Source organism: Bacillus sp. FSL R5-0443 (assembly GCF_038608285.1).
Classification (GTDB): Bacteria; Bacillota; Bacilli; order Bacillales; family Bacillaceae; genus Bacillus; species Bacillus velezensis.
Window position 1 is genome coordinate 2,146,943 of sequence record NZ_CP152013.1, and the last position, 57,671, is coordinate 2,204,613.

Consider the following 57,671-nt stretch of genomic DNA (forward strand, 5'->3'; position numbering starts at 1 on the left):
AATGAATGGCCGCCAAGCTCGAAAAAGTGATCGTGAACGCCGATCGGTCCGGTTTGAAGCACTTCTTCCCATATGCGGGTAAGCTTCAGCTCGGTCACATTCCGGGGAGCTGTATATTGACGGCCCGCTGCGTATGCCGAAGCTTCCGGAAGGGCCCGCTGATCGACTTTTCCGTTCGCAGTGAGCGGAATTGAGTCAACAAAAGCCCATTTGACCGGAATCATATAATCAGGCAGCTCTTTAGCCAAATCACTTCGCAGCTGAGAAGGATCAGTCGCTTGTGAGACGCTGCAGTAGGCGCATAATTCATTTTCGCCCGACTCATTCGTTTGAATCAGAACAGCAGCTTCTTTCACGGCATGATGATTTGCCAGGACGGTTTCAATTTCCTTCGGTTCAATCCGGTACCCTCTGATCTTCACTTGATCATCTGTCCGGCCGATGTATTCAATTTGGCCGTCCGCACGCAGTCTTGCCAAATCTCCGGTCCGGTACATGACGGCGTCCGTTCTGAACGGATCCGGCAAAAATTTCTCTTCGGTCAGCGCCGGATTGTTCACATAGCCTCTTCCTGTATTCGCCCCGGAAATATACAATTCTCCCGCAATTCCGAGAGGCTGAAGCTGTCTGTTTTTGCTGAGAATATACATTTTGTTATGATGGATCGGTTTTCCGATCGGCGGATGTTCAGGTATGTCATCTCCCGCAGAAATCGTATACGTTGAAACCACATGAGTTTCTGACGGGCCGTAATGATTATGCAGATGCATACCGTGTAAACGGAGCGTCTGCCTGAACAAACGCGAAACGGTCAGCTGCTCCCCGGCCGTAATGACATGCTTCACACAACGGGGAAAAGACTGTGCATAACCTTCTTCATTGAAAAGCATTTTGACAAATGCAGTCGGGAAAAACACAACTTCCGTGTTGTGCTGATCAATAAACGAAAACAGCTGAGAAACATCCCGTTTGATTGATTCCGGCACGATACAAAGGGTGCCGCCGCTCAAGAGTACTGAAAATAACTCCTGATAGCAGACGTCAAACGCCACAGATGCGTACTGCAGCACATTTGTGCAAAAATCAATGTCTGTGTTCGTCAATTGGTGAGAAAGCAGGTTGGCCATATTTTTATGTTCGAGCAGCACACCCTTCGGTTTCCCTGTCGTTCCCGATGTATAAATCATATAAAGGAGGTCGTTTGCCGTATTAATGGATTGCACATTGCTTCCGTCCGCTTCCGTCCCGGCCTCTTCTATATATGTAACCTGCAGCGTTTGTTCCGCGGGGACTGACTGATGCCGCTCTGTTACAACATGGACGCAGCCGCTGTTTTCAATGACATATCGGATACGCTCCTTTGGACTGCCCGGATCTATCGGGACAAAGGCGCCGCCCGCTTTTAAAATACCGAGAACAGCCGCCGCTAAAGAAGGGGAACGGCCGAGAATGACGCCTACCGGTTCCTCCCGCTTTAATCCGCGCTTTTGCAGCAGGCGGGCCAGCTTATTAGCCGATTCGTTCAGCTCTTTGTACGTCACTGACTCACCTTCATACCGAATCGCGATTTGATCTGGTGTTTTTGCAACCTGCCGTTCAAACATCGCATGAACCGTGTCATATTCAGGCTTTTCGGTCTCTTCAGAAATCGGTGCAAGCAGCTGCGCTTTTTCCCCTGGAGTGATGATTGCAAGCTTGTCCGGCGTGATGTCCGGTTTGTCGAGAACCTGGGAGACGATATGTGCCAAATGGCCTTTGATATTTTCAATAAATTGGCGGTCATACACGCTTGAATCGTATCTCATTTTCAAATGAATCTCGTCACCCGGCGCCACCATCAGGTAAAAACTGTAGTTGGTTTCGTCTTCCATGCTGAAATCATGGATGTGAAAAAGGTCTTTCGTGTCCCCCTTGCTGTTCAGCACTTCAAGCTCCTGTTCAACCGGATAATTCTCAAAGACGAGAATATGATCAATTAAGCCTTGTTTTACCTGTGAATTCGCCTGTATGTCATAAAGCGGGTGATAGCTGTAAGCCTGTCCTTTCAAAGCGTCCTTTTGCACGTTTTTGATCAGCTTTTGAAACGGGATATTTGCCCCGCTGATCCGGACAGGCACGGTATTAATAAACAGGCCGATCATTCGCTCGATGCCTTCGATTTCAGACGGCCTTCCGGAAATGACAGAACCAAAAACCGCATCTTCTGTCTGGTTATACGCCTGAAGCAAAATGCCCCAGAGCGTGTGGAAAATGGTGCTCAGCGTGACCTCTTCTTTTACGGCCAGCTCTTTCAGCTTAGCCGTGTCCTCTTTTGAAAAGGAAAACGTCACTTCCTCTTGTCTGCTTTCGCCGGCTTTTTTCTGCTTCGGCAGAACAGTCTGCTGCTCAAAGCCTTCAAGGTACCGCTCCCAGTACGAAGCGGCTTTTTCTTTATCTTGCTCCATCAGCCACTTGATGTAGGTCCCGTACGGCACAGCGGGCTCAAGCGTTAACGGTGTCCGGCGGAGCCGCGAGGCGTATATCTGGAAGAACTCTTTCAGCACGATTCCGAGACACCAGCCATCCATAATGATGTGATGGAAACTCCATATGCACGTATATTCACATTCACCGGTTTGAAGCAGCGTCACCCGCATCAGCATGTCTTTTTGCAGATGAAATCCTTTCTTACGGTCTCTTCGTTTGGCTTCTTCAATATGCTTGATTTGATCAGCCTTGTTTAAATTGGTGAGATTTTCCTCAATGATGCTGACGTTCCGCTCTTTTAATACGACCTGCTGCGGCACTGACACGTTCTGGCTGATAAAGATCGTTCTGAAAATATCATGTCTTTCGAAAAGGGCATGAACGCTCTCTTCAAACACGCGGGTGTCAACTTTCCCCGTTATTGAAAAGGAGGCCTGCTCGGCGTAAGCCTGTGATTCCTTTTGCAGGAGGGAATGAAAAAGCATTCCTTCCTGCATATAAGACAGCGGATAAATATCCTGAATTGCATTCTTTTTTGTCATGTTATAATCTCCCCGTCGCCTTTTTCTACAGTTCCTCGACAAAACTCGCTATGCTGTCCAAATCATCAGATGTTAACGTTTTGCTGCTAAAATCACTAACGGTTTTTTCTGCTTCCTCTTTGCCTGTGCAGTGCGCCATAATATCACGCAAATATTGCTGTAAAGTTTGCAGCAGCTGTTCCATCGTTTCTTTGCGGAAGCGGCTCGGCGGATAGCTCAAACTGAAGTGAAGTTTGTTTTGTGCGGCCATCGCGCTCATTTCCACCGCTTGTTCCCGCTGCCATGTCGGCGTGATGTCGTGCCCGCTTGCAAGACCGGACAGACTGAACGTGTGCTGATCTTCTGTATCATTGAATTGCCCTAAATAGTTAAAGCTGATTTCAGGCGCTTGTCTGAAGCGGATTGTTTTTTGTTCAGGCGGTGTCATGTATTTTAAAATGCCGTAGCCTATTCCTTTATCCGGTATTCTTCCGAGTGTGTCTTTGACCGTTTTTACCGCCGTTCCAAGCTCAGCGCCTGCTGTGTTCAAGTCAATGAGCACCGGATACATGGAGGTAAACCAGCCTACGGTGCGGCTGATGTCGAGCTCCGGCATGATGTGCTCTCTCCCGTGCCCTTCCATCGCGATGCGCAGTCTGCCGCCCCCTGTCCAGTCCCGTAAAGCCAAAGCTGCGGCAGTCAGAAGAATATCTTGCGTATCGGTATGGTAGGCCCGGTTTACCTGCTGAAGCAAAACGGACGTTTCTTCTTCTGTAAGCGTAAAGCTTACCGTTTGCCGAATGTTTTCGGCTCCCGTCTGATGCTGCGGTTTTTCATAAGGAAGTTCGGCGGCTGTTTCTTCTTCAATAAAACGCCAATATTCTTCTTCACGCATCAGCTTGCTGCTTTTTGCGTATTCTGAAAGCCTTTCAGCGTATTGCTTAAACGAATCGGTCTTTGGCGGAAGCTGGACCGGCTGACCTTTTACGGCTTGAGTGTAAGCGGCAGATAAATCCTCCAGCAAAATACGCCATGACACTCCGTCAACCGCCAGGTGATGTACGGTGATGAATAAATAATCCCCGGACCGGGTTTTGAACCAGCCGGCTTTTAATAACGGGCCTTTTTCAATATCCATCCGCTGTTGGAGCGCAGCGACTTCACTTTCTATTTCTTTTTCCCAAGTATCTGTCTCAGACAGATCCCAAATGTCCAAGCTGTACAGTTCATCTTTTTGAATACCGTGATTGATTTGTCTGAAACTTTCGTTTTCTGTACTGACGGTGATCCGGAGTGCATCATGATGAATGACAAGATGCTGCAAGGCTTCTTTGAGCGGCTGTTTATGCAATGCGTCAGAGCTGAACATCATGACGGACTGATTGAAATGATTTCTGTTTTCCATCCGCTGTGATAAAAACCACTGCTGAACGGGTGTCCAAGGTATGTCTCCTTCCACCGGCCGCTGATCGATGACTCTTTCCGCTTTCCGGATAAGTGGCGCGAGCTCCTTAATGGACGGATGCCGGAATAAGTCGCTTGCCGTCATTTTCCACCCATAGCGTCCGAGCCGTGCGGAAACTTGCAACGCTTTGATTGAGTCACCGCCCAATTCAAAAAATGAGTCCTCAATCCCGACTTGTTTTGCGCCGAGCACTTCCTGCCAGATCACGGAAAGCTGTTCTTCAAGCTCATTGCGGGGAGCTGTGTACGCGGTTTGAAGCGCGAGCTCCGGTTCGGGCAGATTTTTCCGATCCAATTTACCGTTCGGCGTAAGCGGCAGCTTCTCAAGTTCCATCATATAGGCCGGAACCATGTAATTCGGCAGTTGCTTAGACAGTGAAGAACGCACTTTTTCTGTATCCATGTCCGCCTGCAGACTCATATATGCGATCAGTTCTTTATTGCCGGACTGCCCGGTTCTGACTGACACGGCAGCTTCTTTCACGCCGTCCAGGCTCCTCAGTGCGGCTTCAATCTCTCCCAGCTCCACCCGATAACCGCGGATTTTCACTTGATCATCCATCCGCCCGGCATATTCGATCGTTCCGTCCGGCAGCCAGCGGGCTAAATCTCCGGTGCGGTACATCCGTTCTCCGGGAACAAAAGGATTAGGGACAAATTTTTCTTCCGTCAGCTCAGGGCGGCCGAAATATCCTCTTGCCACACCGTCTCCGCCCGTGCACAATTCGCCGATGACGCCGATCGGCTGCGGTGTTCCCCTGCTGTTTATGATATATGCGGTTGAATTTCCGACAGGGCGCCCGATCGGGATTGAATGATCGTATGATTGTTCAATCAAAAAGCAAGTCGAGAACGTCGTGTTTTCAGTCGGTCCGTATCCATTCCATACTGAGAGATGCGGCAGCGCATTCCGAACCCGGTTTACATGGCTTGGGGACAGTGCTTCCCCGCCGATAATCAATCGGGATAATCCGGAAAACACGTGTTCATTTTGTTCTGATAAATGGTTGAACAGAGACGATGTCAGCCACAGTGTCGTAATGCCGTTTTGCTGTATAAATGTTTCCAGAACATCCGAGTCGAGATAGGTTTCCTGGTCACTTACATATAAAGAAGCGCCGTTTAAAAGCGGACCGAATATTTCAAATGTCGTAACGTCAAATCCTAATGATGAAGTAAACAATAGTCTGTCTTCCGGCGTAAAATCAATATAATTGCTGTTTTTCACAAGGCGGATCACGCTTCGCTGTTCAATCATGACGCCTTTTGGCGCACCTGTTGATCCGGACGTATAAATCATGTAGGCCAACGATTCAGGTCCGCCGAGCGGTTCGGGATTTTCTGAACTCAAGCCGGCCTTTGTTTGAATATCCTCTATGAATAAACGTTTTCCTGAAAGCGGCAGACCGTCAAGTTTATCAGATTGGAGAAGAATATCAGCTTTACAGTCTTTAAGCATCCATTCAGCCCGTTCCCGCGGCACATCGTCACCAATAGGCAAGTAGGCGCCTCCCGCTTTTAATATTCCGAGGATTCCGGAGGCAAGCTCTGTTGTGCGGCCGGTTAATAAGGCGACAACGCTTTCCGGACCGACGCCATTTGATCGGAGAGCCGCCGCTATTCTGTTAGCCCGTTCGTTCAGCTCACGGTATGTCAAGATTTGTCCATCATATACAACTGCCCGGGCATCGGGGGTTTCTTTTGCCTGCCGCTCAAATAAACGGCTGATGGTTTCGTGTCTTGGGTAATCGCTTTTCGTCTGATTAAACTGATAAATGACGCGATTTGTTTCAGCATTATCCAGTACGTGAATGTCACCAAGCGGTATCGCTTGGTTTTCAATTACTTTTGTAAGAATACGTGTAAAATAACAAAGCCATTTTTCAATTGTCTGTTTTTGATAGATATCTGTATTGAATTCAAAATCAAAGCTGATGGAACCGTCAGACCCTTCTGACGCGTAAAGCGTGGCATCAAACTTTGCGGTTTTATGACTTGTATCCGCAGCTTGAGCCAAATGCAGCTTATTTAACACCAGGGATTCACGCTCCATATTTTGGAGCACAAACATAACGTCAAACAGCGGATTGCGGCTCGTGTCCCGCTGCACGCCAAGCCGTTCCACCAGCTCTTCAAACGGGTAGTCCTGATGCTCATAGGCCTCAAGCGCCGCCTGGCGGACTTCCGCTAAGTAATCGGTGAACCGTTTGTCCCCTTTCGGCTCCGTTCTGATGGCGAGCGTGTTGACGAACATGCCGAGAATCGGTTCAAGGTCTTTGTGCGGACGCCCGGCAATCGGCGAGCCGACGATGATGTCTTCCTGCCCGCTCAATCTCGCGAGTAACGTATTGTACGCGGCGAGAAGCACCATATACAAAGTGGAGCCGTGATCCCGGGCGATTCGGTGAAGGCCGGATGCCGTTTCAGCGTCAAGCGCGCACGATACGCTGCCGCCCGCAAAGCTTCTGACAGCCGGACGGGGCTTGTCAGCCGGAAGCTCAAGCACCGGAAGCTCTCCTTCAAGCCGCTTCAGCCAATAGGCTTCCTGCTTCTGGTACCCTTCTTTCTCCTGAAACGACCGCTGCCAGACGGCATAGTCTTTATATTGAAGGCGCATCGGCGCAAGCGAACGGCCTGCGTACAGCTCGCCGAATTCTTTTATCAAGGTGTTGACGGACACACCGTCAGAAATAATATGATGCATATCCGTTAATAAAAGATGACGTTCGTCCGATTCTTTCACGAGAGCCGCACGGAAGAGCGGCGCTTCTTCCAGACAAAACGGCCGGACGAATGCGTCAGCTGACTCGGCCTCATCCAGCTGAAACGGCACGCTGTCATGGATGCGCTGCACCGGTTCGCCGTCAGGCCCCGTTTCAAAGGACGTTCTGAGCGACTCATGCCGCTCCACAAGCTGCCGGAACGTCTCCTCCAGCCGGCCGCGGTCAAGCGGGCCCGTCAGTTCCAGCACAGCCGGCATATTGTAGCCGACACCGCCGTCTTCAAGCTGCTGGAGCACATACATCCGTTTCTGCGCCGAAGACACCGGGTAGGTGTCCTGTGTTTGCGCAGGCTGAATCGCTTCATACGGGCTTTCTTCCAAGTCCTGAATAACCGAAGCGAGCTCTTCCACCGTCGGCCGGGCGAAGATGTCCTGTAACGGCACCTGAACACCGAACTCTTTGGCGATGCGGGAGACGAGAGCCGTCGCTTTTAACGAATGGCCGCCCCGCTCAAAAAAGTGATCCCGGATGCCGACGGGGCCGTTTTTCAGCACCTCTTCCCAAAGGGCGCAAAGCTTCATTTCCGTGACGTTCCGCGGGGCGGTGTACGCCTGTCTGTCTGCCGCTCCGTCGGGAGCCGGCAGCGCGCGGCGGTCAAGCTTTCCGCTTGGCGTGACCGGCCATTCGCTCATCTTTATGAACTGAGCCGGCATCATGTAGGCCGGAAGGCGTGTCGCAAGCTCCGCCCGCACGTCATCGCTTTCCCGTCCTTCAATATAGGCGTAAAGCGCGGTTTCGCCGTGTTCGTTCCGGGCGGTGACCGCCGCCTCACGAATGCCGTCGATGCGCCGGATCGCCGCTTCGATCTCTCCCGGTTCAATCCGGTAGCCGCGGACTTTCACCTGTCCGTCTGAACGTCCGAGCCATTCGACTAGGCCGTCTTCTGTCCAGCGTGCGATATCGCCCGTCTGATACATGCGTTCTCCCGGGTAAAACGGATCATCGAGAAAACGCTCCTCCGTCAGCTCAGGCCGGTTCAGATAGCCCCGGGCCACCCCTGTCCCCGCGATGTACAGCTCTCCTGCCACGCCCGCAGGCTGGATGGTTCCTCCGCTATCTAATACATACAGACGGGCACCCGGAACGGGTTTACCAATCGGAAGCCGCGTCCGTCCGCTGTCCCGTTTTCGGTCACAGACGTAAAACGCCGCATCCACCGTCGCTTCCGTCGGCCCGTAGCCGTGAATAAGCACGGTCTCCGGCAGAAGATCGGCAAACCGGGCAGCCGTAAGCGGTGAAAGAGCTTCCCCTCCGGCAAACACGCGTGTCAGTGTTCTGCCGAGGTGTGTTCTTGTTTCCGCAGGCTCTGTTTCCAGCGCGTCTAAAAAGCTGTTGACCATCGCCGGAATAAAATGCGCGGTCGTCACCTTTTCTGAGGCAAACGCTTCAATCATCCGCACAGGATCTTTCTCCCAGCCGGCCGGAAGCAGATACACGGAGGCGCCGGACATCGTCCACCAAAACAATTGCCAGATGGAGGCATCGAAAGAAAAGGATGATTTCAACACGATAATATCCTCTTCCGTTAGCGGGAACTGCCCTTGCATCCCTGATAAAAAGGCGGCGGCCTGACGGTGTTCAACAGCTACTCCCTTCGGTGTTCCCGTCGAACCGGACGTATAAATGATATAAGCGAGCGAATCGCTATCCGCTTCTTCAGAGACAGCCCCTGTCTCCGTCTCGCCTGTCAGAGAAGAAAGAGACACTTCAAGCGTCTCGCCGGAAAAACCGGAAACGGATAACCCCGGCTGTGCAAGCAGGAGACAAGCGCCGCAGTCATCGAGCATATAACGCAGCCTGTCCTCAGGATACTCCGGGTCAAGCGGCACGTAGGCGCCGCCCGCTTTTAACACGGCAAGCACAGAAACCACCATCTCCGGCGAGCGTTCAGCGAGTACGCCGACCATGCTTTCTTTGCGGACGCCTTTTTGGCGGAGCCGAACAGCGAGTCTGTCTGTGTACTGGTCAAGCTCGGCGTACGTCAGCATGCCGCCCGGAAAACGGAGCGCCGGACGATGCGGCGAAAGCGCGGCACGGCGGGCAAACAGCCCGTGAAGCGTCGGAGCCGGCGGTTCAACCGTTTCTGTACGGTTAAACGCATCAAGCATACTTCTGGCTTCACACGCATCAAGCAATGCGATCTCGGAGGCGCAAATTTCAGGATCGGAGATGACTGAATTCATCATATGCCGTAAAAATGTTTCAATATTCTTCATAAAAATACGATCGTATATACCGGTATCAAAGTTTAAGCGGATATAAAGAGAATTTCCCGGAATCACCTTTATGCTGCATCCGTAGTTTGTGACTTCCTCCATCGTGAAATCTTCTACCGCAAAATCAAATGAACCGGCCTGACTCACATTTTCAATTTCACGCTGGGCCGGCACATTTTCAAACACGATAATGTGGTCAAACAGCGCTTGCTTCAAAGGGCTTTGTGCCTGAATGTCATACAGCGGATAATAGCTGTACGCTTCTGCTTGCAGCGTCTCCTGCTGCAAATGCCTGACGAGCTCCAGAAAAGAAAATGAACCGCTTTTCACCCGCACGGGAATCGTATTAATAAACAGCCCCACCATTTTTTCCACGCCTGCGAGATCCGACGGCCGGCCGGAAACGACAGAACCGAAAACGGCGTCATCACAGCGGCTGACACGCTGGAGCAAAATGCCCCACAGTGCCTGGAACACTGTATTCAGCGTTGCTCCCGCCCTTGCCGCAATGTTCTTCAACTCATTTGTCTGCTCTTCAGAAATGGTGAAAACCGCCTGCTCAAGTTCGCCATTTGGTTCCGCGGATTTTTTCGGAAGAGACGCCGATTGCTCAAGATCGGCAAGTCTCGTTTTCCAAAAAATCTCGGCTTCTTTACGATCCTGCTTCATGAGCCATTTAATATACTTTCCATATGACTGAACAGGCTCGAGAGACGGGAGCCGCCCGTCTCCGAGAGATTGATAGATCATCAGAAATTCCTTCATGACAATTCCGAAGCACCAGCCGTCCATGACGATATGATGATGGCTCCATATACAAACATAGCGTTCAGGCGCTTTTTTCAAAATGGAGACTCTCATGAGAGGGTCTGATTGCAAATCAAAGCCTTTATCTTTATCTTCTTTTCTGAACCGGTCGGCATATTTATCTTGTGCCTTCTCGTCCAAATGAGAAATATCATGAAACTGAACGCGGCTCGGCCTGTTTTTCAACACGACTTGGCGGGGCTTCGCCACATTCTTATGAATAAATGTCGTACGGAAAATATCGTATCGTTCAAAAACAGCATCTATACTTTTTTGGAATCGTTCCCGGTCAAGCTGTCCGCTGATCGTAAACACCGCTTGTTCGAAGTAGGCTCTTGAGTCATGATCCAACAGAGAATGAAAAAGCATGCCCTCCTGCATAAAAGATAAAGGATATATATCTTGTATTTCCGGTTGCTGCCCCATTGCGCCACTCCTTTTCTATAGTTTGTTGACGGCTCCCATAATGTCACTCAGATCTTCCAGCGTTAACTCCTCGTCACTGAAATCAGCGGCGCTCCATTCACGCTCCTCTTTGCCTGTGCAATGCGTGATGATTTGCTTGAGAAAGGCATGAAAACATCCCGTCAAAACTTCAATCGTTTCTTTTTGATACTGAAAACGGTTGTACACGACATGCATGCTGAGACATTCCGACGATACGGAGCCGCTGATATCAAGTGTGTACGGACGTTCCCAGTCTGGGCTGACTTCATTTCCCGCTTTTACGGGAGAAACACCAAAGCCGCTGGAACGGATTTCACGGTCAAACTGTCCCAGATAGTTAAAACTGATTTCAGGAGAATCGGATTCAGTCTCTTCCCAGAGTTTGCTTATATACTTCAGCACCCCGTATCCCGCTCCTTTATGCGGAATGCGGCGCATCATGTCTTTTGTCCGCTTAATGTGATAGCCGAGCCGCTCGCCGTCATCAGCCTGATCTTGAAAACTTGCGTCAACCAATACCGGATAAATTGACGTAAACCAACCGATGGTTCTGCTGATATCAAGATGCTCCAAGTGCTCTTCCCTTCCGTGGCCTTCCATGCTGATTTTGAATGTCTCGTTTCCGGTCCATCTGTTCAGCGCAAGGCTTAACGCGGCAAGCAATAATTCACCCGTCTCTGTTGTGTATGCTCTGTTCGCTTCCGTTAACAGCTGCTCAGTCTCCTGTTTCGTCAATGTAACGGTCATCACATCTGTATCTTTCAGAAGATTGGAAGAGATGCGGGCATCTTTCGGAAGCGGTTCGACCGCCGCTTTTTCTCTTTCGGACCAGTAGTCTGCTTCCTGTAACAGCCGGCGGCTTTTTGCATAATCAGAGATTTGCTTCGCGTAAGTCTGATAGGAATCGGTTTTTGCCGGAAGCGCGGTTTCTTTTCCTTCGAGCGCCTGCCTGTAGCACGCGGTGAGATCTTCAAATAAAATCCGCCATGATACCCCGTCAATGACAAGGTGATGAATGGAAAGCAGCAGATGATCGCCATCATTAGCGTGAAATAATCCGACAGCTACGAGCGGACCCGTCTCCAGCCGAATGGAAGTTTGAATACGGGCGGCCGCCTGTTCAATTGCGGCGTGCTCCTCTTGTAATGACCCTTTCCCTCTCACGTCAAGCGTTTCAAACGTAAAGAGTTCTTCTTCAGAAAGCTTTTCCGCTCTGTTATATTGAATCACCGATCCGTTTTGCGTGCCGCATACCATCCGTAATGCGTCATGATGAACCGCAAGCTGTGCCAACGCTTTTCTCATAGCAGATTCATTGATTCTGTCCGCACTGCGGAGCATTACGGACTGATTAAAATGATCATGCGGCAATGATTGCGACAAGAACCAGTGCTGGATCGGCGTCAGCGGCACGTCTCCCGTGACGGGAGCCTGATCAATCACGCGGCGGACTTTCCGGAGCCGCATCGATACTTCTCCCAGTGTCTGATGCTCGAACAGCTCGCGGACGGTCGTTTCATAGCCCTGCTGTTTCAGCCTCGCACATACTTGCAGCGCTTTAATCGAATCCCCGCCGAGATGGAAGAAATGAGCATTGGGGCCGAGGCCTTCAACACCTAAGAGTTCTTCCCAAATGTCAGCCATCATTTCTTCAGTTTCATTTCTCAGGCTGATATCATCTCCAAGGCTATCATTTAATTCAGGCTGCGGGAGCGCCTTCTCGTCCAGCTTCCCATTCGCCGTCAAAGGCAGTTCATCAAGCGCTATCAAGCGGGCGGGAATCATATATTCCGGCAGAAAAGCTCTGAGAGAGGCCTGAATCTCTGCTTCTTTTATCTTTTCGTTCCCGTGTAAGACCGCGTATGCGTAAATGGAGTGCTGACCGTGCTGATCAGCACGTGTGATCACGGCGGCCTCTTTCACGGAGGAAAGCTCTTGCAGCGCTGATTTAATTTCTCCCAGCTCAATTCTGTGGCCTCTGACTTTTACTTGCGCATCTTTCCGCCCGACATATTCCAGTTCGCCATTTAAGAGCCTTTTGGCGATATCACCCGTCCGGTAGAGCCGCATGCCGGAAACGTGCGGATTCGTGATGAAACGGGAGGCGGTTAAATCATCCCTGTTTACATATCCCCTCGCGACGCCTTCCCCGCCGATATAAAGCTCACCGGGAATTCCGATCGGCTGCGGATTCATATAGGCGTCCATAACAAAAGCATGAAGGGTTTCCAGCGGTCTGCCGATATTGCTTTTGTTTCTCTCAATATCATCCATATTCAGTTTTTTGCATGTGACGTGAACCGTGGTTTCCGTAATACCGTACATATTAACAAGCTCCGTCTCCGGGTACTTCTCTTTCCAGCTTTTCAGCATGCCGGGCTGAAGCGCTTCTCCGCCGAAAATGACATATCGAAGCTTCAGCTTGTCCGTATGCCCGGCCTCTTCATGAATGAGTCCGGAAAAAGCCGTCGGCGTTTGGTTCAGCACCGTTACGCCTTCACTTTGCAGCAGCTGCCGGTACAAATGCGGATCACGGGCTGTGTCTTTCGGCACGATAACTACCTTTCCGCCGTATAAGAGCGCGCCGAATATTTCCCAGACAGAAAAATCAAAGCAATAGGAATGGAACAGCGTCCAGACGTCTTCAGAGCCGAAATCAAACGGCAGTCCTTTATGTGTGATAAGGCTGATGACATTGCGGTGTTCCGTCATAACGCCTTTCGGTTTTCCGGTTGTGCCCGATGTGTAAATCACGTAAGCCGGCTGTTCAGGCGTTATCATTTCTTTCGTTCTGTCTGCTGAAACGGATTCAGGCTTATCGATGTATAAAACCGGCAGCCCGTCCATTCCGGATATCCCAAGACCCGATTGCGTCAACAGAGCACGCGCGCCGCTGTCAGTCAGCATAAATGAAATCCGCTCGTCCGGATAGTCAGGATCAATCGGCAGATAAGCTCCTCCCGCTTTTAAAATACCGAGAATCCCAATCAGCATATCCGGAGATCGTTCGGTCATAATTCCGACAATCTGTCCGGAGCGGATGCCGTTTTCCGACAGCATATCGGCGATTCGATCCGCCTTTTCATTGAGCTCGCGGTAGGTGAGACGCTCATGAGACATGACGGCTGCAATTTGATCCGGCATTTTTTCCGCCTGTGCTTCGAATAAACTGACAATCGTTTCATGCCTCGGATACTCCGCCGTTTGATTTTCCGCTTGAAGAAGCATCTGCCGCTCGTTTATGCCCAGCAAATGAATGTCAGACAGCTTCCGTTCGTAATCCGCTGCAATTTGTCCTAAAAGCTCTTTAAAATGACCGGCCCACCGTTCGATCGTATCTTTTTCAAACAACGCGGTACTGTATTCAAAATGAAAATCCAGTGAGCCATCTGGCCGTTCCTCGGCATGAAGCGTCAAGTCGAATTTTGAAATGTCATGCTTCACTGCATGTGAAGAAACGGATAAGCCCGGAAGGTTCACTTCGAAATCATCACTGTTTTGCAAAACGAGCATGGCATCAAACAGCGGATTGCGATTGACTTCCCGGTGTGTATCAAGCTTTTGGGCAAGTTCTTCAAACGGGAAGTCCTGATGTTCAGCCGCGCCGAGGGCGAGCATTTTCACCTCTTCTAAATAAGCGCGGAATGTCTTATCCCCTTTCGGCCTGCTTCTCATTGCCACGGTATTTACAAACATGCCGATGACCCCGTCAAGCTCAGCGCGGCTTCTGCCGGCCGCAGGTGAACCGACGACAATGTCTTCCTGTCCGCTCAATTTAGAAAGGAACAAGGAGTAGCTTGCCAAAAGAATCATATACAGTGTCGAACCCGTCTCATCCATGAGCTGGCGCAAGTTCTCCGCCGTTTCCTTTTGAAGGCGCGTTCGAACCGCGGACCCGCTGAAATCAGGAAGCTGCGGGCGCTTTTTATCGAGCGGCAGATCAAGTACGGGAATGTTTTCCCCGATCGTCTCCAGCCAATAACGCTCATGTCTTTTGAATTCTTCAGCGGCAAACCGCTCATGCTGCCAGACGGAAAAATCTTTGTACTGGAGTTTTAACGGCCGCAGCTCTTTTCCTCTGTACAAATCCGTCAATTCTTGAATCAGAACGCTCATTGACACACCGTCTGCGATAAGATGATGCATATCAAGCAGCAGAAAATGACGTTCTTCAGTAACTTTGGCTAAAGTCACTCTCAAAAGCGGCGCTTTTTCCACGTCAAACGGTTTGACGAAAGTTTCCATCACCTCTTGAAGAAGGTTCCCGGATGGCATGTGAATCTCTGTGAGGTCAAGATCGACATGTGCATGTATTTGCTGCATCGGCTCCCCGTTTCGTAAAACAAATGAAGTGCGTAACGCTTCATGCCTTTGTAACAGCGCTGAAAAGGCTTCGTGCAGGCGATCCCGGTTGAGTCTGCCGCTCAGTTCCAGACAAGCCGGCATATGATAGCCCGTACTGTCCGCTGCAAGCTGATGAAGGGCATAGAGCCTTTTTTGCGCAAAAGATAGCGGGTACAAGTCCTTTGCCACAGCAGGCGTGATTTCTGCATATTCTCCTCTTTTCCTCTGTTCAAGGAAGCGGGCCATGCTCTCGATGGTCGGATGTTCAAAAACATGGCGGACGGCAAGTTCAATTTGCAGCCGTTTATGTATGTTTGAAACAAGCGACGCGGCTTTCAGCGACTGTCCGCCGATTTGGAAGAAATCATCTCTCATACTGATGTGTTCCCGTTTCAGCACTTCTTGCCAAATAGACAGCAGCTCAGTCTCAAGCATTGTGCGCGGAGCTTGATAATCACCGGTTCTCTCGGCTTCTTTCGGCTCAGGAAGTGCGGCCCGATCAAGTTTTCCGCTCACAGACAGCGGCATTTCCGTTAATTTGGTAAAGCTTCCCGGTATCATATAAGCAGGTAATCTCCCGGCCAATTCAGCGTGCGGTTTAAATGTCACACCCGCATTTTCCAGTACGACATAAGCTGCAAGCTCCTGTTCCCCGTCCGCCATTTTGCGCACGGTGACTGCCGCCTCTTTTACCCCGGACAGACTTCTGAGTGCCGTTTCGATTTCTCCTAATTCAATTCTGTAACCTCTTACCTTCACCTGATCGTCAAAGCGTCCCATGTATTCAATCGTTCCATCCGGTAAAAATCGGGCTGCATCTCCCGTTCTGTAAAGCCGTTCACCTTCACGAAACGGATGAGGGGTAAAGACTTTGTCCGTCAGCTCTTTTTGCTGAAAATATCCGTCCGCCAGACCTTTTCCGGAAATACACAGTTCACCGACGGCTCCGACCGGCTGCAGCCGATCTCCGTGCATCATATAGACAGAAGTGTTGGCAATCGGGCGCCCGATCGTAATCCGGCTGCTTTTTTGCAGGTTGCGCAGAATCGTCGTGGCCACACTGTTTTCCGTCGGGCCGTATTCATTCAGCAGCTCGGCATTCGGGCATATGCCGCGGCTCGCTTCCACGATATCAGGAGTGGCCGCTTCCCCGGCAAATGTCACCGCCCGAAGCGTCTGCGCATCCTTTTTCGTCAGCGAATCAAGCAGAACGCGATACAGAGACGGAACGATCAGAAGATGGCTCACTCCGTGTCGGGTGATTTTCTGTTTTATTGAAAGGACGTCTTTCGCATCATCTTCATCAGTTAACAATACACAGGCGCCCGACAGAAGCGGAGTGAAAAGACTCGTTAATGACCCGTCAAATACGTATGAAAAAAGATGAAGCGCTATGTCCCCTTCTGTCATCCCGTATTCTTCACGCCGCCATTGCAATGTATTGCTGATCGCTTTGTGTTGTACAAGCACCCCTTTCGGCCGGCCTGTCGTTCCGGAGGTGTAAATGACATACGCCCAATTTCCGCTGTCAGATACCGGCGGAAGCGGTGAAGTCTGCTGGGAAACCGTTTCCTCCATGATGACGACGCTGCCCTTGAAATGCGGCGGAATGAGGGGGAGCAGGTCTTTTTCAGTCACGAGCAGTGAGGCTTCACTGTCTCTCAGTAAAAATGAAATCCGTTCAGGCGGGAATTCCGCATCAATCGGCATATAGGCGCTGCCCGACTTCCAAATTCCGAGCAGAGCGGCAACCGTACTCATTGATCGGCGCAGCATAACAGCGGTGATCTGGTCGGGGCGTGCGCCTTTTTCCCTTAACGCATGCGCAATCTGATTCGCCCGCTGATTTAATTTCTTGTAGCTCCAGCTTACCCCGTTATATCTCAACGCCTCTTGGTCAGGCGTTTTTGCCGCCTGTTCTTCAAACAGCCCATGAACGGTTGTCTCAGGGTACGGACGGTCCGTTTCGTTAAACGAATGAATCAAGGCTTCTTCCTCCGGAGGCACGAGACTGATGCTTGATAAAAGCCTGTCCGGATCTTCCGTTACACAGGAGATGACCTCCAGAATATGCCCTTTGATCCGTTTCATGTCTTCCCGATCGTAGATGCCCGCATTGTAGCTGAATTTCACATAAAACTCTTCTCCCGGAACGATGACGACGTTAAGATCGTAATTGGTTTCTTCCGCCATCGAAAAGTTTTCAAGTGAGAGCGCACTGCTTTCCGTTTGCTGCCAGCCGTTTACCGCAGTCTGCATCTGAACCGGATAATTCTCAAAAACCAGGATGTGGTTCAAGAGATCTTTTTGCAGACCGCTCTCGTTTTGGATGTCATAAAGCGGATAATAGCTGTGCTCTTCCGCAGCGAGTGACTCTTTTTGCACCTTTTTGAGGAGAGAAGAAAAAGTCATATCCCCAGCCGCGCGCACCCTTACCGGCACGGTATTGATAAACAGTCCGGCCATGGATTCAATGCCGGCGATAGCTGACGGCCTGCCGGAAACAACTGAACCGAATACCGCATCTTCAGTGCCGTTGTAACGGTGGAGAAGCAGTCCCCAAATGCTCGTAAATAAAGTATTCAGCGTGACCCCGGTGCTTCGGGCAATGTCTGTCAGTTTTTGCACGGTTTCAGACTCAAGGGAAAATTGAAAATGCTCAGATGCATAACCGTTTTGCGCCGGCTTATTCTTCGTTTGCGGAACGGAAACGACTTCTCCGTAATCTTCCAAGCAGCGCGACCAGAACGCTGACGTTTCTTCTTTATTCCGGCTTCGGAGCCATTTGATATAAGAACTGTAAGGAGCCGGACTGCCGAGGTTTACAGGCCGCCCGTTTCGGATCGCATAATACATGCTGAAGAAATCTTTCAGCACAATGCCCAAGCTCCAGCCGTCCATCATAATGTGATGGTGAGTCCAAACGCATGTATGGCGGTTTTCTCCCGTTTGAAAAAGAGTCAGGCGCATTAAGGGGCCTTTTTGCAGATCAAAGCCCTTATTCCGGTCGGTTTCCTTGAATTCCTTAATGATGTTTTGCTGCTGTTCTTCCGAATAATCTGAAATGTTCTCAGTCTGTACGGCTGTGTCACGGCGTGAAAGGACAACCTGCTGCGGCCCTTCAAGGTCAGGCACTTCTTTTATGAAAATCGTTCTGAAAATATCATAACGGCTGACAAGCATATCCAGACTTTTTTGGAATGTATCAATGCATAAATCCCCGCTGACTGTAAACGAAATCTGCTCGACATATGCGTTTGATCCGGAATCCAGAAGCGAATGAAACAGCATGCCTTCCTGCATATATGATAAAGGGTAAATATCTTGAATTTCTGTCGCTTGTGTCACGAATGCCACACACCTTTTTATGAAATTAAAGTCCTTTTACGAGATCTTCAATGCTTGATAGTGCTTGAGCGGTCAATTCTGTATGGCTGTAATCCGTTAATGTTTTTTCCCGCTCTTTCTTGCCGGAACAGTGGGCGATGATGTCCTCGATGTGAGTATGGAAACGATTCATGAAGACCTCGATTGCCCCCGGTGCAAATACATCGGTATAAACGGCTTTTACCTCCAGTTGCCCGGCCGCCACCATCGCGTTAATATCCAGATCAAACTCGCGGATGCGCCCGGCCGCTATATCATGCTGCGGCTTGAACGGTGACATCTTCAGCGTTCCCTCAAGACCGTCAAACGCACCGAGATAGTTAAAGCTTATTTCTGGGTCTTTATAAAGAATGTTTCGCGAATATCTCAACAGCCCGTAGCCGGTTCCGTGATAAGGAACCCGTCTCATCATGTCTTTTACCGTCTTTATGCGGTGAGCGGTTTTTTCGCCTGAGCCGCCCGGCACTCTCATATCCAAAAGCACCGGGTAAACAGATGTAAACCATCCTGCTGTTCTTGACATATCAATGTCAGGCATATGCCCTTGGCGCCCGTGCCCTTCAGTGCTGATAAGGATCTGTTCAGAACCCGTCCACTCATGAAGCGCCATTCCAAGCGCCGTTAAAAGCAATTCATGAACATCCGTTCCGTATGCCTGCTGTGTTTCCAACAGCAGCTGTTTCGTGACTTCGCTGCTTAATATCCACGATGCCGTGCGCGCGTTTTCCTGCAATCGTCCGGCGTTTTCATCAGTTATTTTCGGCAGCGGCGCTGTTTCACTAGACATCACGCTGTCCCAGTATGCGGCTTCCTCCAGCAATGCTTTGCTTTTGGAAATGTCAAAAAGCTCTTCGGCATACTTTATATAAGAATCGCTTTTCGGCGGCAGTTTGATTTGTTTGCCGTCCAATGCCTGCTGATAAGCTGTCTGCAGATCTTCAAGCAATATCCTCCATGACACGCCGTCCACGATAAGATGATGAATTGTTATAAGAAGATGGTCGGCTTCCTTCTGCCGGAACACTCCGAGATGAAGCAGAGGCCCTTGATCAAGACGCATAGCCTGCTGTATTTCTTTTTCCTCAGCGGCTATCCGTTTTTCGGGCTGCGTTTCTTCTGAAATATCTATGACGTTAAGCGTAAAGATTTCTTCATACTGCTTTGTGATTCCGCGATTATATTGAACCGTTTCCCCATGCTCATTTTCAGTGAAAGTCATTCGCAGCGCATCATGATGTTCTGTCAGCGCGCAAACCGCCTGATACAGCGCATCTATTTCGAGGCTGTCTTCACTGCACAGCATGACCGCTTGGTTATAATGAAGCTCAAACGCACCCGGCTCCTCAAAAAATCTCTGCTGGATCGGTGTCAGCGGAGCGCTTCCTTCTATCGGCCCCTGATCAGCCATTGCAACAGCCGGCATGAGGTGCTTCGCGAGTTCTGCAATCGTCGGGAACTGAAACAAATCGCGGATCGACATGTTCCAGCCTTCTCCCGCGAGTCGGGCTGACACTTGAAGCGCCTTAATGGAATCTCCCCCAAGCTCAAAGAAAGAGTGATGAATTCCCGCTTTCTGAACATGAAGCACATCTTCCCAAATCCGGCATAACATCTCCTGTTTTTCATCGCCGGGCGCGACAAATGCCTGTGTTGAATGTATCTCTTCTGCCGGCAGTGCCGATTTATCAAGTTTGCCGTTCAGTGTCAGGGGCATGCTGTCTAAACCGATAATATGAGACGGCATCATATAAGCCGGGAGCTCCTGCATAAGAGACTGGCGAAGTGATGAGATATCGGCCTCTTTAGGAACGATGTATGCCGCTAATCGGGCTTGTCCTTCAGCATCTTTCATCACGGTAACAGCCGCTTCTTTGACTTGATCGTGTTTCAAAAGCACACTTTCAATTTCTCCCGTCTCAATTCTGTAGCCTCTGATTTTTACCTGCTTATCAATCCGCCCTTGAAAACGAAGAGTACCATCCGGCAGCCAGCAAGCCTGATCTCCGGTTCTGTAAAGCGTTTCTCCCGTTTGTAACGGGTCACTGAATGCGTCCTCTGTCAGCTCAGGCTGTCCCCAATATCCTTTTGCGACGCCGGCGCCCCCGATATACAGCTCTCCGAAAACGCCGATCGGCTGGACCTGTTTGTCTTTGTTTAAGACGTACATTTGCACATTCGGAAGCGGAACACCGATCGGCACATCATCTTCCCGCGGCTCTTCGCTCATTTCGGCTTCATAATACGAAGAATCAATTGTCGCTTCTGTTACACCGTAGCTGTTAATGATCCGCATTTCTTTTCCGAAGCGTTCATGAAGCGTATAAAAATCCTGCGACTTGATCATATCTGAACCCAGTACAAGTATTTTTACACTTTGCAGCGCGAGGTTCCGGCGATATATATATTCCATAAACGGAACTACCAGCGCGGGTGTCGACTCCATAAACGTGATACGGTGCTGATCAATGAGCCGATAAAGCTGTTGTGGCTCAAGCCGGACGTCATCCGGACAAATGACAAGCGTTCCCCCGTTTAGCAGGGCGCGTGCAAGATCCCCTGAAAATACATCAAATGAGAAACTCGCCATCTGCAGCACTCTGACCGGTATAAGATCAAGCTCATAAATCCTGCGCCATGCAAGTGCTGCATGCGTAAAGCTGCGATTTCTGACTTCGACTCCCTTCGGCGTTCCCGTTGTTCCCGAAGTATATATGATATATGCAGTATCATCCGGTGACGCTGCCGGCTGAATATTCTTTGCACAAATATCGTATTGATCTTCATGATCAAGCTGAATGAGAAATAAATTGTTATCCGTCAGCTGTGAAGCAAGTTCTTTGTATTCTGACTGCACCATCAAGACGGATGCCGCGCTGTCTTTTAATAAATAGCGAATCCGTTCCTCGGGATAATGGGAGTCAACCGGTATATACGCCCCTCCCGATTTCATGACGGCAAGAACACTGACGATCGCTTCAATCGAACGGTTTGCCAATATAGCTGCTCTTTTTCCCGGACCGAATCCATTTTTGTGTAATGTTCGCGCAAGCCGATTTGCCCGCTCATTAAGCTGCAAATAGCTGATCTGTTGTGCTCCTTCAATAACAGCGGTCTGATGAGGCGTTTCTTCTGCTTTCTCTTCAAACAACTGGTGAAACAGTTTGTGTTTTTCCATGAATTCGGTTTGTGTGTTATTAAACTCAATCAGTAACTTTTGTTTTTCTTCTTCATCCAAAATGTCAGCTTTCGATAGTGTGACTTCCGGTTCGGCGGCAACATGGCGCAAGAGATTCAGTAAGTGGCCCATCCAGCGTTCAATCGTTTCTTTCATAAAAAGCTCGGTGCTGAATTCCATTTCAAAGCGGATGTTTCCATCGGATTCAGCCGCTGATAAGGTCAGGTCAAAACTTGATACATCATGTTCGGTATGCTCTGATCGCGACGCTTTCAGACCGGCCAGATTTATCTCCTCTCGCTCCATATTCTGAAGAATAAACATCGCATCAAACAGCGGATTGCGGCTCATGTCCCGCTGCACACCGAGCCGTTCCACAAGCTCTTCAAACGGATAGTCCTGATGCTCATACGCCTCAAGCGCGGCCTGGCGGACTTCCGCCAAGTAATCGGTAAACCGTTTGTCTCCTTTCGGCTCCGTTCTGATGGCCAGCGTGTTGACGAACATGCCGAGAATCGGTTCAAGGTCTTTGTGCGGACGCCCGGCAATCGGCGAGCCGACGATGATGTCTTCCTGCCCGCTCAATCTCGCGAGTAACGTATTGTACGCGGCGAGAAGCACCATATACAAAGTGGAGCCGTGATCCCGGGCGATGCGGTGAAGGCCGGATGCCGTTTCAGCGTCAAGCGTGCACGATACGCTGCCGCCCGCAAAGCTTCTGACAGCCGGACGGGCCTTGTCAGCCGGAAGCTCAAGCACCGGAAGCTCTCCTTCAAGCCACTTCAGCCAATAGGCTTCCTGCTTCTGGTACCCTTCTTTCTCCTGAAACGACCGCTGCCAGACGGCATAGTCTTTATATTGAAGGCGCATCGGCGCAAGCGAACGGCCTGCGTACAGCTCGCCGAATTCTTTTATCAAGGTGTTGACGGACACACCGTCAGAAATAATATGATGCATATCCGTTAATAATAGATGGCGTTCGTCTGATTCTTTCACGAGAGCCGCACGGAAGAGCGGCGCTTCCTCCAGACAAAACGGCCGGACGAATGCGTCAGCTGACTCGGCCTCATCCAGCTGAAACGGTACGCTGTCATGGATGCGCTGCACCGGTTCGCCGTCAGGCCCCGTTTCAAAGGACGTTCTGAGCGACTCATGCCGCTCCACAAGCTCCCGGAACGTCTCCTCCAGCCGGCCGCGGTCAAGCGGGCCCGTCAGTTCCAGCACAGCCGGCATATTGTAGCCGACACCGCCGTCTTCAAGCTGTTGGAGCACATACATCCGTTTCTGCGCCGAAGACACCGGGTAGGTGTCCTGTGTTTGCGCAGGCTGAATCGCTTCATACGGGCTCTCTTCCAAGTCCTGAATGACCGAAGCGAGCTCTTCCACCGTCGGCCGGGCGAAGATGTCTTGTAACGGCACCTGAACACCGAACTCTTTGGCGATGCGGGAGACGAGAGCCGTCGCTTTTAACGAATGGCCGCCCCGCTCAAAAAAGTGATCCCGGATGCCGACGGGGCCGTTTTTCAGCACCTCTTCCCAAAGGGCGCAAAGCTTCATTTCCGTGACGTTCCGCGGGGCGGTGTACGCCCGTCTGTCTGCCGCTCCGCCGGGAGCCGGCAGTGCGCGGCGGTCAAGCTTTCCGCTCGGTGTGACCGGCCATTCGGTCATCTTTATGAACTGAGCTGGCATCATGTAAGCCGGAAGGCGTGTCGCAAGCTCCGCCCGCACGTCATCGCTTTCCCGTCCTTCAATATAGGCGTAAAGCGCGGTTTCGCCGTGTTCGTTCCGGGCGGTGACCGCCGCCTCACGAATGCCGTCGATGCGCCGGATCGCCGCTTCGATCTCTCCCGGTTCAATCCGGTAGCCGCGGACTTTCACCTGTCCGTCTGAACGTCCGAGCCATTCGACTAGGCCCTCTTCTGTCCAGCGTGCGATATCGCCCGTCTGATACATGCGCTCTCCCGGATAAAACGGATCATCGAGAAAACGCTCCTCCGTCAGCTCGGGCCGGTTCAGATAGCCGCGTGCCACCCCTGTCCCAGCGATGTACAGCTCTCCTGCCACGCCCGCAGGCTGGATGGTTCCTCCGCTATCTAATACATACAGACGGGCACCCGGAACGGGTTTACCAATCGGAAGCCGCGTCCGTCCGCTGTCCCGTTTTCGGTCACAGACGTAAAACGCCGCATCAACCGTCGCTTCCGTCGGCCCGTAGCCGTGAATAAGCACGGTCTCCGGCAGAAGATCGGCAAACCGGGCAGCCGTAAGCGGTGAAAGAGCTTCCCCTCCGGCAAACACGCGTGTCAAGGTTCTGCCGAGGCGTGTTCTTGTTTCCGCAGGCTCTGTTTCCAGCGCGTCTAAAAAGCTGTTGACCATCGCCGGAATAAAATGCGCGGTCGTCACCTTTTCTGAGGCAAACGCTTCAATCATCCGCACAGGATCTTTCTCCCAGCCGGCAGGAAGCAGATACACGGAGGCGCCGGACATCGTCCACCAAAACAATTGCCAGATGGAGGCGTCGAAAGAAAAGGATGATTTCAGCACGATAATATCCTCTTCCGTCAACGGGAACTGCCCTTGCATCCCTGATAAAAAGGCGGCGGCCTGACGGTGTTCAACAGCCACTCCCTTCGGTGTTCCCGTCGAACCGGACGTATAAATGATATAAGCGAGCGAATCAGCATCCGCTTCTTCAGAGACAGCCCCTGTCTCCGCCTCACTTGTCAGAGCGGAAAGAGACACTTCAAGCGTTTCTCCGGAAAAACCGGAAACGGATAATCCCGGCTGTGCAAGCAGGAGACAAGCGCCGCTGTCATCGAGCATATAGCGCAGCCTGTCCTCAGGATACTCCGGGTCAAGCGGCACGTAGGCGCCGCCCGCTTTTAACACAGCAAGCACTGAAACCACCATCTCTGGCGAGCGTTCAGCGAGTACGCCGACCATGCTTTCTTTGCGGACGCCTTTTTGTCGGAGCCGAGCGGCGAGCCTGTCTGTGTACTGGTCAAGCTCGGCGTACGTCAGCATACCGCCCGGAAAACGAAGCGCCGGACGATGCGGCGAAAGCGCGGCACGGCGGGTAAACAGCCCGTGAAGCGTCGGGGCCGGCGGTTCAGCCGTTTCTGTACGGTTAAACGCAGTTAACACCCGTTTCTTTTCATTTTCATCCGCCATATCAATATGCCGAATCAGCCGGTCTGGATTTCTAACGGCATTTTCAACGATCGTCAGCAAATGAGTTTGAATGCGTTTGATTGATTTTTCAGTAAATAAAGCGGATTGGTAATCAAAATTCAGCTCAATCAATCCCGTATCTGTCCGCTCCTTAATTAAAATGGACAGCTCATTTGCCGTATGCCCGCTGAAAAACATGGCCGTTTCATAATCGAAACCGTCTGCCTTACGCCACTCAAGCGGCTGATACTGCATCGAAATACCGATGATATTTTGCAGGTCATGATGAATCTGCCTTAATTCATTCACAAAAAGATTGTAAGGATATTTCTGGTGCCGCATAACAGACAGCTGCTCTTTTCCTACGCTGCGGACAAAGGACAGGAACTCCGCATCAGGATCTGCCGTCATTCTGATCGGCAGTGTGCTGACGAACATGCCGAGCATATCCTTTTCGAGCCTGGAGCCCCGGTTTCCGTAATAAGTGCCGATGGCAATATCCTTTTTAGCCGTCAGACGGCTGATGCATATGTATAACGAAGCCATAAACAGAGAGATGATGCTGATATTATTTTCTTTGCAAAAACGCCGGATAGATTGTTCTAAGGAGTGAGAAAGAGTGATAGTATCTCTGGAAGCTGCAGTGCTTTGTCTAAGATGAGAGGTTCGTTCCGCCAGTGAAAGGTGTTCCGGAACGGTTCGGTATGTTTCAGTCCAAAATGAACGGTCTTTTTGAAAACGGGAAGACTGTAAGTATTGCTGTTCTTTTTCCATGTAGCTGAGATAGGAAGGCCTGTGATGTTCAGCTAAATCCTCGCTCCGCATGATCTTTTGGTAGATATCAATGAGCTGGTTGCCGAGCAGGTTGAGCGAGATGCCGTCCATGATAATATGGTGAAATTTTGAATAAAGCCAAACTTCTTCGTCTGACATGACAAGCAGAGTAAAGTGATACAGAGGTGAATGAAACAGCTTGAACGGAACACGAGTCTGCGTGTCAATCCATGCGTCCCGCTCTGCCTGATCAGTATGAGTAAAATCAACAGTCTCTAGAGAAATCGGCCGATGCCCCGCCAGATACAGCTGGGGTTCTGATCCGTCCCCTTCTGTCAGTTGAAACCTGAGCGAATCATTTTGCGAGATAGAAAAATCTAAAGCCTGACGCAGTACGTCAAAATCGATGTCCCCCCTGAATTTGACGCATGCCGCGAGATTGCAGATACTTGTGCCCGGTTCGAGCAGCTCCGTAAACCACACTCTTCTTTGGGCGTGAGTTAAAGAATAAACAGTGTTCTCCAATGGAATCCCTCCGCTTCAATTTAAGAGGATAAGAAAGTGAAATAATTACAATTAAATTTCGACAGCATATGACTTAATCATCCATATAAGCATTATTTTAAAACATATTTTAGAAATCACAATAAAAAATTAAATTTTCTCTAACATTTTTTAGAATATAGTATATATTCCTCACTTCACTTCTTCATTTCTATAATCTTTATACCATGTAAAACGGTATGTATGCATACTATAAACTGGTTCTTAAACACTATAATAAGGAATAAAATGTATAATTAATTGCGCTTTTAAAAAGGTTTTCCTCCCGAAAAGAAGTTTTATGTTAAAAAATGAATAATCGGTGAACATGTAAGAAAGCGGCATGTAAAAAAAAGGAAGGGTATTGCCGATATTACTTTTTGAAAAGATTGATTCATAATCGCAATATAATGTTTACAGACATCAAAAAAAGCCGAATCCTCTAAGGATTCGGCCCTTCTTATTGATTTGCCAGCACGACTGCAATTTTGTCTTCAATGTCTTTTCCGTCATCTTCGTCAAGCAGCCCGTTTTGAAGCACGGAAAAAATAAGCGTATCTCCTGTTTTTGTGTCTGCATAGCCGGCAATCGAACTGACTGATGTTAGTGACCCGGTTTTCGCTTTAATTTTGCCTTCTGCCGGAGTATTCTTCAGCCGGTTCCGAAGGGTTCCTCCCGTCATTCTGTCGCTTGCACCGGCGACAGGGAGCGAACGAAGGAAAGCCGGGTACCACTTTTCTTTCTGAACCGCATACAAAAGCTCTCCGATTTGACCGGCGGATACGCCGTTAATATGAGAAACGCCGGATCCGTCTCTTGCAATCAATTCATCCGGATTCAGCCCGAACGATTTGAGCTCCGATTTCATCACGTCCAAGCCCTTTTCCCAGCTGCCCTCCCCTTTTTTCACTTTTCCCATTTCCTTGATCAGAATTTCGGCGTGCCCGTTGTTGCTCAGTTTCATAAACGGGATCAATAATTCTGAAAGAGGCATGGATGTCCGTGATGTGACAAGCTGGGTGCGGTGCGGCATTCGCCCTGTTCTGATTTTCCCTTTTACAGTTATCCCCTGTTTAGTAAGCGCTTGTTTCCATAAATCTAAAGCATAGGACGTTGGATCCCACACTGCCGCCCATTCTCTTGCCTGTGCCGAGCCGTCAGGTATGGTTCCCTTTATCGTAATCACATTGCCACCGTGCTCCCGTTCAACCGTCAAATCTTTCTTTTCATCAGAAGCGACGGTTTTCACTTCATTTTTCACACAAACGATGTCCGTATGGGGAGAAATCGAAATGCGCGGCTTTTTACCGGGCTGTTTCGCCGGGCTGATTTCCGCAATCACCGTTCCGGTATCATAATCCTCATTTGGTGAAGCGGTAAGAGCTGATACTTGCGCGCCATAATATTGGCCTTCATCGCTCCACGGAAGATCAACTGAATACCTGGTATCGTCATACCACGAATCATCCCCGACCAGATCTCCTTTAATGATATGGATGCCCCTGGCTTTGACCTGTTTAGCCATCTTCTCAAAATCAGAAGCCAATAGGGTCGGATCACCTTTTCCCCTGAGATAAAGGTTTCCGCGCAGCTGTTTTCCTTTTACGGCGCCGTCTGCCCGTACTTCTGTCTTAAAGGTATAATCTTCTCCGAGAACGGAAAGCGCCGCAGATGCCGTCAGCAGCTTCATCAGTGATGCAGGCCTCAGCCGCATATCTTCCCGGCTGCCGAACAGCACCTCCCCTGTTTTTGCTGACCGGACACTGACGCCCGCTGAAGCTCCCTTTAAAGCAGGTTCTTCATCCAGAATGTGTTCCAGCTCTTTTTGCAAAGTATTTTTTTGTTCAGCCGCCTTAGCCGCATCATCAATATAAGGAACTGCGGCAATGATCAAAAGCAGAATCACCGCGCTCAAGCGTTTCACATATGTTTTCAATGTTATCCCGCCTCTTTCCTATTCTTCGTCATGCAAAATGGTGATCCTGGATGACGCAGCCGCTTCTTCGCCCGGTTTCAGAATCTGAAGCCCTGTCAGTGATGCAGGCTGATTCAGATTAAATGCATCTGTAACGGAAGTATAAGGCTCAAGACTGACAAACCCCTGCTTTCCGTCACCGTTATATACCACCCAATGCTTGAAAGACGTGTCTGCCTGATACAAAACGGATAATTTCTCATCCGGATGATAAATAACAGCTTCATTATTGCCGCCATTCCGTCCGGAAGAAAGAAAAACATCGTCAAACTGTTTATTTTTCAAAGACATCCCATGACGGAACGCTTCTTTATCAGGAACATCCAATAAACGGCCCGTCGGCACGAAACGTTCATTTAATTCCCACATGCGGTCAGCCGTCAAAAAAAGACGTGATCGCTTTTCATTGAAAACAAATGTGGAATGATAGCCGAGCCCCCAAGGAAAAGCCTCCGTTCCCTTATTCATAATCAGCGCCCGCTGCGTAAACACATTGTCTTTTAATGTATAGGTCATCCGGACAACGACATCGTGCGGAAATTGTTTATGAACACGGGGAATCTTTGAAAGATCAATTTCTGTTTCGACTGTCATTCCATCCCCCTCTGCTTTCGCTGCCGCCGCTTTCCAATGCTGATTGTGAAGAAAGCCGTGAATATGATTATGTTTATCCTCTTCGTTTATCTCAAATTGATACGCGCGGCCGTCAAAACGAAACGTCCCGTCCGTAATCCGGTTCGGCGGGAATAAAACGGGAATGCCGTACAGCATCGGTTTTGCGCGGAATTGCTCCGCAGTTTCCGGTTCTCTCAGAAGCCGCATACCGGTTCTTTTATCCCGAAGCGATATGACATTTGATCCCCACTCCGGCACAATGATGCATTCAGCCTGATCAGTCTCCGCTTTTATGGCTGAAACCCCTAAATAAGTCGTATGTTCAATCGTCATAAGCACCTGCCCTTTCCTTGTTTTCTAGCATGTATAGGAATTCCATTTCCTAAACTCATTTTCCTTCTCTAAAAAAAACATCGCCCGTATGAACTGAGCGATGTGCGGTAAAACCTTATTGAATCAACCGGGTAATCTGTTTTTTCTTCCATACAAACCGGTAATATCCGTATTGCAGCAGCAGGCTGACGACAAAAGCCGCCGGATAACCGACCCAAATGCCGAGAATGCCGAGATTCGTATAATGAGAAAGAATAAAGGCCACAGGCACTTCAATTCCCCAAATCGCAAAAATGCTGATAATCGTCGGCCATAACACCGTACCGCTCGCCCGCATCGTTGCTGAAACGATCTGAGCGTGACCGAAAATCAAATAACTCCAAAGGGTAATCATAATCAGATTGCGGGCAATGTGGAGTGTATCCTGATCTGTTAAAAACAAAGCAAGTATCTGCCGGGAGAAGGTATAAATCAGCACAATCAAAACCCCGCCGATCAAATAATTCAGGCCGATGCCGACTTTGATGACCTGTTTCAGCCGGCCGAATTGATTGGCGCCAATGGATTGGGCGGCAAAAATGGAAACGGCGATACCGAGGCTTACCGCCGGCATCTGCACATAACTCGCCACTTGGTTGACGACCCCGTAAGCAGCCGTCGCGTTTGATCCGTAATGATTGACAAATGAAATGACCGCAATTTCAGAAAGTGACACGAGAATCATATTGATGCTCGACGGAATACCGAGACGGAGTAAAAGCGCGAGCAGCTTTTTGTCCATTTTAAGAGAACGGAGCGCAGTCCGGTCAAATGCCAATGGATGTTTCCTTTTCCGCAAATAAACCATGAGTACGATAAATGTCACGATGTTTGAAATCACGGTTGCATACGCCGAACCGTAAATGCCGAACTTCGGAAGTCCGAAAAGCCCGAGAATCAATAAGGGCAAGAGCCCGATGTTTATGACTGTACTGACGATTAACGTATAAAACGGAGTCTTTGAATCTCCCGTTCCGCGTAAAAATGTCGTATACGCAAAATATAAAAACATCAGCGGCATTGCGCAAAACAAAATGCGCGCATATCGGACACTGACATCTATTACGTTTTCCGGCGTTCCCATCAGCCGCAGAATATCAAGCGTAAACACACTGCCGACAATTGCCAGGACAACACCGAGCATAAAGGTAAAAGTCAGTGTAGTGCCGACAATCGCCTTCATCCTCTCTTCGTTTTTCGCGCCGTAAGCCTGCCCGATCAGAATGGAACTTCCCGAACCGATTCCGATCGTAAAGGAGATCAGCAGAAAAAACAGCGGAAAAAAAGACGATACGGCGGCAAGCGCATCGACTCCGAGCCACCTTCCGACAAATACCATTCCGACCAATTGGCCGACAGATTGCAATACATTGCTTAAAAGCAGCGGCACTAAAAACAGTGACATCGATCGCCAGACTGACTGGCCGCGGCCTTCCGCTGTTTCTAAATGATCTTGTACTTCCATATGTAGGACTCCTTTTTTGATTTTCTTCCATTTTATTATTCAGCAGACAGCTTGTAAAAACCTTTTGTTCAATGAAACTCTTTATCTTTTTCTCACGTCTTACATGGAAATAAACCATAAAAATAAAAAGTCCGGAAAATATTTCTGAAAAGGTATTGTAATCTTACCGTAATTATTGTAACATTTGTAACATAAGAGAAAGAGATTGATTGAAGGAGAGATTATATCATGAAAAAATGGCTATTATTCCTCACTACTATTACATTGATTCTGTCATTGGGCACTGCGGCGACTGCAAAAAATGCACCTAATGACCTTACACAAAAACAAGCACTTCAGCTGGCCCTGTCAGCGAGAGAACATTTCTGGAATACAATGAGCGGCGGTGCGCTTAAATCAAACGCAAATTGCACATCTGAACCGTTTGAATATCAAAATCTGCAATATGTATTTATGTGCAAAGACCTCGGAACAAAAGCGAAAGCCGTAAAATATCTGACACCCGCTTTTACAAAGCAAGCGATTGACAAAGGGCTCAAAGATTACCACTTCACTGTAAAAGACGGCAAATTGGCTGTTCCGGTCGGCGACGGAGATAACCTCCTGAATTGGAAAAAAGCAAAAATGACCCTTCTTTCTAAAAAAGGAAGCGTCCAAACATACCGCTTCACTGTACCGACTCTTGACGGTTCTCCGTCAGCAAAACGCGATGTAACATTCGTAAAAGAGAACAACGTTTGGAAAGTCAATCAATTTGATGCTGTCATATAAGAAAAAGCCCGCTTGCTTACAGCGGGCTTTTTTCACATCATTTCCACCAGGTTTTCACAAAATATTCAACTCAAAACCCCCTTGTATAACAAGGGGGTTTTTGTTTTACCGACATTATTAAGCTGCGCCTATCTCATACAAAAAACGCTCTAGGAGAACGTACAATATACCTCTATATACGTTGATATATAAGCTTTTTTAACAATCCTTGTGCTAAATTTGTGAAAAATATTTTAAGTGTTTTTATCTGTGTGAATTTCGAATTCTTAAAGATATTTATTTTACTCCGAGTTTCAACGTGGTAAAATTTTGAATAACATTTTATCGCGAAAGGATATGAGCATGAAAATCTTTGAAGCAACCACCCTGCTTTCTGCCGCTAAACAACGCGCAAACGAATACAAAGAACTCCGCGGCCAGATGGTTAACCTGAAAAAAGCATTTCAAGGCATGGCTGATCTCGGTGACGGCGATTTCTCTGGCCGGGGCGCAGATAACATCAAAGCCTTTTTCCAGGACCACGCCGGCGTCACAGACAGCTGGCTTGATCTGATCGATATGAAAATCGCATTTCTCACAAGCCTTCCCGGCAAAGTCGAAGACGCAGGTCTTTCCGGATCTTATGTAGAAGAATCTTTTCTGGAGCACGAGCTCACCCATGCCCTCAGTAAATCAAAGGCGATTATAGAAGAGCAGAAAAAAGACATGCGTTCCATCCTCGGAGAAATCGAAGACATCATCTCGCTTGATCTGTTTTCAACCGAAAACACAGATCAGAAGCTTTCTTCAGCTGATAAAAAAAGAAGCGAAACTATACATAAGCTCGGCAAGCTTGATCACGATCTAACGAAAGAATACGCAGAAACCGAAGCGAACGAACAGTTCATCCAGGCCGACTTTCAGCAACTTCAAAACGCCACGGGCAAAGGAAAAAGCGCAACTCCGCTTCATTACAATGCCAAGGCGTACCGTGAAAGCGACATCCATAAGAAAAAAGGCGAGATTGCTAGGCATTCGGATGCTTACCTTACGATTAAGAAAGAAGAAGCAAGAGAACGTGAGGTTGAAAAACTAAAAGAAAGGCTAAACAATTTCGACTATGCGAATGCCGATGAGTTCTACTCAATGGCTAAAACAATCGGCTATGAAAACCTGACAAAAGAACAGCAGCGTTATTTCACTCAAATTGAAAACACGCAAGAACTCACAGACGGTTTCAAAGGGGTTGCAGTCGGCCTTTATGATGTTGGGAAAGATACTGTGTTAGGTCTGAAAGACCTCGCTGTCGGCGCCTGGGACTTTTATCAGTTCTCTGATGAACAAAAGGTTGTTAAAACGATTTCTACCGTATTGAATACTCCGTCTTACGCAAAAATCATATGGACAAACCTAGCCGATTCGTGGAATGATCAAATGGTGAATGGTGATACGTACTCTAGAGCGCACTACGTCTCCTATGCGGTGGGCAGCCTTGTCGGCCTGAAAGGTGTGGGCTCGACGGTTAACGTATCAAGCAAACTCGCAAAAACAGGCTTCTCCAAGGCGGGAAAAGTATTGGAGCCTGGCGCTGCAAGCCATGTACACAAAGGAATAAAAAACGGAACAGACTACATCAACTCTTTATTGAAAAATAAGAACAAACCTGCCCTTGTTGGAATAGCAAAAGATATTGAAAACACCCATAATGTAAAAAACACTCCGCTTTTAGAGAAAGAAATTCAAAAAAAGCAAGATATGCTGACACAGGCCGCGCCGTTCACACATAAAGATGCCTTTGGAAATACAGTAACAACTAACTTAAAAAATGGTCATTTAAAAAATGATGTGCATCCTATAACAGGTATACCTTATGATAAAGATGGTTTTCCAATATTTGAGCCCGTTGTAGAAGTGAAAATTGATAAGTCATTATATCTTGAAAAAGATACTGTACAGTTTAAAAAAGCAACCGAACTCCTGTTGCAAGAAATCAACAAAAATCCCGAGTTGAAAAATCATTTTACAGAAATGCAGTTGAAGCAAATTATAAAAGGGAAAAAACCAAAAGGGTTTACGTGGCATCACCATCAAAATGAAGGTATAATGCAGCTAGTTGATGCAGATATACATGGTAAGACAGGGCACACTGGTGGAAGAAACATCTGGGGCGGAGGTTCCGAATACAGATAAAGGAGAGTTATAACATGGTTGAATGGGATTTCGGAGAACATCCTATCAGTAACGAAGAAATTCAAGAAGTAGAAAATACGCTACAAGTAAAGTTCCCAAAAGATTACTTAGAATATGTCAAAAGTTATTCTGGCGCAACTCCAACTCCTGAGAATTTTGATTTTGAAGGAAGAAAAGGGATTGCTTTCGGATACTTACATAGTTTTCATGAGGATAGTGAGTCATACATAATTAACGTTTCTAATCGTTATCGAGACGGCAGAATGCCTAATAAAGTAATTCCTATTGCGGATGATGTGTTTGGTAATGAGATCTGCTACGATTTTAGAAAGAATCATAGTAATCCCCCTCTTGTTTTTTGGGATCATGAGATTGCATTTGAAAATCCTGAGGGTGCTCTGAGTCACATATGTAATTCGTTTACGGACTTGGTAGATAAGCTCTACGAAGAATAGAAACAAAAAGTCCATATAAACAAAGCCCTTCCCTTTTGAGAAGGGTTTTTTGTTATTTCGATAATATTTCCAGTATTGCTTTTGTCTTCGGTTCGCAATTCCAATCATTATCAAATCCTTTACAAAGCATAGAAATGAATCCTCCTTTGCTTTAAAATGTAAACGTTCGTTTTAAAATAAGAGGGGGATTATATGATTATTCTTGGTATTATTGCAACATTAGCAACCTTTGTCTTTATTACAGCATTGATTTTTATCTTCTTTGAAAAAACTAAGAAAATAGGTAAACAAATAGCTCCATTATGCCTTGTTTTGGCTTTATCTCTTTTTTTCATTATGGGTGCGTTAAATCGAGATTCTCACGAATCCAAAACTGAGGATGTCACTGCTACCACAGAAAGCAATACAGATGAGCCAATGAATTCTGAAGACGAGGGAGACTCTTACGTTCAGAGTGTTGAGGATAGCCAAAAAGAATTTAACTTTAGTCTTGATGAATTTGTGCAAACTTTCAATGAAACTGCCCAAGATATTGAAAACAATGACCTTAGCCTAATTAATAAAGATGATATCGGAGATTTTAAACTTACCGAAATCAAAGATGGTACAGTTTACACAAGAGAGCTAAAAACAGATACTGATAACTCCGGTGGAACTTTCACTTTGGAAGCATGGTATGACAACAATCATAAATTCTACCGTTTACATTTATCCACATCCAGTCCAGATAATATGGCTTCTCCAATAGGTCTGGCTAATATATTTGCGGTTTTTCAAACTTTAGGAATTGATAAAGGTCATTTATATGACCTTTTAAAAAGTGACGAAGAAATTCTTGATGCAATTGATGGGGACTACTCTGTTACTATGGCTAAAATTCCATCAATATCGCTAATAATAAATATTGAACCAAAATAAAAACCCCCTCAAAAGGGGGCTTTTTCGTTATTTTAAAAACGCTTTACTTAAACCATTTTTCCATATTGTCCAGACACATACCGCCGTTTGCCGCCGTGGATGACTTCCCAATAGCCTTTAGAGTTGTTTGAACCTTTAACAGAACCTGAGATGTTAATTGTCTTGCCGAGACCAATTGTATCCACATTCTTGGCGTTTTTACGGTCTGGTTTGTCCATAATAATGGCTGCACTTTTCACACCAACAATTTTAATTTTGCCTACAGACTTAATACCCCCACTAGTCTTGTTTGAAGGTTTAGCAGGAGCAGATTTTGAAGGGGTGTTCCCTAACTCTGCATCGCTCTTGATATATCTTACGTTAACGTAACCGCTGTATGTGGCTCCTTTAGAATTGGTATATTTAATGTAACCCCAACCATTTTGAGTCGATCCTTTTTTATATTGGACAGTCGAACCTTTAGGAAGAGCAAGCACAATAGACGAGTTGGCATTGCGTTGAGTTCTCACATTAAGGCTGTCAGCAACAACTGTATTTTTAATATAAGATTCTTTTGTTTTATCAACAGGAGAATTTTCCGTTTTAGACGGGGCGCCGCTGATACCTGCTTTAAAGGAGTCCCATCGATCAAGCAGCTTGCGCGGACAATACTTGCCGGACCAGTGTTGGTGAGGGACCACGTTTGCAAGGGAAATGCCCTGCTCCTTCATGAGCTTTTTGATCAGCCATTGAGCATTCGCCACGGCTTTCTCAAAATCCCCATCGCTATTCTCGCAAATTTCAATGCCGATAGATTTCCGGTTGCCAGTTCCGCGGTTTCCGTCTCCCGCGTGCCATCCGTTTTCATTCAATGGCAGATGTTGATATATCTCTTTTTCGTCAACTGTAAAATGCCAACTTGTGGCCGTTTCCGGATTCTTCTCATATCGGGCGTGCATGGCAGCGCTTGCCCCTTTTGCCGTGTTCGCCGTGTTGTGAACTGTGATGTATACCGGGTCCATTGCGTATCCCGGTCTGTTATTGTGTCCTACTGGAATAAAGTCCTTTGTGATTTTCACCATTTTTCATCTTCTCCTATTCTGTTTTGAAATATAAAAAGGCCGCCGGATTAACCTGCGGCCTGATCGTCTTTTTCTGTTTTCTGATCGTTGTCGCTTCCAATTACATGGAGCCGGTCAGTGATGACGGCCGGAATTTTAACGCCGATCTGTGCCAAGTTTTCTGTGATGGACAGGCCCTCATTTGCGATATAAAAAAGAACGGTTCCAAAGGTCAGAACACCGTTCAAATTTGTTATCGTATCAATAATGTTTGCGACGATGACCACCATAAAACTGAGCATCTTCCGGACATATCCGAACCACGCGCTGCGGCTCCGGAGCTGCTTCATTTTCCACGCTTTGATAATGCCGGTGATGACATCCAAGATGCTAAGGATCAGAAGTAAGTCAAGGTATTTCACCTCCCCGAAAAGATATGTTCTTGCGATCTGTAAGCTTTCAAAATTCATCCACACATGTATTCCCTCCGTTTTGATCACCTCCTTCGAGGCAAAATAAAAAACACCGCTGGGGTGTCGATCAGTTTGCGACGTTGCCTAAATCCACACTGACAGGTTGTTTTGTCATTGGATAGGTTAAGCCGGTTATTTGTTTGTATTGATCTTCTGTAATTCTCCCCCATTCAACAAAACGGGCCACGTCTGCATTACTGTAGTATTGCGGCCCCCATCCATAGATGGTTTTAACGCTTGTAAACCAATCCATCATACCCCTTTCCCTCCCTCCGCCAGCATTAGATAAAGATTGGCAATCATTTGCGCTTGTGACTCGGCCAGGCTTTGCGCTTCCGCAAGCTGCGTTGTGATGGCCGCGTTCTGAGCTTTCAATTCATCAACGGTAAAAGGCCTCCGCCCGCTTTCAATTTGCTTTTCTAGGGCTTTTTTCTCTTCCTGGGTGGCGGCTTCCGTCCATGTCTTCTCAGCGGGGTGATACATCGCCTTTATGAAAGACGGAGGCTGGACGGTTGTACAATTCTCAGGGATTGTATAGTTTCCTTCTTCATCAGGCTCAATCGGAACGGGTTTAGTCAAAATGAAATTTTCATCGTATTCATAAACCTGAATCATGCTGTCCCTCCTTCCTGAAAGCCCACGACCACATCCAGATAGTAGCCTCCGCCCATCTTACTTGAGTCCGCCGGGTCCGGGTATTTTATTTTTAAATCCCCATTATCATAAATGATTAAATTGGCCGTGCCTCCTGTCCCACTCAACGGAACTGAATAAACGCCCCCGCCAGCTGGTACGTATTCCGCGGGGATGGAGCCGAATATGATTTCTGGTTCAGTTCTAACATGCCCCCTTAATAAGATAAGAGGCCCCCATTTTGCGTATATAGGCGTTCGGGTCCCTGCGGCAGCCCCGTTTTTTAGCATAATGTTGGCATAGGTGGTAGCCCCGTTCCATGTCTTTCGTTCAGCTGCAGAGATGTGCCTCTCTTGGTTGTAATTATGAGCTTTGAACTGCCGTGTCATATCATCCCAATACGCCTGATCTTCGGCCGTAACGTGAATGTCCGTGTTACTTGCATGGATATTGACTTTATCCCGCGCTCCGTCTTCTGTTTCCTTGCTGTTCCAAGCTTCCCGATCAGCTGCAGAAACATGCTTTTCTTGATCGTTCGCATGGGCGTTTACTTTATCTTGCGCGCCGGAGGGGGTTTCTTTGGCATTCCACTCTTTTCTCTCGAAAGCCGTGATGTGTTTCACGTTATCTTTTGCATGATCGTTTGTATAAGACTTGGCGTTTTCCTCTGCAGCATCTGCCTTTTGCTGCGCGCCCTCTTTCGTTTCAATAGCTTCCAGATCGGCAAATTTCTTCTGTAATTCCTCGACAGTCTGACTGATTTCTTCGACGATGTGGTTTATCCCGTCTCTCAGCGTTTCAAAATCATCAATGTAATAATCAGCTGTCGGAACGATGTTCTGATCCTCTAACGTTTTGGCGATAGAGAAAGTAAAAAATGAAGTCGCCAGCGCTTGGCCGTTCGTGTAATATAGTTTGATTTCCGCCTTAACCGTTCCGTAATGCTTGAGTTCTGCATTGGACAACACATATTCCGCTGTGCCGTTTACCTTGTCAGTGATGATGAGGCTCTTTTTATAAAACGATCCATCATCATACAGTAGGACAATTTTTGCATCTACGGCTGACAGAGGCAACGGTACACCATCCTTTGTAAAAGAAAAAAACAGCTTTGCGCTGCCCGTGTCTTGCGTCATAAATTGTATATTTGTACTCCGGCCATTGATTGGATTTGTATTAATGTTGATCGGCACGCTGCCCGTTTTATACATCGCCGCTTATCCCTCCTTAGTGCTGCGGTGTAACCATCATTTGCGCCACACCGTATCCTTTTTCCGCATCGTACGGGGATTCAAATCTCATCACGGTTCCGTATCCGCCGCTTTCCGCCTTTGTCGCGATGCCGTCAACTGCTGAAACACTGTCACCGACGTTAACGGTATCATCAACCCGCACGAACACTTGACCAATCAATCCAATAATATGCCACTCGTCTCGTTCCTCTCGTGGCTTGTACTCAGCTTCCGGATCATAGTTCGGGTTCTCAGCTGGAATCGTAATGATGTCCTCACCGTCAAATACCTCCCGGTAGATAATACCGCCAAATTCATCACGAAGAAAACGATCATTCCAATAGAAGGCAGCTCCGCCAAGCACAACGCCGGCAGTCTTAGAAACGACCCCGAGTATCTTGTCGCCTTCTTGTGCTTTTCGGATTTTGTCACCCTCTAACGCTACAAGATAAGATGCCTCTATCTTTGCTCCGTCAGCTGATTCAAAATACTCCGCCAAGTCTTTTAAATTCGAGACGCTCTCGATGGCGCCTGTGGCCTTGACTGTTCCATTCTTTGCGTTTAATTCAATTTTTTTGTTGGCTTCCGAGGCTTTGCCGTTTCCATGGCCTAAAGCCAATGTGTAAGATTTACTATTCTTTGTGGCCTTCGAGAACATGACACCCGAGGACGGCCCGTCTCCTGTTGTATGAGAATCGTATGAAAACATGACACCGTTGCGTGAGCCTTCTGAGGAAGAGCCGCCGGCGTTCCCCGCAAGCAGGTTGCGCTCACCTTTCGCGTACGTCGGCCCTGTACACGCAATAATCGCACTGTATTTCGTAAGTGCATGGCCCGAGCTGGAAGCTGCTCGAAATCCTCCCTTGACGTTATTCGGGACGACTGAATGCTTTTCTCCGGCAAGGACAGCTGCATCCTTATAACCGTAAGCTCTGACAAGAAAAATATTGGTCTGGGTGTTCGGAGAGGTGATGCCGGCCGTTCCGCTTGCTACATGCAGAAGGCCATTTAACAAGTTGACATTACGCACGCCGCCCCCTATCGCGATGCCGGTTCTTGCGGAATCATGGATAACAAAATCAGAAATAAACACATCGTCAGTCATCTGATCGCCACCGGTAATATAGATGTCACAATCAGCCTTTTTAAACCCGGTTATATGCAAGTTGTTTACTGTTATCTTCCTGCTCTTATACTGGAAAGCAATGATCGAGCCGTCTTTGTAATCATATGTTGGATCACCTATGGCTTTGAATCCGATAATCTGAACACGCTGGTACGCCGAAACGACAAGGGCTTTCGGAGCTAATCCTTCATAAAGCGAATTATAGACGGGTTCCCGGGATGTGCAGTCTACTAACGTCACATCACGAGCCGTCTCGCTCCATGGGTCTTTTACAAGATGGTGATCAATATGCCGTAAATCAAATGAGCGAACGTCACGAAATGATTCATGACCGCGAATGTGAACGTCACTCGGTGCCGGCCATTCCTTATGGGCTTTTACCTCTACGCCCCGCACATTCCCCTCTGTATAATTATCTATAACCCAGACATGCTTGGAGCCGTCATCCACTTCAATTCCGTTTGAATTGGCTCCCCCTTTACGGTGTGCGGTGCCGCGCGGGTTCGTCATCACATTATTTGTGATGAAAATATACTCGCTGTAATGGGTCGTAATGCCGTCGTCACCATACCCCGAGCCGACACACTTGTCGATCCAAATATATTTGCTCCCCGTTGCCGTGTAATCTTTTGCTGTAATGTCATAAGAAGGCGCTGATACATCAAAACAATGTAAGCCGGGGTTAATACCTTCAACGCCGCGCGCAATACCAAACTTTACTTGCGCGAAAAGCAGACAGCTTGAATGTACACCTCCGGTTGCGCCTACGCCGCCCTGACGATCAGGATTCCAGTCAAGCGACATACCTTCTACAACGATATTCCGGTTGCCTTTCGCATGATCAGCATTTGTGACAACCCACTCACTGGCCGGCGTGTCCTCGTGCAGCTTTAGCGTGGTGACGCCCATGCCCTGGCCGATCAAATACGTCCATGACGGCAGCTTGACGCCCCTTATGACGTATTCGCCGGCTGATAAATTGAGCCGCACCTTTCCGTTTCCGATCGCTCTTTTGAATGCTTCTGTGCTGTCTGTCTCCCCAGTAGGGTCGGCCCCGTAGTCGTCTACGTTAACGTTTCTGGTGATCTTACGTAGAAGTTTGTTATATTCCTTGTCAAGGCGCTCTTTCAGCAGCGGGGCAATTTCCCCATCAGCAGTAACACGGGCATCTACTACTTCTTTTACATTTGTCCCGTCGGCATTAAGAATGAGATTGCGCACCCGATTATAAAGGCCGTCAATATAAGTTCGTAAAGAAAAGCCCCCGTGATCAATTTGCTCAGATGTATGCGCCGTAGCAGCTTTCTTATGACGGGTAATTTCACTTTCAAGTCCGTTTATGCTACTCTCGATCGCTTCCATATCACCAGATAGCTCATCCTCATAACGAGAGTTTCTAGTGGTATCGTAATTTTTTTTCAACCTCAACACTGTATTCACTCTCCTTTTCGACAAAATAAAAAACGCCTATCAAAGCGCTGTCAGTATTTGATCAATATATCGTTTTTGTTCTCTCAGCTTCTTGGCCTGATTCACCGCAATATCTTGTATGTCTTTTCTGAAATTGGCAAAAGTCAGCTTCGGGCTGCTGTATGGATTCAACGGATTGTATTGAATCGTTAAGAGCCGCACATCATCCTCATAAGTCGTTCCGTCTGCTGTGTCGGCTAAAATGTGGACTGTATCGCCTTTCCAGAACGGTTTTTCAATTTTGAGCAATTTCGGTTCGTATACATATTGATAATCCACACTGACGACTGTTTCTGGATATGGATTCACATGTTTTTTCAGCGCAGAAACCATGCTGCCCGACTTTTTTATAGTTTCGTCTCTGATCGGGTCGGCCCACTTCGGTTTACCTTCCCGCAGGAATTTCTTTTCCTCTGGATGGATGTACAAGATCGGCTCAAATACGTATTTCGGTTTTTTGTCTGTGCTCTTACTGTCTTTAGACATCGCACCATATCCCCATGCACGGGTAGAGCAGTTTTGAGAGTTGGTTTTGATACTGATGCCCGGCATATTGTAACGAGAGTCAAATGTGAAAGGAATCTCTTTCCCCATTTTCTTATAGACATGAATTTTATAATTATCCACGTCAAGCTCTAACTCATAATCATTTATGAGCTGATCTATTAATTCGGTAGAGTTTTTATCACCAAAATTCTCTTCTTCGGCGGTGGCGAATTTGCTTTGTGGCTCTTCCAGCACATATGAAAAATCAGTACCCTTTAACGCAATGTCAAAGGCCTCTTTTACGGTCAATTTCTTCGTCACTGTATCATCCACTCGATTCTCAGCAAGCAAAACGGTAAATATATGATTGGCCGTGATTGTTTTTGTCAGGACGTTTTTAGCCTGCTTCAAGTCTACATCTGTAATATAGTATTTTTGTTGTTTGAATCTTCTTTCGTCAATGTAAAGAATATTGTCATTGACCAGTAAATCGAATTCAGTCGCATTGCTCTCTGTTTTTGTAATTGTAAAGGTAAAGCTCTTTTTCCCGGTAGTATCGTCTGTAAGATCAACGATCACGCCCGTTACTTCCACAACGTCATTTCCATCCTTCGTGGAAACATGCAACTGAGGAAAGTCCACATCTGACGGCAATTTTTTATTAAGAGGGATGTCGTTACCTGTATATTCTTTACTCGGAAAGCTCGGTTCCTCTTCTGGGGTCTCCGGGGATTCTGGATCATCAGGCTCGTTCGGCAATTCTGACGTATCGTCATATTGCATCAACTTATACTGTTCAATCATGGTAATTAATTTATTAGCATAGTTGATGTCTGTTGCGTAACCAGCTTTTTGAACGGCTCGGCATGCTTTTTTATAATCAGTTTCCCCTACCACTGCTTTATACCGATCAAGACGATTATACAAGCTTCCCAGATCGGCCAAACTCTCAGCGTATGAAGGGTACTTTCTGAATTTAGCTTGTACCCTCTCCACATTTCCGTATTTATCCTGCTCGCTGGTCCACATTAACACGTATTTTCCGTTATAGGTTCCCTTTATCCCAAACAAATTGTAAGCTTGTTTGGAAAGTCCGCTCGTTCCAAACCCGCTTTCCAGACAGCCTTGAGCAATGACAAGGCTGGCAAGGACGTTATATTTTTTGCGTACCTTTTGCGCCCCCGGTACCAGGCTTTTAATAAAGTCAGCCGCAACCATTTCATCCCTCCTTACTTATAATAAAAACGTGTATCAAATAAAATTTCAAAGTCATTTGAGTTTATAATTTCAAAATCGTTCCATCCTACATCCAGTGTCGGCAGACGGCCGGATGTTTTCAGACGCTTATCCCCGATTACAGTGTACTGCCTGATGAATGTGACTTTTTGCGAGCGTTTTAGCTCCTGCTCAATTTTCACTTTTTCCCCGTTTGTTCGGTTCGCAATGGTTACGTTTGTGCCTTTGGCCCACAGAAAGACGTTATAATCATGCTGCAGAGTGTTGACCGCGGCGCCGCCGGGATTGTAAACGCTGAATCGTTTTTGGTTCTTGAAATGATATTCAAGATCATCTCTCCGAAGGATTCCCATACCGGGACTCCAGTGCTCTCCATTGAAATTCTGGATGGTAGAAGAGGTATACTTCGACTCGGCAAGCCCCAGAATGTCTGTGAAATCCACTGTAAATGTGGCATGATTTTTCTGTTTGTCCTTAGTGATAGTAAAATTCCCGTCACACGTAACGAGGAACCGACGGTTAGGCAGAAGGTCCGTCGAAATATAATAAGGAAACGGCTGCACTAACAATGAATAGAGTTCATGCCGGTTCTGATAAAAGGTTTCGGCAATGACGGAATCTAATAAAAAATCAACCTTGATACCTCTCTCTTTGTAAACAACGTCCCGGGGGTGTTGCGGCAGTACTAAACCGTTTATCCTTGGAAGTGTTGTTGTTTCTCGCTCAATATTCGGTGAGTCAGGCGTGAAGCTGCGCACCTTAAAACGGCGGAGAATACGTGATAAGCTTTGCTCCCCCATACCGTTATTAAAATCAATATATAAATCTAGCATTATGATCTGACACCGCCTTTATAGGCATTCTGGTTGTATCGGTCTGCAGCTTTCTGATCAAGTATCCTGCCATCTCCTTTTTCAAAAGCGATCGTTGCAATTTGTTGGCCGTCCATATGCACCGGAGCCGGATGGATGATAATAGGCTGCTGAGGTATCGAGACCTGTCCTGATCCGCCAGACTGTTGTTGAGACAGGAGTGTGATTAGAGCATCGAGCTTTTGGTTTAAGGCAGGCGTGTCAACTTCATTCCGGATGGTAAGCTCCGACTTCATTGAAATGAGCTGATCAGCAGCCCCCTTTATGTTGAAAGCCATCTGATTTAATTCCTGCTTAAACGAGGTCATCGCGTTCTGCGCCATAAAAGCAGCACTTTGTTTCACGCTCTTAGCCTTGTCCTCTATCCCTAACGCAAACCCATCAGAAAAGTTGTTCCCTTCCGCTTTTGTTAGTTTGGAAGGAGAATGGGAGTCAATAGATTTCTTTAAAGACCTCAAGGCGGATTTCCCCAAGTTCCACGCCGCGCTGAAGAGAGAGCCGTTTTGCGATCCCATTCCATTTATAAAGCCGGTTACAAAATCAGAACCAACACTATGTGTCTTAACGCTTTTCAGCCCTGTTTTTGCGCTGTTTGCAACACTTTTTCCGGCGGTATTTGCTGAGCCTTTTTTACTAAGAACGCCGCTGGCTAATTCAGTTCCGGCCTTTTTACCTCCTCCGCCGTCTGAGGTTTTGGCTAAATTGCTCGTTACCGATGAGCTAAGAGAGCCGGCCGCAGATGTATTGGCGCCTTTGGTAGACGTTAAACCAGCTTTATGCTTATTCCCTTTGTTTTGTCCTGCTGCATTTGCTTGCCCGCCGCCTTTCCTCATCTCGCTTAAAGCAGATTGGAGTACAGACGCCCCCGCTTGTGCATTACCGGGCTTTGTAGAATTGATACCGGTACGAAAGGCATTTCCTTTATTTTGTCCGGCTTGTGCGGGCGTGGTATTATCTGCGGAAAGTGAATTGTTAAGGGCCTGCTGTAAGACCGTTCCCCCGCCAATAACTGTTGGTGTGGACTGCTTCAAGCCAGCGGAAAAGTCCTCAGCAACCTTCTTTCCTGATTGCTCGGCGCTTGTCGGCTTATCTAATTCCCCTTCAACATTGGCAACCATTTGACTTGCTTCTTCACGGGCTTGTTCTTGGGTCATCCCCATGCCTTGGTAAAACTCTTCTAAAGCCTGTTGGGTAGTCTCAATTGCTTCTTCTTTGGATTGTCCTAATTTTTGAAGAAAATCTATTTGCCTGGCTGCCCATCGCTCTTGATATTGAGCTTCTGACTCTTCAGTTTTGACCATAATCCCCATTGAATTAGATATAAATTCATCTTGTCTATCCAATGCCTTTCCGGTCTCTAAATCAAGCAGCTTGCCGTCTCGTGACATTTTAGAAAATAAGGCGCTTGAATTTTTTTCATAGGCATCCGTGTTTTTTGCTAATGCGGTATTATAGTCAGCTGTACTTTTGCTCAGCAATGATCTTCTTTGTTCAGCTTCTATATATCCCTGCGCAAACAACTTCTCAATAACATCATTTCTGTATTCCATGTCTTTCTTGGCGGCTTGTTTACCATCGTCATAGACTTTTTTAATATCGTTGTTGTACTTCTGAGCTTGTTTAAATGAAAGCTGCCCTTGCTGATCCGTTACTACTTTTTGCATTGCTAAGGCTTCTTTTTGATTGGCCGCAAATTTACTTGTAGACAACTCAAAATAAGAAACAATGTCATTGAACTGCTTCTTTTGTGAGGCATTCATATTAGAGGAGACAAGGCCTGTCTCTTTTTGCAGAGCATTTAACTGTTTCAGTTTATTTCTAGCCTCTTGCATATCTTTATCAATTGCGCCGACCATCTTGTCAGTCATCTTTTCGCCGGCTTTTTTTGTTTTCTCATCGGTGTCCGCATATAGCCCTTTCAAGACAACCAGAGCATCCTTTTTAAGTCCTTCAAGTTCTTGTATCAACTGGTCGCGCATGCTGGCATATGTTTCAATTAATTTAGCTGACATCTTTTGAGCTTCTGAACCAGATACCCGCGTCAATTCAAACAGCTGCAGTTCTGCCTTTTCCCTTAAATCCACATAGGCGGAAGCAGATTTTTGTGTTGCTTTAGAAACGCCATCGCCGTAAAGCAAGGCGGATTCCCGCGCCTCTTCTTGCTGCTTTTTCTGGTTCTTCAATTGCTCAGTGTAAGCGTATGTAGCAACCGAAATACCGCCAAGCAGCGCTGTGCCTCCGACAATCGCAAGGCCAACAGGACCGGTAAACGCCAAAAGCGCTCCTATTCCAGCTGTAAGCGTGGCGACGGCTGTCGTAACCCCTAATACACCTGTCGCCAGAACGGCTGTTTTCGCTATGGTTTGCACGGTGCCGGAATCCAGATTATTAAACATCATAATCAAGTCGCTGCCCTTGTTTGCTAAATCGCCCAGGGCAGGCAAAAGGCTTTCCGTCAGTTTGATTTTTGCCCCTTCAAGTGCTGACTGAAAAGCTACTATGCTTCCGTGTGCATTATCCAGCATTGTATCCGCCATCTTTTTAGCGGCTCCATCTGATTTTTCAAGCGCCTTAGTATTATCCCCAAGAGCCTTTGAACCTTTTTGAAGAAGGACAGCCCAATGTTTATATGCTTCAGCGCCCACGATCGTTTTTAATGCGGCCGCCTGTTGCTCTTTGGTCATGCCTTTCAGACCTTTTTCCATTTCCTCAACGACTTCCGGCATGCTTTTCATGTTTCCGGCTGCATCGAAGAAATCAAAACCTAATTTTTTGACAAGCTTCGAAGCCTTCCCCGTTGGCGAAGCGAGACGGATCAAGGATGTACCAAAAGCCTGCCCGGCAATTGAGCCTTGAAGACCTGCGTCACCAAAAGCCATAATGGCGGCCGCTGATTCTTCCATTCCCCAACCAAGGGAATTAGCGTTCGGCGCCAAAAACTTCATGGCTTCGCCCATCTGTTCAACGTTGGTGTTTGCGTTGGCTGCGGCGTAAGCAATGACATCCGAGGCGTGCCCTGACTCTTTTGCTTTTAGAGCAAAGGCAGACATGATATTTGATGTAATATCTGCGGCTGCACCTAATTCCAGTTGGCCGGCTGCCGCCAGACTGAGCATCCCGGGCATTGCATCATAAATGTCATTAACCTTAAATCCGGCCATTGCCAAAAAACCCTGTGCATCCGCTGCCTGACTTGCTGTAAAGACAGTGGTTGCACCGAGTTCTTTTGCCTGCTCTCTCAATTTTGCGATCTCTGCCGCCGATCCGCCGGAAATGGCCTGGACTTTACTCATTTGCTTTTCAAAGTCCATGCCGACCTTAACAGCATCACGTAGGGACAGAGCCAGCGCACCAAAGGCGATGCCCGATGTCATAGCTACAGACGAACCAACAGAGCGCATTTTTCCGCCAATTGAATCCATTCGTTCGCCCATGATTCGAACACGGGAGGAAGCTCTTTTCGCTGCCTCCTCTAACGTTTTTATCCTCTGAGTCGTACTATTTAGCGCGTTTTGCGTCTTATTCATTGCGGCAGTAGCATTATTTAAACGGCGGGCGAGCGTTTGCGTTTCTTTTATGTCTTTCCCTTTTTTTATAGCCGCGTCTGCGTAAGCTCTCTCAAGCGCCTTTACTCTGCGTTTATGTGTTTCCAATTGTTGTGTTAATGTTTTTTCGGTTACTTGAGCAGTTTTTAATTCGTTTCCCCACACACCCACTGCCGTACGGTTTTTTTCAAATTCCGACTTCAAATTTTTCATTTGAACAGCACAGGCGCTCATTTCTTTTTTAAACTCAGATGAATTCGAATACAGCCTGACCTTTATGTCTTTGCTCAATCGGGCACCTCCTTATCCGAGAAATTGATCAATATACATAGGTTCATCATTGTTTTTTGCCTTCGTTTGGGTCTTCTCTTGTGATTTTCTCCGAGCCAGTCTTTTCAGATGATAGACAATGTCCATTTCGTCAATTTGATTCTGCGTATATCCTATTTCCTCAAGGGCGTTATACATATCAAGGACTGACTCAGGCAGACTCACTCCCCCGGCTCTTCACCGCTGGAAATTCCCTCGCTATTTAAAAGAGCCGTTGCTTCCGCAATATTCCCCAACACATACTGTGCAGCAGCATAGATTGTTCTTCCTACCAGCCGGGCGTCAATCCCTTTTTCAAACTCATCAGGCGTAAATTTCTGGCCAAAGGTATTACAGACAAATTCAACCTGTTCATTAGTAAAAAGACGCTCTGAATCTTGTGATTCAAAATCGTCTGCAATCTTTGCAGCCTTCCGAAACAATAAACCTGTAATGTGGTCAGGTGTAACAAATTTTTTATCTTTGCCATCAAGCCGAAGTGTAATAGACAATGCTTCCATGTAAGTTCCTCCTTTTTCATATAAAAAGAGCGCTCTTAGGCGCTCAATGAATTATTTACCGACATCAACGACAGGCGTTCCCTCTTTCGTGATGTCCTTATAGACAACTTGTTTGAACCATGTTTCAGCATTAATCCCATTGGCCTTATCTTCTTCTGCTTTTGCATCCCATCTGCGCTTACCCTCTTTTACATTAGTAAGAGGCATGAATTTAATTTTGACCTGCGCTGTTTGGGGTGTAGCTTTCCCTTCGTCCGTTTTGTGTTCAATCGGTACTAATTCTGGGGTCCCTTTAAGCACCCAATAGTACCTGTACCCGCCGGTAGAGAGCTTGGCCCGGAAACCAAGAGCAATCTCTAGTGTCTTATCATCAGCACTAGAAAAATGAATGCCATTCTCCACTTGCTTACCGAAAATCCTTGACTGCATGTCAAGAGGAAGGTCGGCAACTTCCATTTCACCATCAATATCACCTAAACTATTAACAGTGGCATATGCCACGTTGTCGGCATAAAAAACCTCCTGTTCTGATTTAGGATCAATTTTTAAGTTAACGGCGCCCGGTATTTCTTCGGGAACAGAAAATTTTAATTCATCTTTTGTGTCTTTTAATACTTCTGCGATATGAAACATATCCAAACCAGATAATACTTTCCCCATCTATTTCCCCTCCTGATAATAGGTTTTTTTATAACGTCTGGCCTTATGAAAGACCTTTGTGTCTGTTTCGTATAAATCTTGCGAATCATACCGGCTGTAGCCGATTTCTCGCATAAGCTTATCTATTTCCGCAGCAATCGCTGTTTCTTTGCCGCGGGTACTCGCTTGAGTGAAAATGCTGATCTGATAACGCACCTCAAACGAATAGACCTTGTTGTCTGCAAAATCCGCATCAGCATCTTGAATCTCCGAAAAAACTACTCTTGGAAATGCGCTGACATCATTCGCAACGAGGTTATGAATTCCGCCAGATGCAAGGCTTTTTATTAAGGCACTGGAATTAAGTGTGCTCACCAATTCAATTTTAGGAGAGTAGGTCATTTGATCGGCGCTGTAAGTATTCGCTCCATTAATTCCACAGCAGGCCCCTCCCCTTCTTTCCCGCCTTTTTCTATGAACGGTTGCGGCGGCATTTTTGAAGTTCCCCACTCCAAGAAACTCCCGCGATACGCTACCTTTTTATTCGGACCAACGGCCACAAACCTCACTCCGTCCTTGGATTCTCTGACATTGGAGACTGTGATGTTGTCCTGCATATGAGGTTGTTTTTTATCACTCCGGTTAACGTGGGAGCGTTGCCGTTCAGCGATAATTTCACCGCCGGCCTTTAGCGCTACGGGTTCCACCTTTTCGACGTCTCCGCCGATTTTTTCAAAATACTGCGTTAGATCATCTATGCCGTCAAAGCTCATATCAGCCATTGATTCCCACCTCCTGACAAAGAATCTCAAGCTCTTCCCCTTGATCATCCGGATCGTTAGTGTCCAAAATATCAAAAACGCGTTCCGTCTTTTCTTTAGGAACGCGCTTAACAATCCGCATATTCGGTTTTATATCCTTCCGGTAACGCACCGTGATTTTTTTGGGGGTCTTGACTCCCAATGCCCCGGCAATCATAGTTTCGCTATTTCCGAGAGAGCCAGCCCCCTCTACAGCTCCCCAGACCGTGAATAAGTCCACATAGGTTGCATTCCAGTTACCTTCTTCATCCTGTGTCTCGGTTTTCTTTTGAAAGGTCAGACGGTGCCGGAGTTGGCTGATCTTTTTTCTCATTTTCTTGTTCCTCCACAGATATATAACGCAGCTGCGTTAATATATTTTCAGCAGTAAAAGGGATAGATAAGCCGGTCCCCCCGGACTCATATATCCCTTTGTTTTCATACCAATGTTGGACAAGCATTTGAAGCACCAGCTCAAATTGCGGGTGCCCTTCAATATACCTGCCTATCCCGTTGATAATATAGCTTTTGGCCGCCGCCATTTGATTCAAAAGCTGACGATCATCTTCTTCATGCTCGACCTTTAAATAGTTTTTAATAGCCTCTAAATCCATTCAGGACACACCGCCTATTCTGTCGGTTCTTCTTCTGTTCCTTTCAAAGCAGCCAGGTCACTTTCAAGGTTATTCATTTTTTGTTTCAATTCATCAAGCACTTTTGTAATTTCGCTGTTTAGATGCTCCGGCATCACGCTGCCAGTTCCGATGTTTTTACTCCGGACGGATTTTTCTGCAAGCATTTCATGCACAATGCTGCCCTCTTCAATAACAGCCGGATCGCCCTTTTGACCTGGCTCACCTGGAGGGCCTGGTTCGCCTTGAGGGCCTGGTTCACCTTGAGGACCCGGCTCACCTTTCTCCCCTTTTTCACCCTGCAACCCTTTTACAAAAAGAGGATTTTCTTCGCTGTTTTCTTTGAGATAGACTGGCGTTATCGCCTTGCCGTCTTTTCCTTTTTCAGATGAAGTTTTGACTCCATTACTTTCATATAAATAATCTTCAGCCATCTGTAATCATCCTTTTCCGTTTATTTTTTATTCCGTTTTTCCGTCAGACTCAGAACCGGCAAGCTCTTTCAATTTATCTTCTATAGCCTTGAGACGATCTAAAATAGATGAATTTAAGTGTTCTTCCATTACACTGCCGGTACCGATATTCCTGCTGCGGACCGACTTATCCGCCAGCATTTCATGGGTTACGCTTCCGGGTCCTGGTTCAGATTGGTTGCCGCCTAAACTGACCTCTTGTCCATCTTTAATGACCTTGCCCCCGGCAATTTCTAAAACACCGCCGATGACGGTACGATTTCCCCCGTCGGCGGTGTAGTTTTTTGTTGAATAGCTCATATTATCTCTCCTTATTCAACAGTGATTTGTCCGAATACTACAGCATCCTCATCCCATTTACGGACATCTTCTCGTTCAATCCCTCTGACTTTTGTTGAATTTGTTTCAAATGCTCCTGCCCCTGTGTCTGTGGATGCAATTGACTGTTGTTCACGATCAAACAGAACAATCGCTTCTTTTAAATTCCCGATGATGAGTGGAGCTTTACCTTTTTGAGTTTTTAATACTCTGTTAGTAAAAGGCACGACAGGTCGTCCATCAAGCAACTTCTTTGTAGGATTGGTTGGGTCTGGCTGTAATAGGTATCTGCCTGTTCCATCTTTAAGCGTGTCTAACCAGTCATATCCGTCTTGGTTTGTCAGCACGATAGAACCCGGCGCCACCATCGGATCAAGCGTGACATTTAATGCTTTTTTAATACCATCCAAACCATCAATATCTACTTTTTTCAATGATGCAATTGCAGCCAAAATCAAATTGTTACGGGTAACAACTGATTTCTTTGCGAACCATTTTGCTACATATTTCATGATCGCTTGGTCAGAGTCATTCAACATTGAATTAGATAGAGTCATGATGCCACCATAATCTATGATTGAGTAGGATACTTTTGTGAATCTAGGCTGATCAATCTCAGGTAAATTCCCCAATTCCTCTACAGGTGAAAACGGCACCATATCAGCATTTTTCTCAAGTAAACGAGTTCCAGATCGAGTTGTGACAGGTTCAACGGTTACATATTGTTCCAATGGCTCAAACTGACGTTTAAATTCATGGATTTGCCTTCCAATATCCTCTGGGATCAAAATTCCGCCATCTTCATCATTTATACCGGACATCGCTCTAAATTCTGGACTATCCAGAAGGTCACGCTCTTCGTCGGTAAGTCTTTTGCCTCTCAATCCTTTAAGGAAAGCTTTGCTGTATTGCTGTTGCCTTTCCTCATTTCCTTGACCTTGTGAACGCTGCCCCTCTGGGTTGCGCTCTTGCTCGGGCACAAAGTTTACACCGCCCGGTAAATCCGGGACATCAAGTGAACGTCCTTCGGTCATCAATTCGATTTGATTTTTAAGCTGTTTCACTTCATCAAGCAATGCACGCGCTTCATCGGTATTGCCCTCCTGCAGCGCCTTGTCTGCTTGCTGCTTCTTTTCAGTAAACTGTTGTCTTAATGCGATTTCTTTTTTGCTCATTTGCATTGGCATAAAATCATTTCCTCCTTGTTTTCTGCACTAAAAAAGACCTTACTCTGGGAGTACAAGGCCTAATAGTTCCAATTCCACTTTTAACGCTTCATCTGATGAATTACGTCTTTCTTTCAGCTGCTCAACCTTTTCTAAACTGCGGGCACCCACAACCGCCTCAGTATCGCTGTAAGCAGGCGTAGTGACGAGTGAAATATCGAAAATGCGATTGATTTTATTGATTCGTCGCTCGTAAATGTCCTCATCTTCATTGATACGCCATTCATCTGCCTCAACATCCCCATAATCAAGTGAAAAAGCAAAAGAGCATTGATTGATCACACCGCTCCGGACATTCTCCATTAAATCACGCGCATATGACGTGTCTGAGGGCTTGAATCGGAATTTGAGGCCTATCCCATCTGTTTCTAATTCAAGGCGGCCAGTATCCCCGGAAACGGTATTTCTCGCCAAGGGAAAATCTTGCTGATGGTTAAAAAGGGCGATGACGTTAGACATGTCAGCTGAGTCAAGAGCTGTTCTGCTGATTATCTCTTTAAACCAGCCCAAGCGTTCTGACCATTTTTCGAATTTGAGAGCGTACCCTTCGATATATTCACTTTGCCCCTCACCTTCGGAACGCAGCTCAATCGGCGTCGTCAAATGCCGAACCTCTTTATCCTTCATTCTTGTTGTCACCCCCCTTCATGGCGCCTCCAGCTTTAAGCCGCTGATATTCTTCCACAAAATCGAGGAACACATAGTTTAAGCTGGAGATATATTTGTCGCCGTTTTCAATAGGGTTGCGCTCAAGTAATTCTCTGATTTCGTCTTTATTCAGCACTCCTGTTTCATGAAGTGTTTTCAAATACTCCGCTTGCGTCTTACTGTCGCCGCGCAGCTCGCTGTCTATATTGAATTTCACGTAATGGCCGCTTTTCTGATCGTGATCTAAGAACAATTTAACGTTTAGTTCTTGTTCAAAATTCACAATCCACGGTTGCAGCGTGTTTCTGACATATTCAATGGACTGATGCTCAATATTTGAAAATGTCGCTTTATCTAATTCGTTCAGCTTATGCAACGGCACTTTATAAATCATGGAAATCTGTGCTTTGTTAAACTTCATAGACTCAACAAATTGAGCTTCTTGCAGAGGCATGGAAATGGATTGATATTCCAGTCCGTTATCTATAATGGCGATGTTTTCACCTTGATTCACCCGTTTCCACTCTTTGCGCACGTTCTCTTTTGGTTTTTCATCCAGGAACGCCGGAACTTTCAATATCCCCCGAGGAGTTGCCTCATTCTTGTACAGTTTGGCGTTATATTTTGTGGCAGCCGCTTGCGCCCCAATATGCTCCCGCACAACGCCAATAGGTGATTTACCATGTATTCCGTCTGTCGAAAGCCCTTTAAAATGCAGTACCTCGTAGTCATATAATTCAATGGCTTTCCCGTTTAACACAGTTTGATACCACAACATGCCTGTTGTTGGATGAACGTAAGCATTCGTATAATCAGGGCGTAAGGGGAAAAGCGCTTCCGGGTAACCATGTGATCCGAATTGAATATAGGAATATGCATTCCCCCAAGTCAGAACATGAGTCATCATGAGCTTTTTCCACGTGAAGGCTGTCATGTAAGGATTCGGCCGAGCATAAACAGCATGCGCGGACATGTGCTCGGGTTTCCGCTCTATGCCGCCGTCCGTTCTTTTATATGTGTGAATCGGCAGTTTCGCAATGTCATCCGACAATACATTGACACATGCAAATATGTCCGGCTGCACAAGTGAGTTGCTTTCACTCACTCTTTCGCCGCTTGCTGTTTTCCGGCCGCCGAACATGTTTAATAAAATGTTGTTAAAACCATCTTCATGATCTGACGAGCCAGAACGTTTCTCAAACATTCGTTCAAGCAGCATTTATATCACCTCGCTTTCTTTGATATGAGGTATGCATAAAACATTAAAAAGACACCCGTCAGAATCAGACCGATGTTGGTGCTCCATCTATAGACAGCTGTCAGGATAAAGGCGGCTCCCGCCATAAACAGCAGATCATTTAATATCAATAAGAAAAAAGAAAACCCTTTTTTAAAAACTCTAGGGTTAAACAAGGCAGCAAAAAAGACACTAATCTTTTTCATACTTCTCACATCCTAAAAACTGAAATTCCCAGAGCCGAAGTGATTATTTAAATCTACTCTATGGTTTGTGTCGTGATACATCGCTCTGGCGTAAGCATTTATAACAGCCGCAATAGGGTCAATTCTCTGCGGTGATTTTGCTTTATCCAGCATGATATTTTCTTGCGGGTCCATTTTCATAATTGCGTTATTAACCGCCCATGATAAAACCGGATCATTCCCATGTACAACTTTCCCTTCATACACCTTCTCTCGGAAGCTTTTTGTAGGTAATGACAGATGATTGATTCTCTGCGGCAGTTCCACCATTGTATGTCCTTTTGATTCAAGCCGCTGAGCTAAGTGAAGAGCATTCCACTTGTCATACGCGGTCTCTTGTGGCCGAAAACGGTTTTTATGGATAAATTCAATGATCCACTGTTCGACTAATTGATAGTCAACTGCTTCGCCAGACGTATAAGTGATAAACCCCATCTCTCTCCACAAATCATATGGCACTTTATCCGTGGCCATTTTTTCTTTGGCTCGGGCTTCAGGCATAAAGGAATGTTGACCGACATAGAAAAAGCCATCTTGCACGGCCACATACCCTACGGAGGTTAAGTCTGTTGTCATTGATAAATCAAGGCCCAGATAAACGGGCAGTCCTTGCAGATCAGGAATTTCCCCGCTGCAAGCGCGCCATTTTGTCATATTCATATAACCATTGTCCTTCTGGTCAACCCATCGGTTCATATTTTTGGTTAGGAAACTGCGCATCTTTTCAGGCACTTCAAGAGCCACTTTTAAAGCAGAACGTAATGACTCCATCCCCTCGGGGTACGTTGCCACAATCGGGTTAGCCTTAATCCAGTTTGATTCATCTTTTATATCGTCCTCTGGATCAAGCTCACAGATCATGACAAAATAATCATCATTCTCCGTGTCAATGTCTGGATCAAGAATTTTGCTTGTATATTGATATTCCTTAAAGCATGGCCGCTCCATGATGAAACCCGCTGTCGTAATAACAGCTATTAACGGGCTGCGCCGGGCGACCATCCCGCTGTCCAGGACGTCATAAATCTCACTTGTTTCATGTGCGTGGTATTCATCCACAATTCCCAATGATGGGTTTTTACCATCCCCGAGCTTCCGGGCCTCACGGGAAAGAGGCTGGATAATAGAGTTTGTTTTATATTTTTTCACGCGGCCGTTAGCAGAGGTATATTTCCCTTTGAGTATCGGCGCGTGATGCAGCTGCTCAAGAATTGCCTGGTATACTTCATCTGATTGTTCACGGGACCAGCCTGCGATAAATACCCGGTGTTTTTCTTGTGTCGGGAAAATCTCATACGACGCGATTAAAGCTAAAAATTGCGATTTCGCATTTTTACGGGCCAGCTGGATATAAGCTTTCCGAAACCGGCGGGCGCCATTTTCTTTTTTATAGAATCCGTATATGTTGGCCGCAATAAAAAGCTGAAAGTCTGTTAATTCAATCGGCTGCCCTGCAAGTATACCTTCGACATGATTAAATTGCCGCGACCATTCATAAAAATCCACCACAGCTTCAGCATCAAAGTAATAAGGGCAGTCATCTTCTGCGAGCCGGTCAACATCTCTAAAAAATCGCTCTACAGCCCATTTTTGCTTTTTGCCTGCCTTAATTTCTCCGGAGCGAATTTTCTCAGCATATGACCAAACCCGCTCAATGAGAATTTCGGCTGTAATCTCTTGCATTACATGCGGCCCCCGAACCGTTCTTCCTCTTTTGACTTCGGTTTCCCATCATCTTTTTTCGGGATAACAAGTTTACAGCGAGAGGAAATGGTCAGCCCTAAATCACTAGAAGCTTGCCGGCATTGTTTGAACAGCTTGTCTTGATTGATAAGCAAATCACTGTATGTCTTGTTCGCTACTTCAAATTTATTTCCGTCATCATCCTCAACTAATGCAGTAATGGGCGTTTCGAGTAAGACTTCGGTCATTTCCAAGTATTGTTTTTGAGCAAACAAAAAACGGACAAGCGCGTCCACATCTAAATTAGTCATAATTCCGATGTTTTTTAGCTCATCCGCTATCTTTTTAAACTCTCTTTTTAAGTCTTTTGGCAAATATGATGGAGCTTTTACTTTGTCGTTTGGTGCCTTTACTTCCTGTGCTCGACGCTCCTCAATCTCTTGCTTTGTCAAATTTTTCTTGCCTTTCACCAGTAGCAAGTCAACAGGTTGCCGCGGTCTAGCCATTCCCTCACCTCCTTCCGAATTTTCATTTAGGGAATTTATCAAAATGGGGAGGGGAGCGCGGTCTCCGGCAAACGTCCTCTAGGGATTTAAGGATGGGGGGTCTCCATCTCCTTCTTCAGCTGGCTCATGGCTGCTTGTATTTTTGTTTGTGCTGCTTCTATTTTCTTTGAATATAGATCGACAGCTGATTCCTTTTTCATGTTACGACGAAGAGCAAACATCTTTCTTATTCTGTGCTGCATTCGTCTGATGTCCTCGTTTGTATAGAAGGATGTATACTCAGCCTTGCAGCGTGGACACTTGATATAATGCTCTTTGATTCCGTTGTCGTGCTTCCTGATCTTTGAACATCCTTTGATAAGCAGTCTGGTCATACATTGATCACACACGCACGTTTGATGTTCTGTTCCCAAATCCTCCATCCTCCTTCGCTGTCTTCCGGCCATGGCACGGGGCACATAGGGGCTGCCATTTACTTGAATCCCAGAATAGTTTCATGTCTCCTTTATGCGGAACGATATGATCGACAACTGTCGCCGGGGTTCTTCTGCCTTGCATCAAGCAGGCAGCACATAACGGATGCTTGGACAGGTAGCCAGCGCGCGCCTGCCTCCACTTGCTGTTATACCCCCGTTTGGCAGCAGACTCCCGGTGTTGATCATAGGCCGGCTTGGTTCGCCTGTGCTGTTCACAGTAGCCCTCTCGCGTCAGGCTAGGACAGCCGGGTTCATTGCAGGGCTTTAAAGCTTTCTTCATGATTGAATGCCCCCATGAGGAAAATGTATAGTTGTGAATTTTTGATCATCACAATAAAGTGTTTCGGCTACAGCATCATTAACCGGCATTTCATGTCTATCCTCATCTCTTTTTTTGATCGCATCTTGGTATGAATATCCATCCTTATCGGCTAGGAATTCTTTATTCAAAAACAGCAGATAGCCACAATCGAGACCCCGTTCACCTAAAAAGAATTGTTTAACAAAATCAAATTTTTCAATAGCCTCTTCTACAAAGCCCTTGTCTTCATCTAACATTTCACAAAGACGTTCCTTTTGCTTTTTTAGCCGTTCAATTCTTTGATCTATGCCTTTAATTGATTCTTCAAGAGTAGGTATTTTCTCTTCTAAAGCATAACGCGCTTGCTCATAGACCTTGTTTCTCAATATATTTTTCATTACTCATTCACCCCTTCAGCTCTAATCGAACTAATCAACAAATTGTATTCCTCAATCCATTCAGTGGGAATCTCGCAGTTTGCGTCAATGCATCTATTAATAGCCGCCTTTAAATCTTCTGCTCTGCGTTCGTTATGCAACCAATTGGGCATTACACCCAACGGTGGCTTAGTACACTCTTTCAGTGGACTGAATGCGAAATGCGTCAATCCCTTTATGACACTCATGCTTATCCTCCTTCATATTCTTTCTAAACTGCCCCCCGCACTCAAGCCGATTCACGCTGATTGTTTTCCCTGAGAATTACC

General features: G+C 47.0%; 37 protein-coding genes and 1 pseudogene (1 of these 38 cut by a window edge). 4 read left to right on the top strand and 34 right to left on the bottom strand.

Annotated elements, in window-relative coordinates; all coding sequences use genetic code 11:
* The 7 genes from NYE28_RS10630 to NYE28_RS10660 all read right to left on the bottom strand — a co-directional run.
* On the bottom strand, window positions 1-3,008 hold the beginning of the coding sequence (locus NYE28_RS10630; RefSeq protein WP_094031761.1) for a non-ribosomal peptide synthetase. Its footprint begins 7,768 nt before the window's first position; 3,008 of the gene's 10,776 nt are visible here — the first part of the coding sequence; it begins with the start codon at window positions 3,006-3,008; the stop codon falls past the left edge of the window.
* 25 nt (window positions 3,009-3,033) lie between these two features.
* Entirely contained in the window at window positions 3,034-10,683 is a 7,650-nt protein-coding gene (locus NYE28_RS10635) for an amino acid adenylation domain-containing protein (RefSeq protein ID WP_342490045.1), read from the bottom strand.
* A gap of 15 nt (window positions 10,684-10,698) precedes the next feature.
* Complete coding sequence (locus NYE28_RS10640; RefSeq protein WP_337681436.1) at window positions 10,699-18,396, bottom strand: amino acid adenylation domain-containing protein; 7,698 nt, start codon at window positions 18,394-18,396, stop codon at window positions 10,699-10,701.
* A gap of 25 nt (window positions 18,397-18,421) precedes the next feature.
* A complete protein-coding gene (locus NYE28_RS10645) occupies window positions 18,422-26,080 on the bottom strand; it encodes an amino acid adenylation domain-containing protein (protein WP_342490046.1) in 7,659 nt (2,552 codons plus the stop codon).
* Window positions 26,081-26,558: 478 nt separating this feature from the next.
* Window positions 26,559-28,034, bottom strand: coding sequence for a D-alanyl-D-alanine carboxypeptidase/D-alanyl-D-alanine-endopeptidase (gene dacB, locus NYE28_RS10650; RefSeq protein WP_038463996.1), 1,476 nt, complete (start codon window positions 28,032-28,034; stop codon window positions 26,559-26,561).
* Between the two features lie 18 nt (window positions 28,035-28,052).
* Window positions 28,053-29,021 (bottom strand): aldose 1-epimerase, encoded by a 969-nt coding sequence (locus NYE28_RS10655; RefSeq protein WP_038464591.1) that lies wholly within the window; start codon window positions 29,019-29,021, stop codon window positions 28,053-28,055.
* 115 nt (window positions 29,022-29,136) lie between these two features.
* Window positions 29,137-30,525, bottom strand: a complete 1,389-nt coding sequence (locus tag NYE28_RS10660; RefSeq protein WP_038463999.1) for an MATE family efflux transporter — start codon at window positions 30,523-30,525, stop codon at window positions 29,137-29,139.
* Between the two features lie 228 nt (window positions 30,526-30,753).
* On the opposite strand from NYE28_RS10660, the gene NYE28_RS10665 reads away from it, so the two are divergent.
* The 4 genes from NYE28_RS10665 (at window position 30,754) to NYE28_RS10680 (ending at window position 34,838) form a co-directional block, all read left to right on the top strand.
* Entirely contained in the window at window positions 30,754-31,296 is a 543-nt protein-coding gene (locus NYE28_RS10665) for an IseA DL-endopeptidase inhibitor family protein (RefSeq protein ID WP_014418077.1), read from the top strand.
* A gap of 342 nt (window positions 31,297-31,638) precedes the next feature.
* Window positions 31,639-33,465 carry a T7SS effector LXG polymorphic toxin gene (locus tag NYE28_RS10670; RefSeq protein ID WP_342490047.1) on the top strand — a complete coding sequence of 609 codons (1,827 nt, stop codon included), beginning with the start codon at window positions 31,639-31,641 and terminating at the stop codon, window positions 33,463-33,465.
* A gap of 14 nt (window positions 33,466-33,479) precedes the next feature.
* Window positions 33,480-33,920, top strand: coding sequence for an SMI1/KNR4 family protein (locus NYE28_RS10675; protein WP_342490048.1), 441 nt, complete (start codon window positions 33,480-33,482; stop codon window positions 33,918-33,920).
* A gap of 192 nt (window positions 33,921-34,112) precedes the next feature.
* Window positions 34,113-34,838, top strand: coding sequence for a hypothetical protein (locus NYE28_RS10680; protein WP_342490049.1), 726 nt, complete (start codon window positions 34,113-34,115; stop codon window positions 34,836-34,838).
* Between the two features lie 578 nt (window positions 34,839-35,416).
* Here NYE28_RS10680 and NYE28_RS10685 read toward each other — a convergent pair.
* The 27 genes and pseudogenes from NYE28_RS10685 to NYE28_RS10815 all read right to left on the bottom strand — a co-directional run.
* Window positions 35,417-35,899 (bottom strand): annotated as a pseudogene (locus tag NYE28_RS10685) (N-acetylmuramoyl-L-alanine amidase); the annotation flags it as partial.
* A gap of 47 nt (window positions 35,900-35,946) precedes the next feature.
* On the bottom strand, window positions 35,947-36,348 hold the full coding sequence (locus NYE28_RS10690) for a phage holin family protein (protein ID WP_342490482.1): 402 nt from the start codon (window positions 36,346-36,348) through the stop codon (window positions 35,947-35,949).
* Between the two features lie 70 nt (window positions 36,349-36,418).
* A complete protein-coding gene (locus tag NYE28_RS10695; protein ID WP_064115584.1) occupies window positions 36,419-36,607 on the bottom strand; it encodes an XkdX family protein in 189 nt (62 codons plus the stop codon).
* Entirely contained in the window at window positions 36,604-36,966 is a 363-nt protein-coding gene (locus NYE28_RS10700; RefSeq protein ID WP_342490050.1) for a hypothetical protein, read from the bottom strand. The genes NYE28_RS10695 and NYE28_RS10700 overlap by 4 nt, the downstream gene beginning before the upstream one ends.
* A complete protein-coding gene (locus NYE28_RS10705) occupies window positions 36,963-38,195 on the bottom strand; it encodes a phage baseplate upper protein (RefSeq protein ID WP_342490051.1) in 1,233 nt (410 codons plus the stop codon). Before NYE28_RS10705 ends, NYE28_RS10700 begins: the two co-directional genes overlap by 4 nt.
* Window positions 38,196-38,211: 16 nt before the next feature.
* Window positions 38,212-40,773: a peptidase G2 autoproteolytic cleavage domain-containing protein gene (locus NYE28_RS10710; protein ID WP_342490052.1), complete on the bottom strand. Its 2,562-nt coding sequence runs from the start codon at window positions 40,771-40,773 to the stop codon at window positions 38,212-38,214.
* Window positions 40,774-40,812: 39 nt separating this feature from the next.
* Window positions 40,813-42,516 (bottom strand): phage tail spike protein, encoded by a 1,704-nt coding sequence (locus NYE28_RS10715; protein WP_342490053.1) that lies wholly within the window; start codon window positions 42,514-42,516, stop codon window positions 40,813-40,815.
* 11 nt (window positions 42,517-42,527) lie between these two features.
* The gene (locus NYE28_RS10720) at window positions 42,528-43,367 is read right to left on the bottom strand and encodes a phage tail domain-containing protein (protein ID WP_072177821.1); all 840 of its coding nucleotides are present in this window, start codon (window positions 43,365-43,367) and stop codon (window positions 42,528-42,530) included.
* Window positions 43,367-47,242, bottom strand: coding sequence for a phage tail tape measure protein (locus tag NYE28_RS10725; protein ID WP_342490054.1), 3,876 nt, complete (start codon window positions 47,240-47,242; stop codon window positions 43,367-43,369). Before NYE28_RS10725 ends, NYE28_RS10720 begins: the two co-directional genes overlap by 1 nt.
* Window positions 47,243-47,254: 12 nt before the next feature.
* Window positions 47,255-47,440 (bottom strand): hypothetical protein, encoded by a 186-nt coding sequence (locus tag NYE28_RS10730; RefSeq protein ID WP_172437946.1) that lies wholly within the window; start codon window positions 47,438-47,440, stop codon window positions 47,255-47,257.
* Between the two features lie 2 nt (window positions 47,441-47,442).
* Window positions 47,443-47,781, bottom strand: coding sequence for a hypothetical protein (locus NYE28_RS10735; RefSeq protein ID WP_039251296.1), 339 nt, complete (start codon window positions 47,779-47,781; stop codon window positions 47,443-47,445).
* Window positions 47,782-47,832: 51 nt separating this feature from the next.
* A complete protein-coding gene (locus NYE28_RS10740; protein ID WP_195866441.1) occupies window positions 47,833-48,441 on the bottom strand; it encodes a major tail protein in 609 nt (202 codons plus the stop codon).
* Window positions 48,442-48,822: a DUF3168 domain-containing protein gene (locus tag NYE28_RS10745; RefSeq protein ID WP_064107514.1), complete on the bottom strand. Its 381-nt coding sequence runs from the start codon at window positions 48,820-48,822 to the stop codon at window positions 48,442-48,444. It lies immediately after the preceding gene.
* Window positions 48,819-49,202, bottom strand: a complete 384-nt coding sequence (locus tag NYE28_RS10750) for an HK97-gp10 family putative phage morphogenesis protein (protein ID WP_061521161.1) — start codon at window positions 49,200-49,202, stop codon at window positions 48,819-48,821. The genes NYE28_RS10745 and NYE28_RS10750 overlap by 4 nt, the downstream gene beginning before the upstream one ends.
* On the bottom strand, window positions 49,195-49,554 hold the full coding sequence (locus NYE28_RS10755) for a phage head closure protein (RefSeq protein WP_039251289.1): 360 nt from the start codon (window positions 49,552-49,554) through the stop codon (window positions 49,195-49,197). Before NYE28_RS10755 ends, NYE28_RS10750 begins: the two co-directional genes overlap by 8 nt.
* Window positions 49,487-49,834: a head-tail connector protein gene (locus tag NYE28_RS10760; protein WP_048367359.1), complete on the bottom strand. Its 348-nt coding sequence runs from the start codon at window positions 49,832-49,834 to the stop codon at window positions 49,487-49,489. The genes NYE28_RS10755 and NYE28_RS10760 overlap by 68 nt, the downstream gene beginning before the upstream one ends.
* Before the next feature lie 14 nt (window positions 49,835-49,848).
* Window positions 49,849-50,286 carry a collagen-like protein gene (locus tag NYE28_RS10765; protein WP_342490055.1) on the bottom strand — a complete coding sequence of 146 codons (438 nt, stop codon included), beginning with the start codon at window positions 50,284-50,286 and terminating at the stop codon, window positions 49,849-49,851.
* Window positions 50,287-50,313: 27 nt separating this feature from the next.
* Window positions 50,314-50,625 (bottom strand): hypothetical protein, encoded by a 312-nt coding sequence (locus NYE28_RS10770; RefSeq protein WP_064107511.1) that lies wholly within the window; start codon window positions 50,623-50,625, stop codon window positions 50,314-50,316.
* An 11-nt stretch (window positions 50,626-50,636) separates the two neighbouring features.
* Window positions 50,637-51,830: a phage major capsid protein gene (locus NYE28_RS10775; RefSeq protein WP_039251281.1), complete on the bottom strand. Its 1,194-nt coding sequence runs from the start codon at window positions 51,828-51,830 to the stop codon at window positions 50,637-50,639.
* A gap of 39 nt (window positions 51,831-51,869) precedes the next feature.
* Window positions 51,870-52,496: an HK97 family phage prohead protease gene (locus NYE28_RS10780; RefSeq protein ID WP_064107510.1), complete on the bottom strand. Its 627-nt coding sequence runs from the start codon at window positions 52,494-52,496 to the stop codon at window positions 51,870-51,872.
* The gene (locus NYE28_RS10785) at window positions 52,486-53,736 is read right to left on the bottom strand and encodes a phage portal protein (protein ID WP_046341289.1); all 1,251 of its coding nucleotides are present in this window, start codon (window positions 53,734-53,736) and stop codon (window positions 52,486-52,488) included. The genes NYE28_RS10780 and NYE28_RS10785 overlap by 11 nt, the downstream gene beginning before the upstream one ends.
* A 5-nt stretch (window positions 53,737-53,741) precedes the next feature.
* Window positions 53,742-53,960 carry a hypothetical protein gene (locus NYE28_RS10790; protein WP_015968213.1) on the bottom strand — a complete coding sequence of 73 codons (219 nt, stop codon included), beginning with the start codon at window positions 53,958-53,960 and terminating at the stop codon, window positions 53,742-53,744.
* 12 nt (window positions 53,961-53,972) lie between these two features.
* Window positions 53,973-55,682 (bottom strand): terminase TerL endonuclease subunit, encoded by a 1,710-nt coding sequence (locus NYE28_RS10795; protein WP_342490056.1) that lies wholly within the window; start codon window positions 55,680-55,682, stop codon window positions 53,973-53,975.
* The gene (locus tag NYE28_RS10800) at window positions 55,682-56,188 is read right to left on the bottom strand and encodes a phage terminase small subunit P27 family (RefSeq protein ID WP_342490057.1); all 507 of its coding nucleotides are present in this window, start codon (window positions 56,186-56,188) and stop codon (window positions 55,682-55,684) included. The genes NYE28_RS10795 and NYE28_RS10800 overlap by 1 nt, the downstream gene beginning before the upstream one ends.
* Before the next feature lie 86 nt (window positions 56,189-56,274).
* Entirely contained in the window at window positions 56,275-56,610 is a 336-nt protein-coding gene (locus tag NYE28_RS10805) for a transglycosylase (RefSeq protein ID WP_231878417.1), read from the bottom strand.
* A complete protein-coding gene (locus NYE28_RS10810; protein ID WP_342490058.1) occupies window positions 56,570-56,944 on the bottom strand; it encodes an HNH endonuclease in 375 nt (124 codons plus the stop codon). Before NYE28_RS10810 ends, NYE28_RS10805 begins: the two co-directional genes overlap by 41 nt.
* Window positions 56,941-57,363: a hypothetical protein gene (locus NYE28_RS10815; protein ID WP_048367370.1), complete on the bottom strand. Its 423-nt coding sequence runs from the start codon at window positions 57,361-57,363 to the stop codon at window positions 56,941-56,943. The genes NYE28_RS10810 and NYE28_RS10815 overlap by 4 nt, the downstream gene beginning before the upstream one ends.
* Window positions 57,364-57,671 lie beyond the last annotated feature (308 nt).

Coding starts and splice junctions, on each gene's coding strand:
- NYE28_RS10765 (WP_342490055.1), bottom strand. CDS start 50,286: ATGGCTGAAGATTATTTATATGAAAGTAATGGAGTCAAAACTTCATCT.
- NYE28_RS10655 (WP_038464591.1), bottom strand. CDS start 29,021: ATGACGATTGAACATACGACTTATTTAGGGGTTTCAGCCATAAAAGCG.
- NYE28_RS10790 (WP_015968213.1), bottom strand. CDS start 53,960: ATGAAAAAGATTAGTGTCTTTTTTGCTGCCTTGTTTAACCCTAGAGTT.
- NYE28_RS10780 (WP_064107510.1), bottom strand. CDS start 52,496: ATGAAGGATAAAGAGGTTCGGCATTTGACGACGCCGATTGAGCTGCGT.
- NYE28_RS10670 (WP_342490047.1), top strand. CDS start 31,639: ATGAAAATCTTTGAAGCAACCACCCTGCTTTCTGCCGCTAAACAACGC.
- NYE28_RS10770 (WP_064107511.1), bottom strand. CDS start 50,625: ATGAGCTATTCAACAAAAAACTACACCGCCGACGGGGGAAATCGTACC.
- NYE28_RS10805 (WP_231878417.1), bottom strand. CDS start 56,610: ATGGAGGATTTGGGAACAGAACATCAAACGTGCGTGTGTGATCAATGT.
- NYE28_RS10745 (WP_064107514.1), bottom strand. CDS start 48,822: ATGACCTACTCTCCTAAAATTGAATTGGTGAGCACACTTAATTCCAGT.
- NYE28_RS10675 (WP_342490048.1), top strand. CDS start 33,480: ATGGTTGAATGGGATTTCGGAGAACATCCTATCAGTAACGAAGAAATT.
- NYE28_RS10775 (WP_039251281.1), bottom strand. CDS start 51,830: ATGCCAATGCAAATGAGCAAAAAAGAAATCGCATTAAGACAACAGTTT.
- NYE28_RS10800 (WP_342490057.1), bottom strand. CDS start 56,188: ATGGCTAGACCGCGGCAACCTGTTGACTTGCTACTGGTGAAAGGCAAG.
- NYE28_RS10635 (WP_342490045.1), bottom strand. CDS start 10,683: ATGGGGCAGCAACCGGAAATACAAGATATATATCCTTTATCTTTTATG.
- NYE28_RS10750 (WP_061521161.1), bottom strand. CDS start 49,202: ATGGCTGATATGAGCTTTGACGGCATAGATGATCTAACGCAGTATTTT.
- NYE28_RS10795 (WP_342490056.1), bottom strand. CDS start 55,682: ATGCAAGAGATTACAGCCGAAATTCTCATTGAGCGGGTTTGGTCATAT.
- NYE28_RS10785 (WP_046341289.1), bottom strand. CDS start 53,736: ATGCTGCTTGAACGAATGTTTGAGAAACGTTCTGGCTCGTCAGATCAT.
- NYE28_RS10680 (WP_342490049.1), top strand. CDS start 34,113: ATGATTATTCTTGGTATTATTGCAACATTAGCAACCTTTGTCTTTATT.
- NYE28_RS10720 (WP_072177821.1), bottom strand. CDS start 43,367: ATGCTAGATTTATATATTGATTTTAATAACGGTATGGGGGAGCAAAGC.
- NYE28_RS10690 (WP_342490482.1), bottom strand. CDS start 36,348: ATGAATTTTGAAAGCTTACAGATCGCAAGAACATATCTTTTCGGGGAG.
- NYE28_RS10715 (WP_342490053.1), bottom strand. CDS start 42,516: ATGGTTGCGGCTGACTTTATTAAAAGCCTGGTACCGGGGGCGCAAAAG.
- NYE28_RS10695 (WP_064115584.1), bottom strand. CDS start 36,607: ATGATGGATTGGTTTACAAGCGTTAAAACCATCTATGGATGGGGGCCG.
- NYE28_RS10665 (WP_014418077.1), top strand. CDS start 30,754: ATGAAAAAATGGCTATTATTCCTCACTACTATTACATTGATTCTGTCA.
- NYE28_RS10705 (WP_342490051.1), bottom strand. CDS start 38,195: ATGTATAAAACGGGCAGCGTGCCGATCAACATTAATACAAATCCAATC.
- NYE28_RS10700 (WP_342490050.1), bottom strand. CDS start 36,966: ATGATTCAGGTTTATGAATACGATGAAAATTTCATTTTGACTAAACCC.
- NYE28_RS10660 (WP_038463999.1), bottom strand. CDS start 30,525: ATGGAAGTACAAGATCATTTAGAAACAGCGGAAGGCCGCGGCCAGTCA.
- NYE28_RS10755 (WP_039251289.1), bottom strand. CDS start 49,554: ATGAGAAAAAAGATCAGCCAACTCCGGCACCGTCTGACCTTTCAAAAG.
- NYE28_RS10740 (WP_195866441.1), bottom strand. CDS start 48,441: ATGGGGAAAGTATTATCTGGTTTGGATATGTTTCATATCGCAGAAGTA.
- NYE28_RS10810 (WP_342490058.1), bottom strand. CDS start 56,944: ATGAAGAAAGCTTTAAAGCCCTGCAATGAACCCGGCTGTCCTAGCCTG.
- NYE28_RS10735 (WP_039251296.1), bottom strand. CDS start 47,781: ATGGAAGCATTGTCTATTACACTTCGGCTTGATGGCAAAGATAAAAAA.
- NYE28_RS10760 (WP_048367359.1), bottom strand. CDS start 49,834: ATGGATTTAGAGGCTATTAAAAACTATTTAAAGGTCGAGCATGAAGAA.
- NYE28_RS10815 (WP_048367370.1), bottom strand. CDS start 57,363: ATGAAAAATATATTGAGAAACAAGGTCTATGAGCAAGCGCGTTATGCT.